The sequence below is a fragment of the Vibrio sp. Vb1166 genome (genome assembly GCF_033338695.1).
Classification (GTDB): Bacteria; Pseudomonadota; Gammaproteobacteria; order Enterobacterales; family Vibrionaceae; genus Vibrio; species Vibrio alginolyticus.
This window is the reverse complement of sequence record NZ_JAWOTE010000023.1, coordinates 1-57,671: the sequence shown is the minus strand read 5'-3', so window position 1 is coordinate 57,671 and position 57,671 is coordinate 1. Positions and strand designations below refer to the sequence as shown.

Here is a 57,671-nt window from a genome sequence, read left to right as displayed (position 1 = left end):
CTACTCTCTAGCAAGTAACAATGAAGAATCTGCCGACGACACTCCGGTTTCCTACACCATCAAGGCGCGTGAGGTCTACAGCGACGTGATGAAGGAAGTGTCCTCTGACAAAGAGTCAATGTATTTAGAACAGCTTGAAGGTGTCGAAAGCAAAGTACTCAAAGAGATTGAGAATTTGATTACTTCCCACCCAGAGCAGGCGGATAACTCGGTTCTGCTGAAAGTTCGTAGCGATATAAAAAGCTGCAAAGAAAAACTCAGCAGCATCAGCCTTATTAGCTAAAACCTGGTGGTCGCCTTTGCAATAAAGCTCGGTATTGAGCAAAGAACAAAGAAATGGCCAACTTGCTTTGGCCATTTCTGACAAGCCCACAGGCGCATTAACATAACCGTCACGAGAAATGTCCCACGACAATAATCACAAATAAAGAGGTCACTATGACATTGGATAACAATCGAGTAAGGGAGCTACTCGTAAAAATGACACACCATCGCCAAACGTGTTTGCCTCTCGTTAACCCGCAATCACATATGACACTCGCAAGAGCGGCATATCGATTCGTGAAAATAGAAAAAGTGATGATCAAAAAGATGGCGAAGCTGTTTTTCGACCAAGATGGTGAACAATTCATTGCAGAAAATGCCACCGAATACGGCGTTGCCGAGCTAGGTAATTACAAAGAAATGCATTTTATGAATAAATTACTGTTAGATGATTTAAAAGCCCTGCTTAGAGCCATTGACGACACCAACTTAACCGCACTTGTTTCTTATTGGTTAGCTGCTTTACAAGTTGAAAACGATGAAATTGAAAAGCACTTACCTCAGGGTGAGTAATTATACTCGCCCTTCTTTCTTCACTTTGTTTAACCCTCATCCCCAATCAACCTAGTAAAAGGTGCAGATAGACAAAAGCCGCTGCATCTACGCAGCGACCTTAATAGCCTTTTTACGACGCACACCAAATCATCAAACAACACAGAAAAAGCGCCATGTAGAATACGAAGCAAATGGCGCGTAATCCGCGGATTATCTGTGTTAAAGCGAAGCTGATTTACGTCTCTGGCTTGGAACAAATACGTTCAATGACTTTGGACGCAGCTTGATTGCCAGTTGCTCATCAGAATACAGTTCACCATCAATCACATACTCAATCGGTTTATTCGCAGAAATAGTGACGCTCTGAGCCGTCGCGTATTGAAAATGTGTCGATTCTTCCTGTGCGCCTACGCTCGTTAATGTCAGATCCGACAATGCGATAAGACGTCCGCCTAAAGACTCGGTGTTATCTAAATATGTGATATGCAGCTTGCCATCATCAGGCTGCGGCGCATCACCACCTTGGGCAAGCAACGTACTAAATGGAGCGATATTCGCAACGACAAAACTATGGACGTCAAGCGTTTGTGTATTCTTGTCGTGGTTTCCATCTTCAGTTGGAGCGTCTAACGATACGGTTAAAGCTTGCGTTTCTTCCGCCACTACAGCATTAAAAAAGCCGGTGAGGTAAGCGAGTTGTCCAAAAACATTTTTCTCTTCTCGCTGAGCGTGCTCGATCATTTTCTGTTCTAGCCCAATGCCTAAGACCAATAAAATAAGCCGCTGATTACATTCCGCAGTATCAATACGTTGGCAGTGTCCGCCAAGCAACGCTTCACACGCTTTTTCGACCGGTGAGAATTTTGCGCCAACGCCATAGAGCACATGACATAACGCATTGGCAGTTCCGAGCGGAACAATACCGAGTTTTAGGTCGGTATCCACCAATTGGCTCGCCACCTCTGTTACTGTGCCATCGCCACCAGCTACGATGATTTGCTTAGCTCCACTTTCTTTTGCCTGTTGTGTTAGCTGCTCGGCGCTGAGGTTTGTGGTGGTTTGATGAATACTCAAGCGATATTTTTTGGTTAGTTCACGAATCAGGTGCTGTTCGTTTTCCTCCCATTTTCCGCCACCTGCAACAGGGTTAACCACCATCCAAGTGGATTGATCCAGCCCCAGTACGCCTTTTTCACTGATCGCTCGTAACGTTCTAATCTGTAATTTATTCAATCTCGCGGTACTGCGTACGTCATTGATTTTTTTCATCACGGATTCAACCGTCAGTGACGGGTCTTTGCTCAGTAAATACGCCGCCACAACAAACACTGAACGACCACGCCCTAACGCACAATGCACAACCACTGCCCGCGAGCACGAGATTTGAGTATCAATCCAGTTAATCGCATGGCGAAGGCGCTCTAGCGTTGGGGCTTTGTGGTCGAGTACCGGAATCGAAAGGTAATGAAACTGCTTGTCGGTCATCGCGCTTTCAAGGCCTGCAAATTCTGCGGTGACATCGACAATACAAGAAATCTCATTGGATTCGAGAAAATCTAAGTCACTCTGAAACAAACGGCGAGATAGGTATAAATTGTCACTGACTTTTTGGATTGGAGGCACTGTATCACGCCGTCTTTCCCAGGCGTTATACGCTCTAGCCCCCAATAGAAATGGGATGAATGCCCAGCGAATCCACCTGACAATCTTGCCATCTTGGTTTTTTCTAAAAATAGAGGGAATGTCGAATACGTAGGCTACGCTGACCAACGCTAAAGAAAGCGATATCCACAAGAACAGCAGACTAACGATAATTTGAGGCGTATAGATAGCGGCCAATAAACTGATCAGAGCGCCAAGAATATAATATTTGATGATAAACATTCGCTCTCCTTGCCTTCAGCGAGTGCACTTTTTAGTGGAAGTTAGAATACGCGGGGGATTGAGCTTGGATACATGAACTTGAGTAAACGCCTTGATTGAGTGCCTTCCCGTGCCGAAATGGCACGAAAAGGTCCAACACTCTACCTAGCTTACCATCTCTTCAACATAACCATCCGCTAGTTTCATTTTCTGCTTATCGGTCATTACCTTACCGGCTAACTGGAAGAAACGCTGCTCTTCTTCCTCAAGATGGTGCAACACTTTGTGACGCAAGGTTTTCATTAGGTTGAGCCACGCTGGCGAGCTCATATCGGTTGCATCAAGCTGTGCAATCACTTTATCAATTTCATGATGCTCTGCGATGCCATGGCGAGTGAGATCAATGGTCTTATCGCTATCTATTAAAGGCGCGTAGAAAAACCGCTCTTCTGCCGCTGCGTGCTGTTCGAGTTCCTCTTTAAGGTTGTGATAAAACTCTTCACGAGCGGGGGAATCTCCAGACGTTTCCATCAGAGCATCGAGTAAAAGGCGTTGCTTTTCATGACTCTCTTTCAGTACATCAAATATGTTTTTCATCTTTGACTCCTTATCTGATTGTAAACAATTGGGACAAAAGGAAGGGCGGTTATTGACCGCCCCTCTCTTACATAGCTATGCGTAAAAAACCTAACCTGATTCGGCTAACAGTCTTGGTCTTCAGCGTTTAGATTTTCTTTAATGTTTTCACATTCATCTTCAATCGCATTTTGGGTTTCTTCGGCGGCTTCATCTATCTTTTTGCCGGCCTGTTCCATTGGCCCTTCTTCACTACAAGCTGCCAACGCAAACACCAAACCGAATACTGCGGCGATACGGTAAACAAATGACGTAAGTCGCATGGAATCTCCTATCTATTTACGTTTTTTCTTCCCAGCAGAACAATCACTATTGATACAATTAATGACAATAGGAATAGGTAAAATATCACTTGCGCGATAGAGGCAGCAGCTCCTGCAATACCGGTAAAGCCTAATAGTGCAGAAATTAGTGCCAGTGCCAGAAAAATAAACATCCAACGAACCATAGTGTTACCTCCTAATAAAAGTGGGTTAAATCACTCAGCTCGCTATTACTGAACCACTTCTAGCTTATCAATCACCTTATTTACGTCATTGGTGTTATTTGCAATTGAAATTGCAAGATCATGCTCCGCATCTGAATTAACTTTACCTGCCAACGTTACCGTTTTGCGTTCTGTCGTTACATCAATATCCGTACCACTCACATTGGTATCCATTAGTAGGCGCGTTTTAACTATAGTCGTGATTTTAGAATCGGTCAGTGTAGCTAAAGCTTCTGAATCAGTTTCTTTCTTGCCTTCATTCACTACTGACAATTCGTTGTTTACTTTTTTCACACCATCAAGACCAGTAACAAGCTCTTCGGCAAGTGATTTTTCAAGATCATTGTTTACCGAACCAGAAAGGGTAACGACCTGATTCTCAACATCGGTATTGATATCAAAAGAGTTGAGATTGCTGTTTAGCAGTAGCGTGGTTTCAGCTTTACCATCTAGCCAAGCGTCCATGGATTCTTTTTGCCATTTATCACTCGCTAAGACTGCTGTAGATGAAGTAGCAAGAACTGACGTAAGTACAATTTTAGCTGCGATGTTATTCATGGTAATTCTCCTTTATTGACGTTGCACTTCCCTAGGAGCAAACCATGTGCCAACTTTATAACTTATTGTTTTTAAGCAACTAATAAGGGAAAGAGGTAAAAATGAGATGAGCAATAAAGTATAAGCATGAATTATTTACACGTAATAAATGTAATTTTTAATCGGTGATAAAGCCTCCGTCACTTGTGCCTAAATAACCTGATAAAACAGAAAGGCTATTTCTCCAGAATCAATTAATAGCAAAATTATTATTTTAAATAAAAAAATCAGAACAAAAGGAAATATCTACTGATGGCTCTCACCGATATATATCAAAAAGGGGCTAACAACATAAAAATATCGAACAAATCCTTAAATCTATGCTGACAATATTTTGTCTTGTGAAGTGAGAATAATCCACGTACATTGTTTCTGTCATAGTAAAGAGGACATTTCTATGTCGATGCCAAGCCTGTTTCTAAGAATACAAGATCCATCACTTAAAAATGCCATCGCTTCTTGCCAGGAACTGAACAAATTTCGTCTGCATGACATCGATGCCGCAGACCAATGGATTGAAGATTTTCTACAACTCAAACCGGAAGTTGCGATTGTTGAAGTCGCCCACTTTACTAGTGCAGATTATCAACGTCTTTCTAATATCGAAGACATCTACGATATGGACTTGATCATCATTAGCTCAGGCGCTCCAAACGAGAACTTGGATAAACTGATGAACTTGGGTGCTATTTTTCACTACAGAAAGCCCGTTGATATTGCCATTCTGACGGACACCCTGAGCGAAGTCAGCCAGTACTATCAACACAAACAAGATCAAGGGCGTAAAGTGTCCACCAGCGATCTTGACCAATTTGGTCTTTTGGTCGGATCTTCCTCTCCGATGCATCAGCTCTATCGTATGATCAGGCGCGTTGCTAAAACAGAAGCCAACGTCCTTATTGTCGGTGAAAGTGGATCAGGCAAAGAACTGGTGGCGCAGACCATCCACTTAGCGAGTGAGCGTAAACAACAGCCCTTTATAGCGATTAACTGTGGTGCCATTAGCCCTGAATTGGTTGATAGTGAACTGTTTGGTCATGAGAAAGGCGCTTTTACCGGAGCAAATAAAACTCACCAAGGTGTATTTAAGCAGGCAGAGGGCGGCACACTATTTTTAGATGAAATCACCGAGATGCCTATCGAGCATCAAGTGAAGCTATTGCGGGTGCTAGAAACCGGAGAGTATCGCCCAGTTGGCAGTAATACAGTTCATATCGCTAATACTCGCATCATTGCTGCTACAAACCGTGATCCTAAAATCGCCATTGAGGAGCAGTTCCTGCGTGAAGATCTGTTTTTCCGGTTATCGCATTTCCCATTAACGATACCGCCACTGCGAGAACGAGGCGGTGATATCGTCGGTCTGGCCAAGCACTTTATCGCGCACCGCAACGCCAATGAGGCAAAAACCAAAACGATTCTTGACTCTGCGATCCAAAAAATCGCTGCACACGACTGGCCAGGTAATGTCCGTGAGCTCAAACACACGATCGAACGTGCATTTATTTTGGCTGATGACACCATCCGAGATGAACACCTTATCTTCGACACACCACCATTGGAAACAGGCACCAGCATCGAAGACCTTGTTCCGGCGGGCGTTTCGTTAGAAGAGCTAGAAAAAGCCGCCATTCTCAATACCCTTGAAGAGAATCAAGGTAATAAAACGGAATCAGCGCAGGAGTTAGGCATTAGCGTGAAAACGCTCTATAACAAACTCGAAAAGTATCAAGACGAGTAACTCGCTATGGGAATACAAAAAAAGCACTGAATAAAACTCAGTGCTCTTTTTGTATCTTATCTTTTATGCAGTTAGGCTGCGTTTGGTGTTTGATTAAACCCACTGCCCCGCAACAAAACCGCTCGACCAGCACCACTGAAAATTGTAGCCCCCTAGCCAACCAGTCACATCCATCACTTCACCAATAAAATAAAGCCCTTTAATGTCTTTGCATTCCATGGTTTTCGAGGATAAGTGATCAGTATCGACACCGCCGAGTGTCACTTCCGCAGTTCGGTAGCCTTCAGTGCCATTCGGGGCGATATCCCAATGCTCTAGACGCTCCACAATCGCCGCAAGCTCCTTTTGATTGAACTGTTTTAGCGGTTTATCGACTAGCTCTTTACGTTCAATTAAGACTTCAACCAGACGCTTAGGCAGCACTTTGGCAAGCGTATTCTTGAGTGACTGATTTGGATGCTTCTCACGACTGCGTTCTAATAACTCAGCAACATCATCGTTTGGCACAAGATTGATCAACACCTTTTGTCCGGCCCGCCAGAATGAAGAAATCTGTAACACTGCTGGACCAGATAACCCACGATGTGTGAACAACAGGGCTTCTTTGAACATGGTGCCATCTTCAGCCGTAATTTCCGCAGGTACCGCGATACCAGATAACTCAGCAAAGTCTTCTTTGTCTTCTTTATGCAGAGTAAATGGTACAAGCCCTGCCGTGGTTGGGATAACTCGAAGACCAAATTGTTCCGCGACTTTATAACCAAATGGTGTCGCTCCCAGTTTTGGCATCGACAAGCCACCTGTTGCGATAACTAAAGACTCACATTCGACAATCTCAGTACCAGCATGCAAACGAAAGCCTTCATCAATTTTTTCAATCGAATGAACATCGCATTGGTAACGCTGCTCGATGTTCGGCATGTCACACTCAGCTAACAACATCTTCACGATATCTTTGGCCGTAAATGCATCGACACAAAACAACTGGCCGTGATCACGCTCTTCGAACTCAATGCCATGTTTACACACCATCGAGATGAAATCCCAGTTAGTGTATTGGGAGAGCGCCGACTTAACAAAGTGCGGGTTTTGACACAAATAGTGATTAGCTGAAACGTCGTAGTTAGTGAAGTTACAACGACCACCGCCCGAGATAAGGATTTTACGTCCTGGCTTTTTAGCATGATCGAGCACCAAAACACGGCGGCCTCGCTTGCCTGCTTCTGCAGCACACATTAAACCTGCTGCGCCTGCGCCAATTACAACAACATCAAATTTCTTACTCATCGGTAGCTCTTAGACTGATTGGTATCGAATCAAAATAAAAAAGGATGTGCACATTGCACATCCTTGCTTTCTAGGCGCGACATTCTACCGACAAATACCGAAAGGGAAAAGCGCTTAAACTCTAAGCGCTCTGTATGTCCGCAAAATCTCAGACAGAACAACTATCTAGATTATTGACTCTTAGAGAATGAAGGCTGCAAGTAGCGTCACGCCGAGCAACGCGGTCGATAGAACAAACAATTCACGCACTCTTTCACACTTACCAGTAAAAATTTCATCGTGGTGATGATGATATTCTTTACTTTTAATGTAGTGATACAACCTCACCTGCTTGGTGACATTTCCATGAGTGGTAAAAAAACCATTACCATCAACTTGCTGATATAACAGCGGATGCGCTTCACGCATGATATAAATTAGAGAACGAAGAGCGGTGAGATACCGGACCATATTAACTCCAGTTACCACCATTAGCGCAAATAAGATTGTGTCTCCACTGATCATCTTTTCCTCCCTACATCTTCAACAATGCTCAAGAGAAAAAGACGATCAACACTTCGTCTTTACCCGCTACTTACAACGTCCCAAAACGCGTTTACGCAGCTGGAGCATCCATGATTGAAGATGAACCTTCTTTCGCCATTTGTGCTAGATCTTTGTCAATGAAGAACAACGCTTTACCGTCTTCACCTACCAGTTCGATCTTATCTAAAATCCCTTTAAACAACTTCTCTTCTTCGTGCTGTTCTGACACGTACCACTGTAGGAAGTTAAACGTTGAGTAGTCTTGGCTAGTAAATGCAACGTGCGCCAGTTTGTTGATTTTTTCCGTGATCATTTGCTCATGTTCAAATGTCTCGCGGAAAACGTCACCTAGGCTCGCAAAGTCATGCTTTGGCGCATCAATAGCGCCTAAGATTGGCATTGAGCCAGTTTCACTCACGTAAGTGAATAGGCGTTGCATGTGCTCCATTTCTTCTACGGCGTGAGCGCGTAAAAATTCAGCCGCACCTTCAAAACCTTTGTCTTCACACCAAGCACTCATTTGTAAGTATAGATTGGATGAGAAAAATTCTAGGTTAATTTGCTCATTCAATTGTTCGACCATAGTTTGAGACAGCATGTTAACTCCTATTATTGTGCATGCAATATACCCAAGTAACCTCGAAATAAATGACGCTGCGAGAATAGCTTGGTCTGGCAGACACGGCGAAGTTTCACTTCAACTCTAGTCAGTAACACTACGCTTATTTCAGCATATCAAAGTCACTTGGGTATAACGCCACTATAACATGATTACTGAGACAAGACTTTGTACCTACGGCACCGATATGAGATCACTTCAGCAAATTTTTTTTGGGGTTGGTGCTAATCTAAAACTATGACCTTACAAGGAGATAGCAATATGAGTTACAAACACATACTTGTGGCAGTCGACCTTTCAGACGACAGTAAAGTGTTGATTAAGAAAGCCGTATCACTGGCTAAACCTCTGGATGCGAAAGTCTCTTTTATTCACATCGACGTGAACTACGCAGAACTCTACACCGGGCTTATCGATATCAATATGGCAGAAGCGCAACATCAAGCAATGGAAGCATCGCGCACACAATTGGCAAACTTCGCAGAATATGCGCAATACCCAATTGCCCATACTTTAGTCGGTAGTGGCGATTTGAGTAATGAGCTGTGCGATACCATTCAAGACTACAGTATCGATTTGGTGGTTTGTGGTCATCACCAAGATTTCTGGAGCAAGATTCTATCTTCGACTCGACAGCTTATTAACTGCTCACCAGTCGATATGCTGGTCGTACCGCTAAAAGACTGATTGGCGCAACGATAAAACTTGGTTAGACTGCGGGCACATTTGTTGTTGATAAAGATTCTCATCCATGGCTTATCTATCCGCAGTTACCCTACTTTGGGCATTCTCATTTAGCCTGATCGGCGTTTACCTCGCCGGTCAGGTTGATTCTTGGTTCTCGGTGTTCATGCGCGTGGCACTGGCGAGCCTGGTTTTCATTCCCTTTTTGAAATTCCGTGGCGTTAGCAAATCCCTGATCGCGAAACTGATGACCGTCGGTGGCTTCCAGCTCGGTTTGATGTATTGCTTCTACTACCAATCTTTTTTGCTCCTTTCCGTGCCAGAAGTATTGCTGTTCACCGTATTCACACCCATTTACGTCACGCTAATCTATGACTTCTTGAAAGGTCGCTTTTCACCTTGGTACTTAGTTACCGCAGCAATAGCCGTATTTGGTGCCGCCTGGATTAAATTTGCAGGCATTAATGAAGATTTCCTACTGGGCTTTTTGGTCGTACAAGGAGCAAACCTCTGCTTTGCCATCGGTCAGGTGGGCTACAAATATATCATGGAGAGTGAGCCCGTCGATTTGCCACAACACACCGTGTTTGGCTACTTCTACTTAGGTGCACTTTGTGTAGCAACCGTGGCTTTCGCGCTCATGGGTAACCTAGACAAACTACCAACCACTGCAACGCAATGGGGTATTCTGACATACCTTGGTTTGATTGCTTCTGGTTTTGGTTACTTTGCTTGGAACAAAGGCGCGACCATGGTGAACGCAGGGGCACTGGCAGTAATGAACAATGCATTGGTTCCGGCGGGCTTGATTGTAAACATTGTGATTTGGAACCGCGATGTTGATGTCATGCGACTCGCCATTGGCGGTGCGATCATCATGCTATCCCTATGGATTAACGAAACCTGGGTGAAAAAGCGCGTCGAAATGAGCTACGCTAAGAAGTAACGCCATCGCTCCCAACACACATACCGACAATAAAAAACGCTCTCCAACTGGAGAGCGTTTTTTATTTGATTAATGCACTTTGGCTTGTGAGATTGCGTTCATCAAAGCATTAGGTGGCGTTGGCAGCAACACTTCTAGTTTGCGCTGACGCTTAAGTAACTTTTGTTGTTTTTTCGCCACTTTTAGCAACTTCTTTTGCTGCTTATAGTGCTTTTTCAGTGCTTTTTTCGCTTTCTTGAGCGATTTTTTATCCGCTAAATCAAACCATACTGGTGCGTCGGCTCTTACTGGCTCCGGAGATTTTTCGGCTTGTTTTTTCTCTTTCACACGCTCAACAACACGCCTCACAATCGCGGCTTTTTCGTCGCTTTGTTTAGTGGTCACTGGAATCGCTTGTGCTGGCAGAGCTTCAACCAATAAGCCACATGCTTGTTGCTCACTCAATGGCTTGTCTTGGCATTTTTGTGGAGGAATTGCGGCTGGCTTACAAAGGGTATCTTTGGCCGATGAAGAGCGTGCGCAAGAACGACAAACGAATTTTGGTGCGACAACTAAACGATGGATATCACCAAGTTCTGCCGCGATCTGTTTGCGACTCATTTTACATAAACGTTTAGCCATTCTACTACTCCAACTTCCCAGTTATCGACCGCATCACAACAAGTGAAATAATAATAATTCTTAGTTAGATATACAGTCAGGGAAGGGTATTAGCAAGAGAAAACTATCAATAGAGACGAGGAAAGAGAGGCTGAGTCACAGCACGACACACCGTACTGTGACAAGAAAAGTTGAGCCGTCAGGAAGTTATGCCATCGATGCTTTAACGTAGACATCGAAGCGATTTTTTTTCGTTTCAATCGCCATGGTCGGTTTTTTCTCGTTCAGCCAGTTAGCATAGTCTGGGCGTTTAACTACTACGCGTTTTGTGGCTAACGCCATGGCAGGATCTAGCAAACCATCGGCGTCCAAATCGGCGCCAACCAACGATTGGAAAACGCGCATCTCTTTTTTTACGAGCGCCGATTTCTTCTTGTTTTCTGGGTGCGGATACATAGGGTCGAGATACACCACATCTGGCTGAACAAAGTCTTTATCTTGCGCCAATTGTTCCAACGCATCATGGCTAGAAGCATGGATTAGCGACATGCGCTCAGATACCCAGGTGCCGATTTCTGGGTCTTGTTTCGCTCGATCCAAGCCATCATCTAACAAAGCCGCTACGACTGGATGACGCTCGACCATCTGCACTTTACAACCTAGCGAGGCGAGCACAAACGCATCACGACCAAGACCTGCCGTGCCGTCTAACACGGTTGGCGTTGCCCCTTTGTTCAACCCCGCAGCTTTCGCAATTGCTTGGCCTTTACCACCACCGAACTTGCGACGATGACCGACCGCACCACCAATCAAATCCACAAAGATTGCACCCAGCTTTGGCTCATCCACTTTACGTAGCTCCAAACGCTCGGTGGTTAGCACCAAAGCAAAATCGCTATCGTCAGTGTGAGAAAGCTGCCAACGCGCAGCGAGTTCATCAAGATGAGATTGTTGAGACGGGTTTTCACAGATCAATTGCAGTTGCAAAAGGAGGCTCCAATAAAAATCGAGGTAACTGGCGCTGAGTGTATACCTAAGTTACCTATTAATGCTAGGTTGAGCTTGCTACGCAGAGGTTATACAGCCGTCAGTTGCTCCACTAGCTCAGAAAGCGGCTTAGGATGGCCAATACCGTAGCCTTGGCCGTAGTCCACACCGAGGTCTATCAAATGCTGCATGACCTGGTCATTTTCGACAAACTCCGCCACCGTCACTTTGCCGAGCTGTTTCGCCAAGTCATTGATTGAACGAACCATCACGCGGTCCATTTCATTTACGTTGATATCTTGCACGAAAAGACCATCAATTTTCACGATATCGACAGGAAGTTTCTTTAAGTAACCAAATGAAGACAATCCAGATCCGAAATCATCCAATGCAATCATGCAACCCAAAGACTTTAGCTTGGTAAACAGCTCAATGGCTTGATCCAGATTGCTCATCGCCGCTGTCTCGGTGATTTCTAAGCAGATTTTTTCACACGGCAGAGTCGAACTTTCCAATCGCTCCAATAAGAAGTCAATAAACTCTTGATTCCCCATAGATTGACCTGAAAGGTTTATCGAACAGCGACCAAGCTGTTCAACCACCTCAGGACGCTGTTCAAACCACTCTAGTGTTTGAGTAATAACCTGCTTATCAATCCAATGGGCAATGTTGTAGCGCTCGGAAGCAGGGATAAACAGCGCAGGAGAAACATAATCACCGTACCCATTGCGAATACGCACCAAAATCTCAAAATACATTTGAGTCTCGTGCTTTTGTAAACTTTTTATCGGTTGAGCAAACAGTTCTAAACGTTGATTCGACAATGCCTCATGCACCAAATTGACGCTCTGCATTTCCATCTGACGACGCTGCAACTCTTCGTTATCTAAGCTGAATAGATTATAGCGGTTACGGCCTTGCTCTTTAGCGGCGTGACAAGCAGAGTCTGCTTGAGCGTGCACCATTTGTGGCGTATCAGCGGTATGATCGATGATACGGATACCAATTGAGCAACTGATGAACAGGCGTGTGTCTTCCCAAATAAAGAGGTGTTCGCTTAGTGTCGAGATGATCAGTTTGGCAATATTGATGGCGCCATATTCGTCACAGTCTTTGAGTAACACCGCAAACTCATCGCCTCCCATTCGAGCCAAGATGGAATTGTACGGCAGAACGCCTTCCAGCATACTGGCGCAGAATTGAATCGCCGCATCACCTGCATCATGCCCAACCGTATCATTGAGGACTTTTAGTTGATCTAAGTCGAGGTACAACATGGCGTGGACTCGACGATGGCTGTCCACTTCGCACAGTGCGGTCTTAAGCTCTAGTTCAAAATGGTTTCTGTTGTAAGTCCCCGTCAGTAAGTCATAGCGAGCTTGGTATTCCAATTTCTCGGAGAGCAGTTTGGTTTCGGTAATATCTTCGCCCACAATCAGCAGTTGCTCAGATTCACTCAGCGGACGAATATTCTCGCGCACCCAAACACGATGACCATTTGCATGACGATACTCGACTTCACGTCGCCAAACACCATGCACTTGCTGGTTGGGTTGCAATAACACTTGGCGAGGGAACAGCACTTTGTCATCAAAATAGAACTCCCTCAGGCGATGTCCGAGCATGTCCATCGGTTTGTAGCCAAGAAGTAGTTGAGCAAATCGATTCACTTCTTGAATTCGGTTATTACTATCAAGCGTCACCATCATCACGGGCTGCTGCTCATAATAGTTGCGTAGGGTTGACTCACGTTGGTAGAGCTTGTCCTCCATCAATTTACGACTGGTAATATCGCGCGCTTCAAACAAGTATTGCTTATGATTCCCTACTTGCTGAGAAAAAGGCTTGAGCGAAACTTCTAATACCAAGGCGCCGTGTTCTTTACTCCAAATTTCAGCTTCAAACGTCGACACTTGATGGTGAGGCGCATGGAAATACTCCTCTAGCAGCGCTTGGGCTTTCTCACTCCAGTTGGGATGAAACCAAAGTGGTCGGTCTAAACGCAGTCCTTGGTGATAAAGTAAGGATTGAAGGTGATCGTTGCCCGATTTAAGCACACCGTTGGCATCCAAAATGCCCATATACTGCATGCTCTGATCGAAAATCGATTCTAGAATAGCCTGGCTTTCTCGCGCAGCGCTCTCACTGCGACGCATCCGCTGTAAATAATAACCCATCAGCAAAATGACCACCGACATCACCACAAACAGACTACCAAACAGGCGAATTTCCTTGGCAAAACGTTCAGAAAGCTTCATTGGCTTATTAAAAAATACCGCAGAAACCTCTTGTTCAGCCCCCAATCCCCAACGCGCTACCGCTTGGTAATCGAGCTTTATTTCAGAATCACTTTTTTTCACCGCAGGCAGAGGCTGATCAGGGTTATCCAAAACGAACTCAAGCATCTCTGCGCTCTCAATACCATGCCGATAACCACTTTGAATAACCCCTCCAACTGCGCCATGACCCAAACCAATGTCATGCACCATAAACAGCGGCGCGTTTGAGACTTTGTTGACACCAACCCAGTCACGCTCGCTGCCAACCATACCTTGTTTATCTCGGTAATAGGTCCAGAACAAGACGACTTTATCGGAACTCAGTTTTGCGACTTGTTGTTTTAGATCGATGATGCTGTCTGGGACAAGTTGTACGATTTTGTCTCGATATTGCGGGAACTTGAGGACAAAATTGTCGATTTGATAACGCAACACCTCACCGGTCACCGAGTGGTCACTGACGATGAGAACTTGTGTGTAGTTCGGATGTAAGCGCTCAATAAGAGCGAGATTCGCTTCCAAATCGACATCTTCCATGACTCCGGTTGCATTCAGAGAACGATGTAAAGAAGGATGGTAGTTATTAATGCCGTTAAATATAACTGGGGTGTCTTTGATGATTGGGGCTAAACGCTGCATGAGTTCAAGTGCATTGTTATCGCTCACTAAAATGGCATCGAATCGCTCTTTGCGTAATTTCGTAAGGTACAAGGATTTTAGTTGTGCAAAAAACTGCTCACTCTGGTTACGTTTCGAGTCTAGATAGAGCACACGCATGTCCAGCGCTCGATCGCCCAGCTGTTGCTCGATGCCTCGCTGTATGGAGTCCGTCCAGAAAAAACCCTGATGATAGGAGTGCACGACCAACACCTTCGGATCTGAGGCCGTAGCAAACGCGCTCCAACATAGCGCGGCAATAACCAGAAAACGCTGCACATTATCTCCATAGCTCGGAGTTAACCCGCAGTTACTCCTGCCAAACCTTGTGAATCCTATCCGCTATGAGTATAAAAGGGAGGTAAAACTCTATCCCTAACGGAAATCATAGTATGAATGCGAGCCTGCCGAAACTCGACGACCTTGACCGCGCAATATTAAAAACACTGATGGCTGACGCCAGAACGCCCTACGCAGAAATGGCAAAGCAGTTCGATGTCAGCCCTGCCACTATCCATGTGCGTATCGAGAAGATGAAGTCGGCTGACATCATCGAAGGAACGGAGGTGATCATCAATACCAAAAAGCTTGGCTACGATGTGTGCTGCTTTATTGGTATTAACCTCAATGCAGCTCGTGATTACCACTCCGCGTTAGAAAAACTCAACGCGCTCGACGAAGTCGTTGAAGCTTACTACACCACGGGCGCGTATAACATATTCGTCAAATTGATGTGCAAATCGATTGAAGAGCTGCAATTTGTACTGATCGACAAGCTGCAAGCCATTGATGAGGTTCAGTCCACGGAGACATTGATATCGTTGCAGAACCCGATCAACCGCAACGTAAATCCGTAAAATTTTTTATAAAAAATGTACAAAAAAGGCCAACCGTTCGGTTGGCCTTGATGTTTTTTGCTCAATTTACGCCGCAATACCCGAATGGCGCAACAGTGCATCGATTTGTGGCTCGCGGCCACGGAAGCGCTTAAACAGCTCCATTGGCTCTTCACTGCCTCCCATTTCTAGGATGTTGTTCAGGAAGCTTAGACCCGTCTCTTTGTTGAAGATGCCTTCTTCTTCAAAGCGAGAATACGCGTCTGACGACAGCACTTCAGCCCACAGGTAGCTGTAGTAACCCGCACTGTAGCCACCAGCAAAAATATGACCAAAGCTGTGTGAGAAACGCGCCCACTCAACCGCAGGAACTACCGCGACTTTCTCTTTCACTTTCGCCAGAGTTTCCAGTACACGCGCACCCACTTCAGGGTCATATTCGGTGTGAAGCGTGAAATCGAACAAGCCGAATTCTAGCTGACGCAAAATACCCATCGCAGATTGGAAGTTTTTCGCTGCGAGCATTTTGTCTAGCATCGCTTTCGGTAGCGGCTCACCTGTCTCATAGTGACCAGAAATGAACGCCAGCGCATCCTCTTCCCAACACCAGTTTTCTAGGAACTGACTTGGTAGCTCAACCGCATCCCAAGGCACGCCATTAATACCTGAAACAGCACCTGTATCAACTTGCGTCAACATGTGGTGGATTCCATGACCAAATTCATGGAATAACGTCACGACTTCATCGTGCGTGAACAGTGCTGGTTTGTCGCCCACTGGACGGTTGAAGTTACACGTTAGATACGCAACCGGCGTTTGCAGCTCGCCAGATAGCGTAACGCGACGACCACGACAATCATCCATCCACGCGCCGCCACGTTTGTGTTCACGAGCGTAGAGATCTAGGTAGAAGCTGCCACGGAGTGTGCCTTCAGCATCAAAGATATCGAAAAAGCGCACGGACTCATGCCAAGTGTCTACGCCTTCGCGCTCAGTAACGGTCATGCCAAACACGCGGTTTAGCACTTCAAACAGACCGCTCACGACTTTTGACTCTGGGAAGTATGGGCGCAGTTCTTCATCCGAAATTTGGAACAGGTGCTGCTTTTGTTTCTCGCTGTAGTAAGCGATATCCCAAACGTTCAGCTCTTCAACACCAAACTCACTTTTCGCAAACTGACGTAACTCTTCGACTTCACGTTCACCTTGCGGTTTCGCTCGTGTCGCTAGGTCATTCAGGAAGCCCAGCACTTGATCCGGCGTTTCAGCCATCTTTGTTGCTAACGACTTTTCACTGTAAGTATTGAAACCTAGCATACGTGAAATTTCATGGCGCAGTTTTAGCTGCTCAGTAATGATTTCTGAGTTATCCCATTTGCCTGCGTTTGGACCTCGATCAGAAGCGCGCGTCACGTACGCTTCGTACACTTCTTTACGCAACTCTTGGTTATCGCAGTACGTCATGACAGGTAGGTAAGATGGGATATCTAGCGTAATGAGGTAACCATCTAACTCTTTTGCTTCTGCGGCAGCTTTCGCTGCTGCCAGCGCCGATTCTGGCATACCTGCTAGGTCTTTCTCGTCTGTGATGTGCTTGGTCCAACCCATGGTGGCATCCAGCACATTGTTAGAGAATTTAGAGCTCAGCTCAGACATACGTTTGCTGATCTCGCCGTAACGGTGCTGCTCATCGGATGGCAAACCAATGCCTGATAACTCGAAATCACGCAGTGCATCAGTGATGGTTTTCTGCTGGGCACGAGTTAACGTTGCAAATTCTTCGCTCGCTTTGATGGTTTTGTACGCTTCGTACAACCCTTTGTGCTGACCAACCCAAGTGCCGTACTCTGACAAAATTGGTAGGCAACTTTCGTAAGCTTCACGTAGCTCTTCGCTGTTCACTACCGAGTTCATGTGACCCACTGGCGACCAGATGCGGCTTAAGCGATCATCCGCTTCTTCAATTGGCGCAATCACACTGTCCCAAGTTGGGTGAGCGTTGTCTTGTAGAACTTCATCGATTTTTGCTCGGCAGTCAGCAATCGCTTGCTCAACGGCAGGCTTGATGTGTTCTGGTTTAATTTGAGAAAACGGAGGTAGGTCCGTAAACGTCAGAAGAGGATTAGACATGAATAATTCCTTTTGTGTTTTGACTCTGTGATTGCCTGTCTATTTTGTGTAGATAGGCCAACTCAATGTACAGACGAGCCAGCAACATGGATTGGGGGAGCTCCGTTCCCTTTCTCTATGCCGCGATGACCATCATATAGTCAACCAGCGCTACTCTGTCCTTGAGTCTTGTTATACCTAAATGAAATTTCACACCCTTTTGAGTGCGAGAAACTCACCTAGTTCAATTCGATTACCAATAGTAAGTGTGGGTGACTTAAAGAAATTTCAATAGCGTCCCCTTATCAGAGGAACAGATTTGATTGGAAGTTCTACATCTTTAAGTTACTTGAGTATAATACCGCCATAGAGTGAAAATCACAGACCACACTCAGCCAAAGAGTGTTTCGAGAGTTTAATTTGTTAAGTTACCGCCACAGCTTCCACGCTGGCAACCATGCCGACGTGGTCAAACACATCGTTCAAAGCCTCATTCTTGATGCGCTGAAACAAAAAGATAAGCCATTCGTTTATCACGATACCCACTCGGGTGTGGGCCGTTACGATCTGACTCACGAATGGTCTGAAAAAACGGGTGAATACAAACAAGGCATCGCACGTATCTGGGATAACCCAAGCATTCCCAAAGACATCAAAAGCTACATCGATGCCATTAAAGTGCTCAACAACGGCGAGAAGCTGCGTTACTACCCAGGCTCACCACGTGTAGCGCGCGCGCAAATCCGCCCACAAGATCGCATGGTGCTGACCGAGTTGCACCCAGCCGATCACCCATTGTTAGAGCAAGAATTCCATCGTGATCGCCAAGTGAGCATCTTCAAAGAGGACGGATTCCAACGCCTCAAAGCAAGCTTACCGCCACAAGAACGTCGTGGTTTGGTGCTGATTGACCCACCATACGAACTCGCGAAAGAGTACCGCGATGTGGTGCGAGCGATTCATCAGAGCCATAAACGTTGGGCCACCGGTATCTACGCGATTTGGTACCCAGTGGTAAACCGTCACGACATCGAAGATATGATCGAAGGTTTGGAAGCACTCGGTATTCGTAAAATTCTGCAAATCGAGTTAGGTGTTGCACCAGATACCAACGAGCGCGGCATGACGGCATCCGGCATGATTGTGATTAACCCGCCATGGAAACTGGAAAGCCAGATGAAAGAGATTCTGCCATTCCTGCAAGACGCGATCGCACCAGCAACTGGCCACTGGAAAGTGGACTGGATTGTGCCAGAGTAAGCACTTCAGTACTGATATCTTCAAGCGCAACGACATTCTCGTTGCGCTTTTTTATGCTCTCACCTTCTTCCTCCAATCGTGCTTATTCTTCTTTTTGTGCCTCTCATCGCTATTTGTCATAAGTATTGTCGCTTTTTCCCATTTAGGAATTAGTCGAATTCGATTTATGATAGTGGGATAACGGTGGCATTGAGTTCGGACAAGGTCATCCCAATCTATCTATGTACCAGATAAAATTTATAAGCTCTTGGAGAAAGTAATGGCGACTCATTTTGACTATATCTGTATCGGTGGCGGCAGTGGCGGCATCGCATCTGCAAACCGTGCGGCGATGTACGGCGCGAAAGTTGCGCTAATCGAAGCTCAAGACCTTGGCGGTACCTGTGTAAACGTAGGTTGTGTACCGAAAAAAGTGATGTGGCACGGCGCACAAATCGCAGAAGCAATGAACCTGTACGCAGAAGATTACGGTTTTGATGTCGACGTGAAAGGTTTCGACTGGAGCAAACTGGTTGAGAGCCGTCAGGCGTACATTGGTCGTATTCACCAATCTTACGATCGCGTTCTTGGCAACAACAAAGTAAACGTGATTAAAGGCTTTGCTAAGTTTGTTGACGAGAAAACCGTAGAAGTAAACGGTGAACATTATACTGCGGATCACATCCTGATCGCGGTTGGTGGTCGTCCTACTATTCCAAACATTCCAGGCGCTGAATACGGCATCGATTCAAACGGCTTCTTCGACCTAGCAGAGCAACCAAAACGCGTTGCGGTTGTGGGTGCTGGCTACATCGCAGTTGAAATTGCTGGCGTACTGCACGCGCTAGGTACAGAAACGCACCTGTTCGTACGTAAAGAGTCACCACTGCGTAGCTTCGATCCAATGATCATCGATACGTTGGTTGAAGTGATGGACGCAGAAGGTCCAAAACTGCACACCCACTCTGTACCAAAAGAAGTGGTAAAAGAAGCCGATGGCAGCCTAACTCTGCACCTAGAAAACGGTGAAAGCCAAAACGTTGACCAACTGATTTGGGCAATCGGTCGTCACCCTGCGACAGACGCAATCAACCTAGCGTCAACCGGCGTGGCAACGAACGAAAAAGGCTACATCAAGGTAGACGAATACCAAGAAACTAACGTGAAAGGCATCTACTGTGTGGGTGACATCATGGAAGGCGGTATCGAACTAACACCAGTAGCAGTGAAAGCGGGTCGTCAACTTTCTGAGCGTCTTTTCAACAACAAACCAAACGCGAAGATGGACTACGATTTGGTACCAACTGTGGTATTTAGCCACCCACCAATCGGCACTATCGGTCTAACAACGCAAGAAGCAGAAGAGAAGTACGGCAAAGACAACATCAAAGTCTACACATCTGGCTTTACTGCGATGTACACCGCTGTTACTAAGCACCGTCAACCATGTAAGATGAAGCTTGTATGTGCGGGCGAAGAAGAAACGGTTGTTGGCCTACACGGCATCGGTTTCACGGTAGATGAAATGATCCAAGGCTTCGGCGTAGCAATGAAGATGGGCGCAACCAAAGCAGACTTCGACTCTGTTGTGGCTATCCACCCAACGGGCTCTGAAGAGTTCGTTACCATGAGGGGTTAGTGTAGGAAAAGCATCTTACACACGTAAATAATTCTGGAAAATAATTAATCACTGTCTATGCTGTATGTATGGACAGTGATACTTTCAGGATGATTTATGACATACCTTGTACACTCCAGCGATGTCTTCAAAGAGACTGAACTACAAAAACTGGATGATGGTACATTCCATTGCCAACCTTCCAATGACAATATCGGTTCGTTACCAACACTCTTTTCGCAAGATGGCATCTTCAATCACGAAGCCAACAGTTACCTGTTTTATCTCAAGGTCGTAAAGAAAGCAGAAAACCTATCTCCCTGCGCACAGGCATTGCGTGCCTACTATCAATTTCTTGAGGACAAGGGGTTGAATTGGGATAAATTCCCACCAGTCAAACGGCTAAAGCCAACTTACCTGTTCCGCTCCTACCTACTCAAGAAAATAAAACAAGGCGAACTTGCACATAGCACAGCCAGTGTTCGTATGAACCAAATCGTCAACTACTATAAATGGTTGATGCATGGTGGTTACTTAAGCGTAAAGAGTGAGAAGGAAGCGCCATTCAAAATGGAGTTCGTCTCAGTTCAGAATCGTGGGATGCTTGCCCACGTATCTCCAACTTTCATTGTTGAGACCAGTGATTTACGCATAAAAGTACCGAGGGATGCCGATAGTAAAAACATCAAGCCACTATCTCCACTAAGCCGTGATGCTCTTGGTATTTTAACGCAGCACCTTCCACAAACGTCTGAAGAGTTGCGCTTACAAGCCTTGCTTGCGATTGATACAGGTATGCGGGTTGAAGAAGTAGCAACCCTAACACTAGATGCGCTAGATACTGCAACTCCACTTGCTGAGAGCCAACATCGCTTTGAAATTCTGTTATGCCCCCGCTCTACAGGCGTACAAACCAAGTTCCTAAAGACTCGGACTGTCGAGATTTCATCGGACTTGTTCCAATCATTGAATGAGTATCGAATTTCAGAACGCCGTCTGAGGCGTGTTACTAGGCTCAACGAGAAAATAGAACAATTAGACAGCGATGCTCCCCCCTTCACCCAGAAGACCATTGAAATACTGGAGCGCTGTGACCGTCATGAACCACTTTTTGTTAGCCAGCAAGGCAACCCTGCTACGGGGAAATCCATTGAAGCTAGGTGGATTGAGTTCAGGACAGAAATAAAACAGGCAGAGCCATCATTTACCCATCGCTTCCATGATTTACGTGCCACCTATGGCACCTATCGCCTCAGTGACTTGCTAGAGGCTGGATTGCCCCTTGTCGACTGTATGGAGCTTCTGATGGACTGGATGGGGCATAAAGATGAAAGTACGACTTGGAAGTATTTACGCTTTCTAAAACGCAAAGAGGCGTTCAAAGTAAAGTTTGGCATTCTCGATTCCATTATGCACGATGTGCTACGAGGTCAGGATGACTGAGCTAACCTATTTATCTGGATGGAGGAGTGACCTCTGTATCAAGCTTGATGTTAGGGACAATCTTTTAGCAGACTTTAACCGCCTTTTATTCAATGAGTTACCATCAAGCAAAGAGTTGCAACAAAGCAACCAATTCAAGTTTGCAGATCGTGAAGCGTTCGTTTTTCAGTTAAAAGACAGTTTTAGTGAAAAAATAGATGAAGGAGTTAGTCACGACTCACTTTATGGCATTTATGTTGAAGCCTCTCAATACCTAAGGTGGTGCGATAAAGAAAGCGAGCCAGCATTTACCCAAAGCTCATTAGAAGGGTATATGGTACACTTGCAAACCAGAGTAATGCTAGGCGAACTCAAAAGTAGCACGTATAAGAATAGACGAGCTAATATGGTCACCCTATTTTCTCGATATCTTGATCTACCACACTATTACTTTAATAACGTGGTTATCATGGATAATAGCGATAGAGAATCTTATGAATCCTACACTCAAAGCGATTTAAAACAACTACTCCCATTTCTAAGACGTCTTTTCAATCAAACATATTCACAGTTTATCAAAAATCCTGAAGCGCATATTCAAGCTCATAAAAGCACGCCTACCATGATCTTTGAATGGCAAGGTAGAGAGTATAAACTTTGCGGTGGCATAACGAAGATGATGTGTGCAGCCACCTACCTACTCGCTTATTACACTTACGCTAACACCACTGATTTATTTAGGTTAAAGCAGCCTAATAACGCATCAATTTCAACAGGGGAAACATGGTATACCATGCCCGCTTTTAAACGTCGTGCATTTAAAACTATTCAAGTTGAGATAGGTGAGCACGAGTTAGAAATACCCAAGTATGCCATGACCTTTTTCGACAAACTACTCAATGCTTCAAGAATAATTAGCACAAATGAAGATGCGACTCTTCTTCAAACCATCGCCTCACGAAAGGTGCAAAAATTACAGACTTCAAGACTTCAGTCTTTTTTGAAAAAGTGGGTAGAAAAACATTTTTCCTTCACAGATCAAATGGGAAGACGCTTACGCCCCAGCATAAGCCGCTTTCGTGAAACAGGCTGTCAACTAACCTCATATCATCAAGGTGAAATGGTTAATAACCTTATGCTTAACAACACGCCCAACACCCGCAAGCGTCACTATAGCGAGGGAAATAAGCTGGCAAATAACGGCATGATGCAAGATACGATGTCAATTCGGGAGGAGCAGGTCAAGAGCAGGGTCAACACCAAGCAGGCTCAGAAAAACCTCAGTATTGAGGTACTGGTTATCGAGGAAGAAAACAAGATTAACCTTCCCAATTTAAGCCGTACTTCTAATGGCGGTAGCTGCGCTGCCCCATTCGGTGAAAAGTCCCAAAAGTACACCAAGAAAGCCCAAACACAGGGACTTGCTAAGGAGGGAGAACGATTAGCCTGTGCAGACCTATTGGGGTGCTTTGGCTGTCCTGACCAAGTGATTGTACAGTCAGTCTCAGATATCTGGTGCCTGCTCTCATTCAAGTCCTGTGTTGAGGAATCACTATTCCTTCATTTGGATGTCAGCCATTACAAACAAAACTTTGAAAACATCATACTGTTTATCAATCAAAAAATACTTCCAAACATAAATAAACAAATATTGAGAAAGGCAGAAACCAAACTCGATGATGATGGCCTGCACCCCGCTTGGGATGACAGCGAGTCAGTTTTAAGCTTAATTCCAAAATCACCAGCCGAGGTAAGATAATGGATACATCTAAACTCTATTTACCTGACTTTCCACAACAGCATAAGGTCAAGGATGTAGATGTGGTTACGCTCTACCATGAGAGAAGATATGAAGAGCTAGATGCCGTCGTCATCTGCAAGGATAAAGACGGAAACGTTACCGCCACCTTTGGACAAAACAATTGGGATTGCTTACCTTTCTCTCGAAAGAAAGATAAGAACAATCTAAATACAGAGGAATTCAAATGTGCTCCTAAGTTACAACGAGAACTTAAGCTTCTGAGTTTTGGTTGGCTATTTAATAAAAGTCCTAAACAGAAAAAATCAGTAAAGTTCTCAAGCGTTCGCACTCGACTAAATAATATAAAGGTAGTTTATAGTTTCTTGATGGAGAGTAACTATAGCTCGTTGAAAGATCTTGGTTCGCCTGTTGTGTGGACTAAGTTTGAACACTTCTTGCAAAATCGTAACTATGCCCAAGGAACCATCGAGTCTACTTTTGTGGCAATAAATACCGCCATAAATGATGAGTCATGGCACAAGCTTGAGCTTGGCCTAAATCCAATAAAATCAAGCACTGAAGCAAGACGGATAAGTTTCAATGAAGCACAACAAACTCTTGTTATACCTGAACGTATATGTGATGCCATTTATGGAAAAGCTATAGAACTGGTCAATGGTGCCCACCCATATAGACAATTAATTTTGAATACAGAGAAGTCTCTACAGCATAACTATGATGAAGGAGTGCGCAATCTTGAAGAAAAAATCAAGCAAGGGAACCGCTACTCATTCATGAATGAGGACGGTAGCATTGACGAGCGAAAATACACTTCCGCAATTCAAGAGTTCCAATCACATAAAGTTAAAGACCTCATCGCTCCATTAGCCGCAAAAGTACCAAGTATTAGACTAAACAATGGAACGGACTTTAAACGCTACTGGGGTCAAATAACTAATGCTTGCTATATCGTTTGTGGAGGTTTTAGCGGTATGCGAGACTCCGAACTCGATAAATTAACGCCTAAAAGTTATTACAAGGATACCTTTGAAGGACGTGATTTCCATATGCTCCAATCTCACACTTTTAAGTTAGGCAATAAGCGAGAAACATGGGTCACAGCTTCATCTTCCAAAACTGCAATAGAGTTAATGACCACATTAACTGAAGAATGGCGCAAAGAAATCACTTACCCGGATAAAAAATACAAAGACTCGATTTGGGTAAATAAATCATACCGCTCCAAGCCCCCCACATTGATTACAGGATGGAATCACCGACTACAACGTTTTTGTAATCAATTCAATTTTATTGTAACTGAAAAGGATTTCGCAGAATGCCTTGAGTCAAACCCTCGCTCATTAAACCGTGTAAAAAAAGACGTAACGGTTGGAAGTCCTTGGCACATGACAACTCATCAGTTTAGGCGCACTTTAGCCTTTTATTGCATTAAGAACCGCCTAGGGACATTAGTAGCGCTCAAACAACAGTTCAAGCACTTATACCTCGCGATGACCGAGTGGTACACCAATGGTGGGAGGCTGGCGAGCCTACGGGATCTGAAAGTTGACGAGCAAGTGCAAAAGACACTCGATGAAATCAATGCAGAAACCACCGCAAATAAAATCTTTAAACAATGGCACTCAGATGAAACGCTATCAGGCACTCATGGCAAAGCGATCATGAAAATGCGAGGAGATGTACCGACTATTTATAGCTCATGGGATGTTATCTACAAAGCCGTAAAGGATGGTAAGTTGACACTACATGGCTCAATGCACAGTTATTGCAAATCTGGTTATGACTGCGATATGGACGGTGTGGTCACTCCTCAGTTCTGTGTTGATTGTGGCTCTGGAAGTAGCATCATTGACGAGCAGCAGGCTAAGTGGTGGCAGAAAAAGCACCGCAGTCTAGTTGCTTACATGGAATCTGGCGAAGAATTTTCGGTAAGTGAACATAGCCACTATGTCACTCAAGTAAGAGCTGCAGAAAAAGTCATGGCTGACTTTGATATGCCCTTTACCCCTTTTGAACCTGACTTAAAGGCGGCCAACTTATGAGTAAGAGCGAAAATACACTACTGAAACTAGAGGCAGCCCTAGAGCGTATTAAACAGGGTAAACCTAAGCGCATTCCTACTCACCGCAAGCTCAGTGTACGGGCTGTCGAGGAAGAGGCAAATTTAGGCAATGGCAGCGGTTACTACTATCCTGATTTCGTGGAAAAAGTTAAACAGACCAAAGGTGAAATTGCGACAGGCAAAGGTGGAATAGTCCAACCAGAGATCCTGACTGTGCGCACCAAGCTCAAAGAGCAAAAGCGCATCAAGGATAACTACAAGGCCAAGTATGAGGCAGAGCGAGAGAAGTTAGCTCTGTTTGCGGCAGCACAGCACCATCTAAACGATAAGCTGGTTCAAGCATTAGCTCGTATAGATGATCTTGAATATGAAAATGCGGAGCTTCGAGAGGAGCTTGCTAAGCTGAAACGAAGTAAAGTAGTACCAATCAAGTAACTTTAACAAATGTAGCCCACCTTCAATGTGTGGGCCACAACCTGCGTGAGAAATGGTTGCACGTGGTGCTTGTATCTAGATTCCGGGGCTTACTTCGGCAGGAAATTCCTCGGTATCGTTCCGATAAGACAAATAGTCCAAATGGAATCTAGTCATCCCCTCCAATGTAGCCATGCTAATCTGTTTTTTTTCTTTAACGAGAGCATGGGTGACATTAATACCTGCCCCTTTAAGGATATCTTTGTAACGCTCTATTCTATCCTGAGCTGTTTTAGCATCACCATCATTAGTCAGTGCACCTAATAATTGTACGTCATAGCGTTCACCTTCTAAAAGCTCACGATTTGGGTTGAGGCGAATGTAAATCCCATACAGGTGATCATTGGACTGCTTCGCAGCTTTCTTTAGCTTGCTCTCAGAACGCTTTAAAAGATCATTAAACGACGTTGGCAACGCGGGCCTATCATAATGTTCTCCCAACCAGTTCCTATAACTTCTCTCTTCTTGAATACCCCAAGAGATACCATCAAGATAGTCAATATCAATCAGGTTTTCTTTTGGAGTAAAGACTTTCTCCAATATGCTAACTCTGAGTGAAAGCTCTTGCAGTCCATCTTCACGAACTTGAGTTACGTGAGTATCAAGAATTCTAGGATGGGCGTTGTAACTTTTTTGAGGGTCTCTAACTTCAATAACCCTCGCAACAAGCAACTGTACCGAAGGAACCTCATCCCTCGCTATATCACAAGACTGAGAGGCAACGACAAGCACAAAGTTATCGTCTACTAGCCCAGCCTTATTGACATCTATGCACGTAGTATTTTCATGTCCCAATAAAACAACAGCTTGCTCCTTTGGAATAATGCAGCCTTGCAACCAACCTTTGGTCTCTAAAGTACTTCCAAAGTTCATATCACCTACCTACGCAAAGGGATCGTCGATCACGTCAAAGTCACTAGTCAACATTAAACCAGAACCGAAGTACAAGACGTCATCAGTATCAACTTCATCTTGTTGCAACTTATGCAAGATTTGGTTCTTTTCTTCAATATCCAATGTGGCGATATCTGGATATCCGTTGCTTAACCACTTGCTCAAAAGATTATGCTGATCCACCAACCGTAACAATTTTGTTTTGTTTGGTTTGGTATTGCCCTGCTGCCAATTATGAAGTGTTTTACGAGTTGTTTTTAATATACTCGCTAATTCTTCATCTGCTAATCCAAGGCTACTTTTTAACTCGTTCAATCGTTTGACTAATAGATTCTGTTGAGGCGACACTGTCAAAACGTCTGTCGTACTAACTTCAACAAGAACGTCGTGGAAATCTGTCTTAGTATGGGTCCAATACTTATGCTGCCCTGAACGATAATTAATAAGATCAAAAATCTCCGTAGCGTTAGGGCTCTGGTACGTACTATGTGCTGCTGATTGAACGGCATGCTGACCAGAAACCGCTAAATTTTTGATTTTACTTACGTCATAATCAGCGTATGCGTGATCTGCTACAACCATATTTCATTCCTTGCGTACGGAGTCGTCGCATTCCAAAATGCTTCTCTCGAAGCCTCATGTAAACCAGACAACGTTTCTAGAATATTATCAACTTCAAAGTCTTTCGGGTTATTTGAATCTTGCCAGAAGTGGTCAAAGTCTAAAAGAAGCCTCAGTTTAGCGGTTTCATCTGCTTTGACTTTTAAGCCTATTGAAACGAGATCTTCAGGCAAGACATTAGGCGTAACTGTCTGAACGGTTCTTATTACAAGATGTGTTGTCCCTGTTGCAATTAAGTATTCTTGACGCTTAAAGCCTTTTTGACCGATATTGCTAAATGTATCATCAAACAACAACTGAGGAACGACTAACTCTGATAATCCAGCATCCCCCCCATCTAACGATGTAATGTTATCGCAATAACGTAGACCCACCCTAGTGTAAATCGACGGGTTAACAATATTTTTCAAGACCTCAACTATCTGCTGAACATCTTCCTGAAACCCATCAAACCGATCGTATTTAGTCGTTGCATAAACGACTCTATTCTGATCAATGTCAACAACTCGTTGACCATCTTTGGATGTAAATAGCCATCTTTCTATGTTTGAAAAATCTACTTGGTCATTATTAAAGTTCACCGCTTTATCAACTACAGTGTTGAAGTTCGGAAAATCTCCACGAAGTTGATCGTGTAGTTCTGGGATGTATTTCTTCACATTTAGAATTGGTGAGTATCTCACCTCTACGAGAACAAGTTCTAACGGGTGATTGTTCAACTTCTTATAATCTGACATGTTGATACGCCTTTCTGGGACTCTTTAAATTAATTATTACACAGTAAATTACACATTGCTCGTATTTTCATCTGACATTAGATTCTGATCATAGTTCCACCAACCTTATAAAAGTACCTATTGAAAACAAAAGGCGGAAAGTAGGACGATTTACTCTGGAATAATGGTAAGGTTGAGTTCGGATTTTTGGAAAAATCGTTCCAATAGCCAATTTTTCTGGAAAAGGCTCAAAAGCCTCTTCCTATGCACCTTTCCAGATTTATTTCAGAAACAACCCGTGTTGGTAGTTTGTAACGATGCGTTAATTACGCTCTAATCGCATTGCTGATTTCAGCGAATCATTTGAAAAGGTCACCTTAGGGTGACCTTTTTTGTTAGCCCATGCTTAACTCGCATTCTCCAATAACGTGCGAATAAACTCGGCTTTGATAGCACTCTCCTGCTTACCATCATGAATCAGACACAAGTCTGCACGCAGTGACTCTTTCAGCTTGATAAAACGAATCCCATGCCAATGATGCTGAGAAAACGTCGACGGCACCAACGTCACGGTATTGCTGTTTGCCACATACGCCATCAAGGTGCTTGGCTCCACCACTTGTTTGCCAATATGGGGTGAAAAGCCTTCTTGCAGACAGGCATTGATGATGAAGTTTGCCGAGGCAGAATTCGCCAAACTCATAAACGCAAACTCACACGTCTTTAAATCTTGGAGCCGCAGCAAAGATTTGCTGGCTAACTCATGTTGCTCCGACACCGCCACCACAAACACATCTTTGCCCAAAGATACCGACTGATACGGATAAATGTTGAGTGCATCAGCAAAACGCACAATGCCCACATCGATTTTCTTCTCGCTCAGATGCTTCTTTTGCGTCTCTGGGTTAAGGTCAAAAATGTCGGCGTGATAAGTGTCATGCTCAGCATGGAAGCGCTGTAACAGACGATCAAATCCGCCCCAAAATGCGCTACTTACCACACCAACTCGCAGGATATTTCTCTGGTTCAACCCCACTTGCTGCACTTGATTGAGCGAGACATCCAAGGTCTGAAAAATCAGTTGGCATTTGGACTCCAACAATCGCCCGGCCTCCGTCAGCATGACATTTCTTGAATCGCGCTCAAACAGTTTGACGTTAAGCACCTCTTCCAACTCTTTGATGCGATTGCTCAACGGCGAATTGGTGATATTGAGGTTCTCGGCCGCCTTAGTGAAATGCTTGGTTTGTGCGACCTCGTAAAAGTAACGCAGCATCTTCAGCGTCACGCGCTCAAATGGTTCTGACTTCATGCATTGAGTCCTAGCGAATTTCATCATCCTCTTTTTAAGGATGATAGTAGCGAATAAAGCAAAGATAACCAGCGCAGAAAGTCACACAATGGAATCAACACACAACCAGAAGGTGACTAACATGAATCACGATCCAGTAATCGGCGCACTACAAACCATTCGCGAACGCAAACCAAACTTCCAACCTAAAGCGGCGTTTATTTTAGGCTCTGGCTTAGGCGTATTGGCAGACGAACTACAAGACAAAGTGGTCATTCCATACGAAGAGCTCGAAGGCTTTCCGGTTAGCACCGTGCAAGGCCACTCTGGTGAGTTGGTACTTGGCACCATGGGCGGCGTAGACGTAGTGTGCATGAAAGGTCGCGGTCACTACTACGAACACGGCTCAATGAAGGTCATGACCACGCCCGTGCGCACCTTTAAAAAGCTGGGCTGTGAGTTTCTGCTCGTCACCAACGCGGCAGGCTCCCTTCGCCCTGAGCGTATTGATGTCGGTTCTCTGGTGGTATTTCATGACCACATCAACACCATGCCTGAATCGCCAATGATCGGTCCGAATGATGAAGAGTACGGCCCGAGATTCTTCAGCCTCGCCAATGTTTACGACAAAGACCTGCGCGCAGAAGCGTTTGAAGTCGGCAAAGCCAATGGCATTCACCTCAATGAAGGCGTGTTTGTCTCTTACACAGGCCCCAACTTTGAGACCGCAGCCGAAATCCGCATGATGCAAATCATCGGTGGTGATGTCGTGGGCATGTCGGTCGTGCCAGAAGTGATTTCTGCGGCGCATTGCGGCTTACCCGTATTGGCAGTGTGTGCGATCACCAACATGGCAGAAGGCTTGGGAGATGTAGAATTGTCTCACGCTCAAACATTGAAGTGCGCGAAGCTAGCCGAAGCAGATTTCATTCGCTTTATTAAGCGCTTTATGAAGCATCACTTCTAAAGCTGCTTCATTCCAAAAAGAAAAAGGGTCATCAAGTAACTTGATGACCCTTTTTCGTATCACGTTTTCTAACGTTCGGGGGTATTTCGGAGCCGTTTGTGCGTTTTACTTAACTGCGCGAACCAATTCAGCAATGCCTTCCCAATCGCCGTTGTCCATCATTGCGGTTGGCACCATCCACGTACCGCCACAAGCTACAACCGATTTCAGCGCTAGGTAATCTTCCACGTTGGATGGGCTTACGCCACCTGTTGGCATGAATTCCACTGGGTAAACCGCCGTGAGTGCTTTCAGCATGTTTACGCCGCCTGATGGCTCAGCAGGGAAGAACTTCAACGTACGCAGACCCATTTCCATCGCTTGCTCAACCAAGCTTGGGTTGTTTACACCCGGTACGATAGTCACGCCACGTTGCTGACAGTATTTCACTGTGGTTGGGTTGAAGCCTGGGCTAACGATAAAGTCCACGCCAGCTTCGATTGCGATGTCGACTTGTTCTGTGGTCAGAACGGTGCCCGCGCCAATCAACAGTTCTGGGTACGCTTCACGCATGATGCGAATCGACTCCGCCGCCGCTTCGGTGCGGAATGTCACTTCCGCACATGGTAAACCGTTTTCTACCAACACTTTTGCCAGTGGCAGAGCGTGTGCTACGTCGTTGATTGCGATAACTGGGACGATTTTGATTTCTCTTAATCGTTGTTCAAGTGTTGTCATGGGGAACCTCTAAAGAATAAAGCTTAATGTTGCGACGATAATAAACGCGATACCGCCAAGTAACGTTTCCATTACCGTCCAAGTTTTTAATGTGGTTTTCTCATCCATCTCAAGCAGACGAGATACCAACCAGAAACCAGAGTCATTGAAGTGAGACAGTACCGTTGCACCACCCGCAATCGCGATTACGATAAAGCAAAGGTCGAGTTCACTCAAACCTGTTGATGCTGCCACTACTGGCGCGATAAGAGCCGCCGTAGTGGTTAGCGCTACGGTTGCCGAGCCTTGAGCAACACGCAGACAAGTTGAAATCACAAACGCCGCCACAATCACAGGCATACCTGTGTCTGTAAGAACGTCAGCCAGTGCATCACCAATACCGCTTGAGCGCAGTACGCCGCCAAACATGCCACCTGCACCCGTTACTAGGATAACACCACAGATAGGAGCCAATGACTCACCACATAATTTTTCTAGTTTTGCCATGCCGTAGTCTTTGGCAAACACAGCCAGACAGACAATCAAAGTGATCAGCAACGCAACTGGGGTTTTACCTAGCATACGTAGGAACTCAACCAGTGCCGTTTTACCATCAATCACACCCGCAACCGCCAGTGTGTTCAATACCGTATCCAAACAGATTAGCAGGACTGGCAGCACAAGGATGGTCATAACCGTGCCAAATTTTGGTGCGTTGCGCTCATCCACCATCGCTTCGCCATTAAAGAAGGCTTTAGATAGTGGGATATCGAATTTTTTGCCCGCGTACAAACCAAATAGGTAAGCGCCAAGGTACCAAGTTGGAATAGCTACCAGAATACCCACCACCAATAATAGACCGATGTTTGCGCCAAGGAATTCGGCCGCTGCAACCGGACCTGGATGTGGTGGAACAAACGCGTGCATAACCGCAAAAGCACCAGCTGCAGGCAACGCGTATTTAATTGGTGAGCCACCAAAACGAGCCGCCACACTGAGGATGATTGGCATCATCACTACAAGGCCAGCATCGAAGAAGATTGGGAAGCCAAACAGTAATGAAGCGACGCCCAAAGCAAATGGTGCGCGCTCTTTACCAAAGCGACCAATCAAAGTGTCTGCCAGCACTTTCGCACCGCCAGTCACTTCAAGAATTTTACCGATCATCGCACCAAGACCAACCAGCAATGCTACGGAAGCCAGTGTGCCGCCGAAGCCGCCCATCATGGTCGATACGACTTTCTCAGAAGGAACGCCAGTGGCGATTGCTGTGCCTAAACTCACCATAGTAAGGGAAGCAAAAGCATGGACTTTCAGTTTAATGATCAGAACGAGTAACGCTGCAATGGCAAGGCCTGCAATCGTCAGTAGGAACGTAGGATCTGGGGCTTGGGTTAATTGCTCCATAGGTTCACCTTTAAGAATTATTGTTTGTGTTATGGTTCACATTTATCTCAGTTACCGGTAACATGTTACCGATAACATTAATAAGATAAACCCATATTTTAAAGTGAATTCAAAAATTGAGATCACGCGCAAATTTGGTTATGAGGATAAGTTATGGCTGGTAGTAGTGTCATCGTTATGGGCGTTTGTGCTAGTGGTAAAAGCACAATTGGTGAGCATCTAGCGAAAAAGCTAGGGCGTAAATTCATTGATGGTGATGATCTTCATCCACGAGCGAACATTCAGAAAATGGCATCGGGCCAGCCTCTGAACGATGATGATCGCAAGCCATGGCTAGAACGCATTCGTGATGCGGCGTACAGCCTAGAAAGCAAAAACGAACACGGCATTATTGTCTGTTCAGCACTGAAAAAGATTTACCGCGATCAGATCCGCGAAGGCAACGACAACGTGACCTTCCTGTTCCTTGATGGCGATAGGGAGTTGATCCTTAATCGCATGCGTATGCGCAAAGGCCACTTCATGAAAGAAAACATGGTGAAGAGCCAATTCGAGACACTAGAGCGCCCAGACAACGAGCCTCAAACTCTGATCGTCAGTATCGACGGAGACATCAGCGACGTGGTGGAACGCTCTGCTACTGAGCTAATCAAAATGCAAGCGATCGAGGTGGCGTAATGACTCACTCTGTTGTTATTGAGGTCACACAACGCTTGACCGAGCGCAGCCGCGAAGCGCGCGCTGCCTTTCTTGCTCGCACCGAAGTGCAAGCCGAAGCTGGCAAAGGCCGTGTTGGTTTATCTTGTGGTAACTTAGCCCATGCAGTCGCCGCTTCTTGCTCTTCTGAAAAGAAAAATATTCTCGATTTTACTCATGCCAATCTCGCGCTGATCAGCGCCTACAACGACATGTTGAGCGCCCACCAGCCGTACCAAGACTATCCAGCGCAAATCAAACAAGTACTGGCGGACTACGGCCATACAGCGCAAGTCGCAGGTTGTGTGCCAGCGATGTGCGATGGGGTGACTCAAGGTCAAGCAGGCATGGATATGTCGCTGTTTTCGCGTGACTTAATTGCGCAATCAACGGCGTTGTCTTTGAGCCACAATGTCTTTGATGCCACATTACTGCTTGGCATCTGTGACAAAATCGCCCCGGGGCAACTGATGGGCGCGCTGTCTTACGCGCACCTACCGACTGCGTTTGTACCAGCGGGTCTGATGGCAACAGGCATCAGCAACGAAGAGAAAGTCGACGTGCGCCAAAAATACGCAGCGGGTGAAGTCGGCAAAGACGCTCTGCTGGATATGGAGTGTCGCGCTTACCACTCTGCGGGGACGTGTACGTTTTACGGCACAGCCAACACCAACCAGTTGGTGTTCGAAGCCATGGGCTTGATGCTGCCAGGTTCGGCATTCATCCATCCCCATACCCAACTGCGTAAAGCGTTAACCGATCACGCGGCTCTGAAAATCGCCTCAATGACGGCGGGTTCTGCACACTTCCGTCCGTTGGCAGAAGTGGTCACAGAAAAGAGCTTGGTCAACGGCATCATCGCTCTACTCGCATCTGGCGGCAGTACCAATCACACCATTCATATGATCGCCGTGGCGCGTGCTGCTGGCATCTTGCTCACGTGGCAAGACATCAGCGATCTGTCGGATGTGGTTCCTTTGTTAGCTCGCGTTTACCCGAACGGCCCAGCCGATATGAACGCGTTCCAAGACGCGGGGGGCGTGCCCGCGTTATTGCACCGCTTGAACCAATCCGAGCTTTTGCATCGCGATGTGAAACCCGTGTTTGGTGAATTTGAAGACCAAATGACGCTGCCGAGCCTTGTCGATGGCCAACTGACTTGGACACCGTGCCAAGGCAGCCAAGACGGTGACGTGATCGCCAAACCAGACGCCACTTTCCAAAACACCGGCGGCACTCGCGTACTTCACGGTAACTTGGGCAAAGCCGTGGTGAAAGTGTCTGCGGTGAAAGAAGAGCAACGCGTGATTGTGGCACCTGCGATCGTATTCCAATGCCAACACGAAGTGGAGGCCGCGTACAAACGTGGCGAGCTGAACAAAGACTGCATCGTTGTGGTCACACACAACGGCCCAGCGGCAAATGGCATGCCTGAACTGCACAAGCTGATGCCAATTTTAGGGAACGTGCAAAAAGCGGGCTTTAAAGTCGCGCTAGTGACGGACGGTCGTTTATCTGGTGCATCCGGTAAAATTCCGTCTGCGATTCACGTTTCTCCAGAAGCCATTCGTGGTGGCGCGATTGGTTTGGTGCGCAACGGTGATTTGATTCGCCTTGATTGCCAAACGGGCGAACTGAACAACTTAAGCGACACCACTGGTCGCGAGTTGATTCATTTCGATACCGAATCGACCCAACAAACTTGGGGACGAGGCTTGTTTAGCGTGATCCGCCAAAACGTATCGAGTGCAGAAGAAGGCGCAAGCTTTATTGTTTAAGGCGAGAAGAAAGACCTCGTCATTCCGACGAGCCTAGGCGAGATCAGGAATCTACTATCAACGTGTTGTGAAGCTAGAGAAAACTCCTCTGCCACTGCACTTTTTGTTGGTAGATTCTGAATCACGCTCGTCCCTCGCTGTTCAGAATGACGAGCTTTGGGATTAGCCTCAGTTCTTTCTAAAAAACGAATGAATCCGTCATTCCGACGAGCCTAAGCGAGATCAGGAATCTAATAGCAAAATGCGTGAAGCCAGAGAAAACTCCTCTGCCACAGCACTTTTTGTTGGTAGATTCTGAATCACACTCGTCCCTCGCTGTTCAGAATGACGAGTTTTTGAGATTGGCCACCGCTCTTTCTAAAAACGAATGAATCCGTAATTCCGACGAGTCTAAGCGAGATCAGGAATCTAATATCAATGAGCTGTGAAGCCAGAGAAAATCCCCTCTGCAACTGCACTTTTTGTTGGTAGATTCTGAATCACACTCGTTCCTCGCTATTCAGAATGGCAAGCTTTGGAGTTGGCCTCGGTTCTTTCTAGAAACGAATGAATCCGTCATTCCGACGAGCCTAAGCAAAATCAGGAATTTAATATCAGCGTGCAGTGAAGTCAGAGAAAACTCCTCTGCCACTGCACTTTTTGTTGGTAGATTCTGAATCACACTCGTTCCTCGCTATTCAGAATGGCAAGCTTTAGGATTGGTCACTGCTCTTTCTAAAAAAATGAATCCGTCATTCCGACGAGCCTAGGCGAGATCAGGAATCTACTATCAACGTGTTGTGAAGCTAGAGAAAACTCCTCTGCCACTGCACTTTTTGTTGGTAGATTCTGAATCACGCTCGTCCCTCGCTGTTCAGAATGACGAGCTTTGGGATTAGCCTCAGTTCTTTCTAAAAAACGAATGAATCCGTCATTCCGACGAGCCTAGGCGAGATCAGGAATCCACTATCAACGTGCTGTGAAGCCAGAAAAAACACTTCTGCCACAGCACTGTTTGTTGGTAGATTCTGAATCACGCTCATCCCTCGCTTTTCAAAATGGCAAGCTTTGGGATTGGCCTCAGTTCTTTCTAAAAAACGAATGAATCCGTCATTCCGACGAGCCTCAGCAGGATCAGGAATCTAATATCGACATGCTATGAAGTCAGAGAAAACACCTCTGCCACAGCACTTTTTGTTGGTAGATTCTGAATCACACTCGTCCCTCGCTGTTCAGAATGACGAGCTTTGAGATTGGCCACCGCTCTTTCTAAAAACGAATGAATCCGTCATTCCGACGAGCCTAGGCGAGATCAGGAATCTAATATCAACGTGCTGTGAAGCCAGAGAAAATCCCCTCTGCTACAGCACTTTTTGTTGGTAGATTCTGAATCTTGCTCGTCCTTCGCTGTTCAGAATGACAAGCTTTAGGATTGGTCACTGCTCTTTCTAAAAAAATGAATCCGTCATTCCGACGAGCCTAGGCGAGATCAGGAATCTACTATCAACGTGTTGTGAAGCTAGAGAAAACTCCTCTGCCACAGCACTTTTTGTTGGTAGATTCTGAATCACACTCGTCCCTCGCTATTCAGAATGACGAGCTTTGAGATTGGCCACCGCTCTTTCTAAAAACGAATGAATCCGTCATTCCGACGAGCCTAGGCGAGATCAGGAATCTAATATCAACGTGCTGTGAAGCCAGAGAAAATCCCCTCTGCTACAGCACTTTTTGTTGGTAGATTCTGAATCACGCTCGTCTCTTGCTGTTCAAAATGACGAACTTTAGGATTGGCCTCTGTTCTTTTTAAAAATGAATGAGTCCGTCATTCCGACGAGCCTAGGCGAGATCAGGAATCTAATATCAAGGTGCTGTGAAGCCAGAGAAAACCCCTCTTCCACAGCACTTTTTGTTGGTAGATTCTGAATCACGCTCGTCTCTTGCTGCTCAGAATGACGATATCTAGCATTCAGTAAATTACATCAAGCGGTCTTCATCACTACGACGGCAGCAATCACCACAAAGATACCAAACCAGCCGATTGGTTTGAGTTTCTGCTTAAACAGCAAGGCTCCACCCACTGCGGTACCCAAGATACCGATCGCACCCCAAGAGGCATAAGCAATGGCTAAGTCGATCTCTTTCACCGCTTGTGCCAACAGCGTGAATGCTGTCAGTACCAACACAATCGCCGCAATGCCCCAGCTTTTATATTTAAAGCCTTTTGAGCGTGTCAGCGCCATATTGGCCATGATATCGACCAAGGCAGCCATCACGACAAATCCAAATGACATCGTAAAAAATTGACTCATGATTCGCACCTTGTACTAGTAGAAAATGAACGTTCTTTTGCCGGTTTATCGGCATTTTTCTTGGCGTTAGGTTGACCATGTGATTCCCCTAAGGTCACACACACAATGCCAACAACGGCTAACATCAAACCAAACAATTCTTGATGGTTTAAGTTGGCATCAAAGGCGATGATCGACACCACGGTGATCAACGAGATACCTAACCCTTCCCAAACAGCGTATGCCACACCTATCGATATTTTCTTCGCGGCAAACGCGAGAAAGTAGTAAGAGATTGCGATCAGCACATACATTACGATGTAGCCCCACCACCCGTGCCCTTGTCCGATAAGAGACATAGTGCTGGTGCCAGCCACTTCGGCAACGATGGCGAGCAATAAAAATAGACGTGCAACTAGCATGATTAATCCTCCATCAGAAATTAAAAAAATGCATAACGGAGAATGGTGAATGCCGCGTACCTGTATCGACATTCAAAAAGTTAAAAAGATAAAAATGAGCCACTTCTCCTGACTATTTGAGATAAGGTTAGCGCTGGGTAGGAAAAAGAGACAGGTAATTGAGATATTCATTTTTGAATATCTTAAGAAGTAAGTTGTCTATGTAATCACACAATATTGATAAGGTTAAAGCATCTACTCTCATTCAGCCGATGCCATAAAGTGACATCACTGCGTAAAAATCAGAGGCGTGTTGAGGGTTTGTCGCACCACTTTATGTAGGTGTCTGTGCAAAGGATGGTTGCGGTTGGTTTGAAGGAAACCGCCAGAGACAACAAACTGGCTAAACTCACGATTAACGGGTGGCATTGCGTAAGAGGCGAGTTCTGGCATCAACAATGCCGAGCTTTGACTGGCATACATAATCGCGTCGGTTTCTTGCAACATTTGGCAAGCCAAACGCAAATTATAGGACTTCAGTAACACTACTGGCTCATAACCCATGCGTCGATACTCGGACTCCACGGTACAAAGCGGTTTATATGACGCTGGCGCAGGCAAAGAGACGAGTGGTAGTTTGGACACCGTGTCCCAATCATTGCTGACTTTCGACAACGTTGGGTGGTTTTTGCGCGCCAAAATCACTCGTTTTTCAACGAATAACGGGCGCATGTAAATGTCTTTCGACAGCTCGGTCTCTTGGTCAAGAATGCAGTAATCGTGCTCGCCTTCTAACATTTCATCGTGCGAGTAAGTATTCCAGCTGGAAAAGGCAAAGTGCGCTTTGGGAAAGGCTCGATGACAGCCAGTGAGCAGTCGCTGCCCTTGTTCATCCATCAAATAAGGATCAGTTACAATCGCAATCTGCCCTTGGTATTGCAGTGGGTCGAACACTTCAAATTCTTGCACCACTTTTTCCAGTGGCGCAACCATATTGTCGAACTCGGCGGCGAGACGAATCGCCATGGGTGATGGCTCTACCCCATGTGCTTTACGCACAAAAAGCGGGTCATCAAACACTTGCTTCAACTTCATCACGCCGCGGCTGGCGCTCGGTTGAGAAATGCCAAGCTGCATTGCGGCCAGCTTGATGCTGCGGTTTTCCACCACGGCTTTTAATAAACGCATTAAGTTGAGATCCAATGCATCCAGCTGATGTGCCATACCCTAACCTACCAATACCATTGATGAGCGAATACAAAGAGCAGTTAACAATTAGTTAAACACTCTCTCCCGACGTGATCTGATACCCCATATCGAAGACTTTTTCTTCTTGCGTTTCGCCTTTCAGGCGTGCAATTAATAGCTCTGCGCTCTTTACACCAATTTGGAAACGCGGCGTATCAACGCTGGTCAGTTTCGGGCTGATGGTTTGACCGATATCCAGCGCGTTATAGCCCGCCACTGCCAATTGCTGTGGAACTTGAATGCCACGTTGCTGCGCACTCAGCATGGTGCCAATTGCGATGTCATCGTTGGTACAGAACACCCCATCGAGCGTTGGGTGCGTTTCCAGTGCACGTTCGAGCAAATCATGCGCTAAAGAAAAACTAGAATGATCACCAGTTAATACATGTTTGGGTTCTAGCCCTGCTTCTGTCATCGCGCGATCGTAACCTTGCATCCGCAATTTGGTTCGCGTATCCAGACGCGCGCCAAAATAGACGATTGTACGCTTCCCCGTATCTAGCATCTGCTTAACCACGGTGTACGACGCATCTTCATGATCGAGTCCAACCGCCATATCAATCGGCTCCGATGGCAGTTCCATGGTTTCGACCACCGGAATGCCCGCATTTTTGATCATCTGTAATGTACGCGGCGTGTGATGGCTTTCAGTTAGAATAAGCCCATCGACTTGATAAGAGAGTAATGACGCGATCTTGCGCTCTTCTTCAAGCTCATCGTAGCTAAAATGCGCTAAAAGCGTCTCATAGCCATTGGCTTTGGTCACCATCTCTATGCCCTGAACAAAGGAAGCAAAAATTTGGTTGGACAAAGACGGCAGTAAAATACCAATGGCTTTACTGGAGGACTTTGACAACATCGCCGGTGCACGGTTTTCGATGTAACCCATCTCTTCAATCGCAGTCGCAATCTTGGCCCGAGTCTTTTCTGCCACCGATTCAGGGTTACGCATATAGCGTGAAACGGTCATCTTCGTGACGCCAACCTGGTCTGCGACATCCTGCAATGTCGTACGAGTTTTCTTATTCTGTTGAGCCATAAATATGTGATTTATCAGTAATGTTACAAGTAACATTATGACGAATAGACTCTCTGCCGACAAGCTCAGTGAAAATAATTCGCAAAATCATGACGTTATTACTCCACTAGCCATCAAATTGCGTTTCATGGATTGTGAATCAAAACCGAATAAATAAATGACATTTATATCAAAGTTCTTATAAAATGCCGTACCTAAAAGAATAAGACATTAGTCACAGTGCAGTTAGGCTCTAGCGAAACCCAGATTTACTACCACCTGCTTGATCTGGACGACTCCCAAAAGCAGCAATACCTCCAAGCATTGCAACGAAGTCAACCTGAGCTGTATCGACAACTCGTTCCTCTTTTAGCCAACGAGACACCGGAAGAACAACTAACGCAGTTACTTTATTTTGGTGCTCATCAGGCTACGAACCAAGACGTCGATCTAAGCGGAGAAATCATCAGTAAGTACCGCCTAACTCATGAGTTGGGGCGTGGTGGCATGGGTGTCGTATACGCCGCTCTACGTGCAGATGAAACGTTCGAGCAAGATCTGGCTATCAAGTTTATTCAAAGCAATTTGAGCAATGTGTTAGGGCAACGCGCACTCTTCGATGAAGCTCAACTTCTCGCGCGTCTAAACCATCCTTACATCGCGAAAGTGTTTGACGGCGGTCTCCATCAAGATTCGGTTTACATCGTGATGGAGCGGGTGTTTGGTCAAACTTTGGATGAGTATCTATCTGAAAATAAGCTAGAAAAAACGGAGAAGCTGCTGTTGTTTAAGCAGATCTGCCAGGCGATGGAGCACGCCCACCAGCACCAGGTTTTGCATGCCGATCTAAAACCAGAAAATATACTGATTGATCGTAGCAAGCGTCCCAAGCTGCTTGACTTCAACTTGACTCAAAAAGCGCACTCCAACCGAGAAGATTCACCCTCAGCGCTGATTGCGTTTAGCCAAAATTTTGCCAGCCCAGAGCAGCAAGCAGGACAGGTTCTAACAGAGCAAAGCGACGTGTACTCCTTAGGCAAAATTCTCGCTTTGATGTTTCCATCACCAACAATTTGGTCTGATGTTTACTGGGTGATAAGACGCGCAACGCGTCCTGCCACTCAAATGCGATATATCAATGTTCGAGCATTGCGCATTGATATCGAACGAATTATCGAACGCCGTCCAATCGAGCAGAAAAAAAACTGGCCATTGTATAGCGCCTTTCGCTTGGTACAACGACGTCCCCTTGCTTCGGTATTGTCAGGCATCATTGTGCTCTCTGGTGTGTTATTTGGCAGCGCCATGATGCAAAAGAATATCCAGCTGCAACAAGAGAAGAAGATTGCAGAAGATATGATGTACGAAATGACTCGCCTCATCTTCCACGCGAAGGGGCAAAATGTCGAACATCTCTCAGTGAACTCCATGATGGAGTTAACACGAAGGCGGATACTCTCTAACCCAGATATCCCCAAACATATAAAACAAAAAATGTTGTTGGCGATGATGACACCGGTGCCAGAGAAGCACCTAACTACACCAATGAGTTGTCAGCCAAATTGTGCGTCTAAGGACAGCACCAACCAATAAGGCTTAAAACAAGATGTATACACATTCAGTGGTATTTTGGCTGTCTGCATTGACGGCTACGTCCACGTTGGCAGCAGACGTTTCAGCTGCCACTTCACACCCACCAGCTTCAACCTTGAAGCAAGGCTACTTTATCGACGCCCCAGTGACTGGCCTGTATTACAAAACCAGTTCCAATATCACTGGCGTCACTCAGCAAGGAGCATTTCATTACCAACCCGGTGATGTAATTAGCTTCTTCCTTGGTAACGATGATAAAGGTTATCTGCTGACGACCTTATCAAGCCAAGAAGTGCTGACGCCGACGATGGCGACAACCAAACCTAGCCGCAGCATCAATATGACGCGTCTGCTGCTTTCTCTCGACAGCACGCCTGAGAATCGTGAGGAAATTGTCCTAGCAAACCGTGTGCTGTCTGATCCTCACTTTCAAAGCCAGCTCAAAGGCCTTGATCTCAATTACCTAGATGACGCTAAACGCTACCTCAATCTCGATTGGGTATCTGTCAATGAGGCGATTGAGCACCTAAACGAAAGCCAGCAGTACATTGAAAAAAATTTTTCCTCTGATGAGATCATTTTTGAACCTCGCGACATGACGTTCAAAAACATCGTCATCAAAAAGAAGGATTGGCAAGGCCGCGCTTGTTCTTACGATCTACGCTATCAGCATCACCCCAAATATCGTCCTCCTATTGGTGAAACTCGATTCACCATCACCAAAGACTCATTGATTGAACACCCAAGCATTGGCGATCATTTTCAAGGCTGCTTCCTCTCGATGAAACGCCCTATCACGGAAGATGTCGTCGAACCGATAAGCAAGTTTGCGGATTGGTTTAATATCGTTGGTTGTTCAATCACAGGGTGCACCCGCAACGACTTGAATGGCTTCTCTCTCGAAGACTTCGATGATGAAGGCGACTGGAAGTACCGCTCCGTTGCCCTCAATTTTGATCCGAGCACCGAGTTATTGATGGAAAAAGTACAAGGTCTCGGGCGTAAAAAAAACATCCAACACAATAACCGTACAGAAATGCTCTGGTTTACGTATCCCAATACTAGCGAACACGATATTGACTACCTCGGCGTGTGGCAGCAAACCGAATACCACCAACAGTCCATGACACAATCGTGCCTATTGATGCGCCATCAACAAGTCATGCGACTGCCGCAAAATACGGACACCTGCCCAACCGATACAAGCCTGTACACCCAAGATGTTACCCGCGAATTTGCCGACATGTGGTGGGTCAACAATAGCGCCCCCAAAGCCGAACTCGCGCAAATGAACGTCATGGTACGTTGGTCAACAACCCCATCCGAAATCAATTACACCACCTGGGAATACTTGCCAGCTGGTGCAACTTGGGAGCAAGGCATTTTATATCGCTATCAACAAAATGTTCTGCGCAACCAAGACGGTTCCGATCGCATTGAAACCCACACCATTTCTGAATTTGTCAAAGTGAGCGAGGATGTATAACCATGGCAACAGCAGTAGCACTGACACAAATCATTCAACAATGGCAATCTGGTGATAAACGAGCTGAGAGCGAGCTCTATCAGTTTGCTTATTTACAGTTGCGTAAGATCGCCCAACACGAGCGTGAACGAAATGCAGAAAAGTACGGCACCGACAACAAAGTACTGGCAGACAGCGTCAACAGCACCACGGCATTAATTCATGATGCTTACCTGAAAATGTCCAACTGCGACATGAGTGAAATTGAAACAAAGCGCGATTTCTTTTTGATGGCCGCCAAAGTGATGCGTCAAATCTTGATCGACAACGCACGCTCGCACCAAGCACAAAAGCGTCAACACATTACATTGATGAGAGATGAAGAAGATCGTTTCGAGCAATTGATTATCATGGATAAAGCTCTGGATAGTTTCAGTAGCCGCTATCCACGCCAATCGAGCGCACTCAAACTCAAGTATTTAATGGGCATGAAAAACCAAGAAATCAGTGAGCTACTCGAATGCAGCGCAAGCCTGATAGAGAAAGACCTCAAATTCTCTCGCAGTTGGCTACAATCACGAATGGCGCACACGTAATCATGAACAAAAAGCGTTGGATAATCGGCGCAGTATGCGTCGGTTTGTTCGGTATTTACTTCATTTCAAACAAACACAATTTGGCATCTGTGGAAGACTCGTCAGACAACGCCGACAAGTCAACCCAGCAAGCACATCGTCAATATGAGCGCACATCTTTAGTTGAAGTAAAGCAAGCGTTGACAGGTTCTGCGTTGGATCGCACTCATAAAAAAGCGGGAGATGACGCATTTAACTCCGCCCTTTTAGGACAACCAGGCCCTGTTACGAATCCATTTCATACCACAGAAGACAACACGTTTTACGAGTCAGCATTGGGTGATAAGAACAGCCGACCACAAGAGGACCCATCAGAGAATAATAAACCCATCATCAACCTCACTGTGGAACAGCAGCTACAAACCATTATTTATGCTTGGGAGCTGAAACAAAACTCTCCGGTGAGTTATTCGCTCAACCTTAACCAGCTTTTTGAAGACCCAGATGGCGATCTCCTCACCACTCAGATTTGGCTTGAAAACGCCAATGGGTTAAGAGTCCTCAACCAAGGACAAATGATGGTGCAAGGAGCGCCTGAGGAAATAAAAACCACCACATATTTGGCGGTAGCAGCGCGCGATGATTATCACGGTAATAGCGATCATGCATGGGTCACAACGCGCTTTGAGTTACCCGTTATCACACCCGATCAAAATGACACAGAACACTCGTTAGTTGGCGATGTAGTTTATCGCCTAGAGACGACACAAAATCTTGCAGGTATCGCGTACGCGTATGAAGTGGTGTATTGCGAGGCCTTTCAGTTTGAGGGGGGCGAAGTAAGTTATGCCGCCTCACACAACAAACGCCAGTGTCCTGAAAAGGGAGACTTGAAAAAAGTGGGCAAGTACAAAATCAGTGATGACTCGTTGATCGTTTATGTCCAAGGTGTACGCCAAATTTGGACCATCAAAAAAGAATACCCATCTCAGGTTCATGAAGATACTCGGAACTACTTCACCACCGTGTTTGATGGTAAACAATTCGAAAGCTATACCATGCAAAAGAACAAGCAGTCCATGGAAAAGCGCATCAATGTCCACACTGGCGAGTACGAATATCAAGGAACGTCGTTTGACTACCTCTTTCCAATTTCAGGAGGAGGTTACATAAACGGGACTGCTAGCAACTACATATTTGATAGAAGTGTTCAGGGTAACGAACCAGTGCACAAGCTGGACTCTGATCTCAATATGAAATCAAATCAACATGACCTATTTTGTCATGATTATTTATTTTACTGGTACAGCTCTATCGTAGCGGGGCGAGGAGAGTTTGCCGATATTATCTCTAGCTCAATGGATTTTGACGGCATAAATCCAATACATTGTGCTGAATGGTCAGATAATTACTGGCAACGAACATTTATGTTTTACAACCTTGAATACACAGATTACGACATATTCATTCCAGGCGAAGTCTACAGTTATGTGCTTAAACCTCACCCTCAATTTGCTGATCGCGTTGAGGAATTTAAGATCAACATGATTTATCACGCCCCTGTCCTTAGCGACACCCAATAAACCTTTTTTACCGATGGTTATATTAACAAAACAATCATTCCCAAAATAAAACTGGAACCGTGATCAAATTATAAATTTTCCATCATAGACAAAAAATAGAAATAAATTTTACGGGTTTTGTGCGGATTTTCGTGTCTTGAACCTAAGCTCAATAGTCATTAAAAAGACACCACTCTCTTATATCTCACTAGTGAGATATAAAGAAAAAAATAATAAAAAAAGCGACTTTCTCATTCGGAAACGAAACAAGGACAAATAAATAATGAATAAGGTGAGTTTACTAGCAGCGTCAGTGGCTATCGCTCTTACAGGCTGTGGCGGTTCAGATGGTGGTTCAAACAGTGCTAACGACGGCGTTGTGATCACAGGTTTTGACGGCTACTTCAAGCATGCCGTTGTTTTTGAAGATACGAACAACAACGGCCAATGGGACACTCAAGAAACATTCCTTGGTCTGACCGATGAGAAAGGTCAACTGAAATTGGATGCAACACCAGAAAGCACTCTAGCGCTACAGACCATCACACCAAACGGTTCAAAGCAGAAACAGCTCATCGCCTTGGATGCGAAAGAGTACGCTGGCAAATACACGGTTGATATGGATCATCCAGGCCAAGCTATGGCGCACGAAATCGTATTCCGTGCACCAACATCGTCAAACGTGATTTCACCTATCACGGATCTTGTGGCGATTGAAATGGCAAAAGATCCAGCCATTAGTGAAGAAGATGCGAAAGCGAAAGTAAACCAAGCGCTAGGAGGCTCAGAAGAAGCACCAATTGATCTGTACAGTGATTTTGTTGAAGGTGCGACAAAAAACGCCGAACTACATAAAACCGCTCAGATTCTGACCGACTCGAAAGCACAAAACCCAACGAACTACGAGAAAAAAGCCACGGAGTTTGCTCAAGCGGCAAACCAAGAAGTGGAACGTCTTGTTGCATCTGGCGAAAACATCAATGACCCAAATCTACGTCCAATCATCACTGACGCGACCCCAGACAGCGACACCTTAGCACCTGAAACGGCAGTTAATAACAAGCTAACCGTAAACAAAATCGTCGAAAAGGCAGCTAAAGATAAGCTAGAAAAACTACCAAAAATCGTACAAGGCGTGGATTTTGATGGCTTAGAGCTAGACATTGAAGGTCTATTTGCAGACAAAGACCAAAACCTTGTGACAACCAAACTGACGCACAACTTTGCAGGCACAGGCATTGAAGTTGTGCAAACTGGCAACCTGATTGTTCTACATCCAACTGCAATCGTAGAGAAAGCTGGTGATTTTGAGATTGTTCTAACGGCGCAAGACATTGATTCGTCAGGTAAGGTTTTGGGTACGGTAAGCACCGTATTTCAGTTCGAAATCGAATCGGCAAACTTACCACCAATGGTTGTAGAAACAGAACAAGCGCGTCTGCAGTCCATCGTTGATGGTTGGTACCTACAACAAGGTGAAGTGTTTGAACAAACACTCGATATTTCTGGTTTGTTCCAAGATAAAGACGGTCAAATTACCGACTACTCAGCGGACTATGTAGACATTGAAGGTCTAACAGTATCTGAGGATGGTAATGCAATTATCACCATTAAAGGCACACCAACAAAAGCAGGTGAAGCTGGAGCAGTACTTGCGATTAGCGCAACAGATGGCCATACCGCGGTACAAATTGCACTCAGCATGCCAACGGTTATCGAAGGCGTCACGCCACCACCAGTAGTACCGACTTTGGGCTTCACTCACGAGCACTTCAACGGTCAAGAATGGAAAATGGGTAGCTTTGCACAGAAAGATGGTGAAATTGGCTACGCCATGTTGATGCAAGATTCTGAAGGCCTACTATTCTGCTGGGGTTCAAACCACGATGAGATGAATCAAGAGTACAAAGCGAACATCAGTGACTTCCTAAAAGACACATGGGAACACGATGCTTACGCCATTCTTGCCGATCTGGACCAACAAACTGGTTACACGGAATACAACAATAAAGACTGTAACGACGTTGAGCTGAAAGACGGTAAGCTATACAACAGCTACGGCGACGAGTATGAAATGTTGTACCAGCACAAAACCGAGCATAACGGTACTCAAATGATCGTTAAAATATCAGATGATGAGCTGTTCTGGATGGACTCAAGCAATACCCCATTTGCAGAATCACTTTCGGTTGCAGAACACATCAAACAAGGCACGGTAGAGCATGACTTGATGGTAGAAAGTAATGGCACAGGCGACGACACAGTCCTGAAATACTCGTCAGGTACGTACGAATACGACACTGATACTTACAACTACACTTCGTTCATGCCAACAGGATTCCAAACTCCAGGTAATTGGGAAGTCCAGAATGATGAAGACCGCGAACTGCTGATTCTAGAAGAAACAGGCTCAGAGTCAGATTACAAAACTCGTCATCGTTACATCAACCGCGATTTTGGTGACTTTTATATTGGTATTCGTTGGAGTAAAGAACAAAACGGTCATGAATCCGCACCGGAATATGGTCTGTACTCTAACAGCAAAGAAGCCATGACAAGCATCGCGAGTTCACTACCGATTTTGGAGCCTGGTGATGATGACTAAAGCAACCATCGTTAACCCTTGCTGTGATAGCGTACATTTGCGTAGAAGACGCAGAACACTTTGGGAACGATTGGTCGGCATCAAAGAAGTGTATATCTGCTCTAACTGTCACAAAGAAACGCCACTCAAATAGCGATAATATTTGAGACCGCAAAAAAGCCCCGAACTCGGGGCTTTCTTCTATATTTTGACCACAATATCTGAGTCGTTATTTCACGCACACCACGTTCAATAATGAGGTCCCGGTGAGCTGATTGGGCTCACGATCGGCGAACAAACCTTTCTTATCTTTGCCCCAATACGGCAGTTGCAGTGGCCATTGATTTTTTTCCATCACCCCAGAAGCCCTCAGCGCTTTAAACTCTGCAGGGTTAGCTAAGCTCATACCCAGTTGCTGACATACTTTGTGCGAGTTTTCGTAGTTGAGGCGGTTCCACGGCTTACCATGTTCCATGTAAAACTGATTATGGTGATCGAGTAAATATGGGACCACGTACGTTTTGCCCTGTACTGAAGTTCTCAACCGAACTTCAATGTCATCATTTCCAGTGACAATTGGCTTCGCTTTGGTCTTAGCAACAGGCGTAGACGAAGAGCTATCACGTGAACTTTTTGCCTTGGTATCTGGCTTCTCTGCCCGCGCTTTAAAGGCGTCGGTATCAGCTCGCACAGCAGGAACTGGCGCGGGTTTCGGGGTCACCATCGGTGTTGGCTTAACCGAAGATGAGGCTGATTTCGACGATACAGTAGATTTAGGTGTAGGTGGTGTTACTGGTTGTTTCGTCCCTTTCCCAACCACTCGGATGAACGCCTCTTTGTAATTCGACAAGGTTTTGACTCCTCGTAAGTCATCCCTCGCATCAGACAATGCCTTGTAAGGTCCAATCAAACAGCGATAGCCTTTGGATTCAGGCTTCATCCATACGTCAGTCGTGATTTTACTATAGAGAGGCTTAGCTTTCGCGAGAGACATAGGCTTGGGTAGCAATCCGCATTGAATCCAGTAAAGGTAGTTGCCCCCCTGCGGCACTTTCTTTCCCCATACTCCGTTACCAATTGGGCACGTTTTCTCAAGCATCGGTAATTCTTTCTCGCTGGCTTGAGTGGCTTGGCAAAGGAACTCCTCCGCCGATACTGGGCTAGAAAACTGGGCGCATACCAGCAACAAGCCGAAAGCTAGGCTTGCTTGGAAGATACGAGATGGGTGTTGTGCCTTCTTCATTTCCATACACTTCACTCTAAATTAGTGGGTAAGGTCATTATGGCGGCAAAGCGCCAAAAAAATGTGAACAAAGAATAACTAGCAAAAAAAGAGCCGGAATTTGCATCCGGCTCTCAGTTTAGGAAGGAATTAAGCGAATTTACAACGCTTGGTGGGAAAATTCTTATCCTTTGTACAGTTTCGGGTTGAATACATCACGTAGCCAGTCGCCCAACAGGTTGATAACCAAAACCAATGTTACGAGCACGATGCCTGGGAAGGCAGTAATCCACCACGCACCTGAGAAGATGTAGTTAAAGCCGATGCTGATCAGCGCACCTAGTGACGGCTGATCAACAGGAAGACCCAAACCTAGGAATGACAGTGCCGCTTCCGACATGATCGCGTTCGCTACCTGTACCGTCGAGATAACCAAGATTGGCGATAGACAGTTTGGCAGAATGTGACGGAACATGATTCGCGGAGCTTTAAAGCCCATCACACGCGCCGCTTCGACGTATTCTTTCTTCTTCTCTGCCAATACCGAGGCACGAATTGTCCGTGCGTATTGCGGCCATTCAGCCACACCGATGATCACCACCAGCATCACCACTGCGTATTGGCTGTAAAAATCGCTGCCAAAGCTGGCTTTGAAAATGGCCGATACGATGATCGCCACCATCATGGTTGAGAACGATAGTTGAACATCGGCAAAGCGCATCAAGAAGCTATCGATACGACCACCGAAGTAACCCGCCGACAAACCAATGATGATACCCAGAATCAACTGAAGACCGACGGCTAAAAAGCCGATCGTCAAAGACAAACGAGAACCGTAAAGAATGGTCGATAAAATATCACGGCCTTGCTCATCAGTACCAAGAACAAAACGCTCATCGCCATCTTCCATCCACGAAGGTGGCAACTCAGAATCCATGATGTCGATAGACGTCAGATCGTACGGATCTGTTGGCGCAAGAATCGGTGCAGCCAATGCCAATACTAAGAACATCATAAAGACGGTAAAACTCGCCATCGCCACTTTGTCGCGTTTGAAGTAATACAGAAAATCTGACTCTTTGAAACGCTGCCACGCTGATGGAGCAGGAGCTGGTGTTAAATTTGATTGGCTCATGATTAAGCTCCTTTTCCAGTTAGGTTCACAGTTGGGTTGATGATGCCGTACAGCAAGTCAACGATGGTATTGGTTACCACGAAGATCAGACCAACAAAGATAACGTAGGCAGTGATCAGCGGTGTATCTACACGGTTGATTGCCTCTAGGAAAAGGAAGCCAGTGCCCGGCCATTGGAACACGGTTTCAGTAAGAATGGTGTAGGCCACCATGGTACCAATCTGCACACCACCTACTGTCAATACTGGCAGCATGGTGTTCTTAAGTGCATGTTGGTAATAAATCTTTTGTAAGTTCAAACCTTTTGCTTTGGCGAACTTAATGTATTCCGAACTCAGAACTTCCAGCATTTCTGAACGCACCAAGCGGATGAACAACGGCAACATGATAGACGCTAGCGCAATACAAGGTAGGATGAGGTGCTTGATACCATCAATGGTAAAGAAGCCAGATTCCCAACCGAGCACATTAGCGGTCTCGCCCCGCCCGTAGGAAGGCAGCCAACCGAGTTCTATAGAGAAGACATACATCAGCATGATTGCGGTTAAGAACACCGGAATCGAGATACCGACACTGCTCATCGCCATGACAAATTTGGTAAAAACACTCTTAGGATGAATCGCAGAGTACACCCCAAGCGGAATAGAGAAAACAATGATGATAAGCGTCGCGCCAAACACGAGCTCTAATGTAGCTACCAGCTTGTCGAGAATCACCTCAACCGCAGGTCGCTTGAAAAAATATGAGGTACCCAAATCACCTTGCAATGCATTACCCACAAAGCGCGTGTACTTTGTGATAAAGGGATCGTTCAGGCCCAAGTCGTCGCGTAGCGCTTGACGCTCCGATTCCGAAACCGACTGACCTACAAGCTCACGCAGCGGATCACCCAGGTTGTCCTGAATGGCAAACGCCACCAAACTGATCACAAACATCACTATCAGTGCCTGAAACAGGCGCTTGACCAGAAACGAAAACATTCCTTGCCCCTTAACTATCCATAGATCTCTAAATTAGAGAGAAAATTCAGTCTAAATAACCAACTCAATCCGACTGAAACAAAACTGAGTCGAGTGCTTTAAGTTGAGGAGGGAAATCCATCCCTCCTCAAAGTCGACTAACCGTGATTATTCAACCACTAGGTCACCGAAGTAAGGCATTACCATTGGGTTAACGATATCTGCCGCTTTCACGTTAGACTTCGCGCCCCATGCTTCACTTTGCCAGTGTAGCGGTACGAATGCTGCGTCGTTGTATAGTGTCGCTTCTACGCCCTTCAGCATTTCTGCACGTTTCGCAGGATCCGTCTCTACGTTCGCAGCTTCAACCACTTTGTCCATTTCTGGGTTTGAGTAGTAACCACAGTTGTACTGACCACGACCGGTTTCTTCGTTACGAGTCATAGTTAGGAACTCGTTGAAGTTCGCTGAGTCTTCTGTATCTGAGTGCCAACCGATCATCAGCATGTCTGCCGCACACTTGTCGAACTCAGGCCAGTACTGCGCTTTTGGCATGGTCTTCAGATCAACCTTGATACCGATCTTAGACAACATTGCCGCCGCCGCTTGTGCTACTTTCGCATCGTTCACGTAACGGTTGTTTGGTGCGATCATCGTTAGCGTCAGGCCGTTTTCGTAACCCGCTTCTTTCATCAGTTCTTTCGCTTTCTTCAAATCGTAGCGAGGAACCAGTTTGTCATCGTGACCCACGTAACCTGCCGGGCTTTGCTGACCAGCAGCCGTTGCGAAGCCTTTCATGATTTTCTTCACGATACCTTCGTTATTGATTGCGTGAACAATCGCTTGGCGAACGCGAACGTCTTTCAATGCTTCGTTGCTGTTTTGGTTTAGTTGGAACGTGATGATACGAGTACCAGGTAGCGTAACTAGGTCGATGCCATCAGCATCTTCAACGCGTTTGTGGTCGTTTGGCGCTACAGGGTGAATCATGTCAACACCGCCAGAAAGCAGCGCTGCTACACGAGTTGCGTCTTCTTTAATTGGCACAAGCGTTAGCTTATCAACGTTACCTTTCGACTCTTTGTCCCAGTAATCTTTAAAGCGTTCAAATTCCACTTTTACGCCCTGTTCACGTGAAGTCACAATGAATGGACCCGTGCCAGATACGTTAGTCGATGCAAATGAGTTACCGTGCTTCACTAGCTCAGACTTGTCTTTGCCGTCCGCAGTTTTGCCCGTGTAGAACTTGCTGTCCATTGGGAAAATGTACGTTGCGGTTTGCAGCACTAGTGGGTAAGGACCTTTAGTTACAAGATCGAATGTGTTGTCGTCCACTTTGACGATTTTCTCGTACGGGTCGAAGATGTTTTTAAAGTCAGGAGAGCTTTGTAAACGCTGGAACGTCCACACGACGTCGTCAGCCGTTAGAGTATTGCCAGAATGGAATTTCACACCTTCACGCAGTTTGAAACGAACAGTCGTATCGTTAATACGTTCCCAGCTTTCTGCTAGGCGAGGCTCGAAATCCATTTTTTGAGTAAAGCGAACCAACGGATCAAATACCATGTGTGACATTTGCAGTGTGCCACCTGATAGCTGCTCATGTGGGTCAAGCGATACTGGGTCAGCTGCATAGCCAACTTTGATATCTGCTGTCATTGCGTTAAAGCTTAGGCCCGCAGCCATTAGCGCCACTGCTAATTTGCTTTTCATGGTTTTCATTTGCATAACTCCTTCATGCGGGGATACGGATCCCTTGTTGTTGTGTTTGCGTCTTTGTTATGACTAAAGGTTAGCCAAGCGAATTGCTTGGTTTATGCCGTTTCGATCTCTTCTCGCAAGCCAGTAAACTCCGGCATCAGAGAAATCAATTTTTTGCTGTATTCGTGTTGAGGTGCCGTGAATAACTGTTCTGTTGGTGCCACTTCTAAAAGTGTACCCATTTGCATCACACCTACTCGGTCACACATCTGACGAATAACAGGTAAATCGTGGCTGATAAACAACATAGTCAAGTTCAGCTCACTTTGCAGATCTTTCAGCAAGTTTAGAATTTGTGCCTGTACCGATACGTCCAGTGCTGAGGTCGGTTCATCACAAATCAAAAGTCGAGGACGAGTCGCCAACGCACGCGCAATAGAAATACGCTGACGCTGACCACCGGAGAATTCATGAGGATACTTAAGCCCAGCCATTCGACCCAAACCAACATGATCCAATAGGTCATTCACGATTTGGCGAGTTTCCGACTCGTTTTTCGTCAATTTATGAAAACGGATTGGCTCAGCAATAATATCGAATACCTTCATACGAGGGTTCATTGAAGTATATGGGTTTTGGAACACCATCTGCATTTGACGACGCATCGGGCGGCGCTCTTTCTCAGAGGTTAAAGCGGTCAGGTCAATGCCCTCGAATTTCACCTGACCAGAGTTAGGTTGGTATAAACCAGCAATCACACGTGCAATGGTCGATTTACCTGAACCAGACTCGCCCACCAAACCAAAGGTTTCGCCTTCGTGCACTTCAAAGCTCACATTATTAGATGCTTGCACGTATTCTCGGCGGCTTTCGAACAAAGAGTCTTTGGTCACAAAGCGAAGATTGACGTTCTTCACGTCCAAAAGCGGGCCAGTGTACTCACGCTCATCTTGGCTTTGTCCTAACCAGTGGTTCTTGATATCGAGTGGCTCCATTTCCGCCGCTTCTTCGATATAGCTTACTAACGGGAAACGATCTAGCTTTCTGTCTGAACGTGGTACCGCTGAAATTAGACTGCGAGTATAAGAGTGATCAGGATCGCCCAATACTTTGGCTGTTGGTCCAAACTCCACCAAGTCACCACGATACATTACCGCCACGCGATCGGTGACGTTGGAGACGACACCCATATCGTGAGTAACCAACATACAGCCGACATTGTTCTTGATACACAGCTCGCGGATCAAGTTGAGGATTTGGTCTTGGATAGAAACGTCTAACGCCGTAGTTGGTTCGTCCGCGATGATGAGATCAGGCTCACCAGCCAAAGCAATAGCAATGACAACACGCTGACGCATACCACCAGAGAATTGGTGCGGGTACTGTTTTAAGCGGTTTTCTGGTTGCGGAATACCAACCTGCTGCATAAGAGAAAGCGCGCGCTGATACGCCTCTTCATCAGAGACCTTCATGTTAGCGTGGATCGTCTCTTTCAGCTGTTGCTCAACAGTAAAAAGTGGATTGAGCGAGGTCATCGGATCTTGGAAAATAAAACCTATTTTCGAGCCGCGAACCTTACGCATCGCTTCTGGTGATAGGCCAGAAATTTTTTCTCCATCCAAGAATACATCACCGCTAGCAACGCGACCTGGGGGACTAAGCAAATCGATAACAGCGTTACCAACGGTGGATTTACCCGCACCTGATTCGCCAACAACACCCACGATTTCACCACGTTCAATATGAAAAGAAAGTGACTTCACGGCAGCGTGAACGCCGTGTCGGGATGGGTATTCAATACGAAGGTTTTTCACTTCTAATAGTGACATTTCAGACCTCTACTGCCTTGTCTGTGGTATCGAATCATGCCAAAGGCACCATTCATCACCTGAATGAATCCGTTCAAATTCAGAATAATACTCTGAAATCTTAATGCGGAAATAATTTGGCAAAAATCACACAAAAAAGCAACAATTAAAGTATATTCCGCCGAAAAAACATTAAATAAACGCACAATTAGCGAATAAAAATTCATTAACAAGTATTTAACCATTTTCATATCACACTATTTTTGTGCGTCATGCACCAATAAAACTAGAAAAATGCTCTAAAAGTAAACATGAGCTAAACAAGATCATTAACCATATTATTCATGTGTATTTATTAACATTTAACAAACAATATCATATGCAAAAAGTGTTTTTTCAACATAAAAAACTATTAATAAAATAGTCGGCAAATACAAAAAGCCAAACTTAGGAAGAGAAAGGATAGGTCAAAACGTGAACAAAACAGCAAAACCACACAAATCCTGCTCCAACGCAGATTATGCGCCAGTTAAGCGGTTTATTGACTAAGCAAAGGAAAGTACCGCTATCCTCATTCGTACGTCATAAGAAAACTCGCCGATTTTAACCCTTTACGACACAATTGAGAGTGGGATAATAGATGAACAGTGTCAAAGCCAAGCCGTAAATAAAAGGAGCCCCTGTGCTTAAAGCGATTTTTTTTGATATGGACGAGACTTTATGTGCAACGTCACAAGCCGATAAAGTTGCAGGACAAGCGTTTACAACTTGGATTCATAAGACCTACCCACAAGTTACCGAACCAAAAGCGTTTTTGCAGCGCTACTTGCAGGGTGTATACAAAAAGCTGAATGCTGAGTTCCCTCACCTTGTGGCTCTGCTACCCGATGAAAATGCCTTCCGTTGTGGCCTGATCCAAAACATCTTGGCGGAGCAAGGCGTCAGCATCACTGCAAAAGAGGCTCAACAAGCTCAAGACTACTTTGACTCTGCACGTATGGGCGCGTTCACCTTCTTCCCTGGTGTAAAAGAAATGCTCAGCGACCTTCGTCAACATTACAAACTCGTCGTGATCACTAACGGTCCGATTTTTTCTCAACACCCTAAATTAAACGCGACACAAATGAGCAACTGGGTGGACCATATTATTGTGGGAGGAGAAGAGCCAGAAGAGAAACCTGCTACAAGTATTTTCCAAAAAGCGCTCGACTTGGTCGAAGTAAAACCAGAAGAGGCTCTACACGTGGGCGACTCTTTACCTGCTGACATTGCTGGCGCTAACAATATGGGCATTTTGAGTGTGTGGGTGAATGCGACAGGCGCAAGCAACTCAACGGATATAACGCCAAGTTTTGAAATCCAAGAAACGGTAGAACTGAAAGAAATCCTTAAAACACTCGCCCAATAAAAGCAGCGGATTAGAAAACTACAAAACCCCAGACACTGCTCTGGGGTTTATTTTGTCAGCTCGAAAAGCATTTGGATCATAGGTGGTCAAAAGCCCCTAGAGCTGTACACTTTTGGGAAAAATTGAAATGGAATGCCGATTCTTTTCAGGAGAGATGCAAAAAAGCCCCAGTCTTTCGACTGAGGCTCTAAATAGCGGTCGGTGAAGAGCCGAATTCTAACTTCAGGCGAACCCCACTTGGGTTCAAATCCATTGATACATTACCGACTAATACAGTCCAAGCGAGATCATAAACTCTAAAACGACGAAAGCCTGCTAAAAAGCAGGCTTTCTAATAGTGGTCGGTGAAGAGGGATTCGAACCCCCGACCCTCTGGTCCCAAACCAGATGCGCTACCAAGCTGCGCTATTCACCGAACTGTATTTGCTGATTTTCTCAAATCAGACAGGACACTTCAACTAAGAAGTCACCTTAATTAATGGGGTGGCTAACGAGATTCGAACTCGCGACCACCGGAATCACAATCCAGGGCTCTACCAACTGAGCTATAGCCACCATCAATTTTTGCTGTTTACCGCTCTATTAGAGCCATAAACTAAATAGTGGTCGGTGAAGAGGGATTCGAACCCCCGACCCTCTGGTCCCAAACCAGATGCGCTACCAAGCTGCGCTATTCACCGACGATGTTTTATCTTGATTGAATCAAGATTGGGAGCAATGCTACCGCATTCAATCTAAAAAAGAAAGAATGGGGTGGCTAACGAGACTTGAACTCGCGACAACCGGAATCACAATCCGGGGCTCTACCAACTGAGCTATAGCCACCACTGATTTTTACCGATGTATCCTCCGAGGCAATGGTACGCCCGAAAGGATTCGAACCTTCGACCTTTGGCTCCGGAGGCCAACGCTCTATCCAACTGAGCTACGGGCGCATGCCCTATCGGCGGAGTGGAATAATACGGATATCACACTATGCCGTCTAGTACTTTTTTTACTTTTTTTATCGTTTGGTCTCTTTTTCGACAGTTATCTTCCGTTAAAGTGGATTTTTGATGTGATTCACGCCCTGTCATGGATAACTTGTTGTTTATTGCAACAAGTTATCGGGATATAATCACCCATTATTTACATTGATTTAACAGCTGCAACCAAGTTGTCTAATCATTCTATGCCATTCAGTGGAATTTAATGATTTCTCTGCTCGGCATTAATACTCTAACTATATAAATAGGTAAGTCACTTACCTCGGGAATGTGAAGTGGGTTTAATGGATATGTCTCGACAAATGATTAGCGTTTTGTTCGCTGCCTTAACGTTTTCTACGGCAGCTTTAGCTTCTGACATCAGCCAAACTGAATACGATGCGATCGCAGAACGCATCCAACCTGTCGGTGATGTTTATCTAGC

At 45.6% G+C, this 57,671-nt stretch carries 49 protein-coding genes, 5 tRNA genes and 1 pseudogene (1 of these 55 running past the window's edge); 23 read left to right on the top strand and 32 right to left on the bottom strand.

The window, feature by feature from the left end:
- Positions 1–283, top strand: the 3' portion of a protein-coding gene (locus R7E51_RS19090; protein WP_005379194.1) for a DUF2383 domain-containing protein. 155 nt of this gene lie to the left of the window's left edge; the window shows 283 of its 438 coding nt (coding positions 156–438); its start codon lies off the left edge, out of view; the stop codon is at positions 281–283.
- Between the two features lie 155 nt (positions 284–438).
- Positions 439–837 carry a hypothetical protein gene (locus tag R7E51_RS19085; protein WP_005379193.1) on the top strand — a complete coding sequence of 133 codons (399 nt, stop codon included), beginning with the start codon at positions 439–441 and terminating at the stop codon, positions 835–837.
- Between the two features lie 201 nt (positions 838–1,038).
- Here R7E51_RS19085 and R7E51_RS19080 read toward each other — a convergent pair whose 3' ends face one another.
- The 5 genes from R7E51_RS19080 to R7E51_RS19060 form a co-directional block, all read right to left on the bottom strand.
- Positions 1,039–2,703, bottom strand: coding sequence for a diacylglycerol kinase family protein (locus R7E51_RS19080; RefSeq protein WP_053307270.1), 1,665 nt, complete (start codon positions 2,701–2,703; stop codon positions 1,039–1,041).
- 144 nt (positions 2,704–2,847) lie between these two features.
- Complete coding sequence (locus R7E51_RS19075; protein WP_017821107.1) at positions 2,848–3,279, bottom strand: hemerythrin domain-containing protein; 432 nt, start codon at positions 3,277–3,279, stop codon at positions 2,848–2,850.
- 104 nt (positions 3,280–3,383) lie between these two features.
- The gene (locus tag R7E51_RS19070) at positions 3,384–3,581 is read right to left on the bottom strand and encodes a hypothetical protein (RefSeq protein ID WP_017821108.1); all 198 of its coding nucleotides are present in this window, start codon (positions 3,579–3,581) and stop codon (positions 3,384–3,386) included.
- A gap of 8 nt (positions 3,582–3,589) precedes the next feature.
- Positions 3,590–3,766, bottom strand: a complete 177-nt coding sequence (locus R7E51_RS19065; protein ID WP_005379177.1) for a DUF1328 family protein — start codon at positions 3,764–3,766, stop codon at positions 3,590–3,592.
- 45 nt (positions 3,767–3,811) lie between these two features.
- Positions 3,812–4,363 (bottom strand): BON domain-containing protein, encoded by a 552-nt coding sequence (locus R7E51_RS19060; protein WP_017821109.1) that lies wholly within the window; start codon positions 4,361–4,363, stop codon positions 3,812–3,814.
- 436 nt (positions 4,364–4,799) lie between these two features.
- On the opposite strand from R7E51_RS19060, the gene R7E51_RS19055 reads away from it, so the two are divergent.
- Entirely contained in the window at positions 4,800–6,143 is a 1,344-nt protein-coding gene (locus R7E51_RS19055; RefSeq protein WP_005382945.1) for a sigma-54 interaction domain-containing protein, read from the top strand.
- Positions 6,144–6,236: 93 nt separating this feature from the next.
- Here R7E51_RS19055 and R7E51_RS19050 read toward each other — a convergent pair whose 3' ends face one another.
- From R7E51_RS19050 to ftnA, 3 genes are all read right to left on the bottom strand, one after another.
- On the bottom strand, positions 6,237–7,430 hold the full coding sequence (locus R7E51_RS19050; RefSeq protein ID WP_005382944.1) for an NAD(P)/FAD-dependent oxidoreductase: 1,194 nt from the start codon (positions 7,428–7,430) through the stop codon (positions 6,237–6,239).
- A 180-nt stretch (positions 7,431–7,610) separates the two neighbouring features.
- Positions 7,611–7,934, bottom strand: a complete 324-nt coding sequence (gene uspB / locus R7E51_RS19045) for a universal stress protein UspB (protein ID WP_005379169.1) — start codon at positions 7,932–7,934, stop codon at positions 7,611–7,613.
- Between the two features lie 91 nt (positions 7,935–8,025).
- Positions 8,026–8,553 carry a non-heme ferritin gene (gene ftnA, locus R7E51_RS19040; protein ID WP_005379167.1) on the bottom strand — a complete coding sequence of 176 codons (528 nt, stop codon included), beginning with the start codon at positions 8,551–8,553 and terminating at the stop codon, positions 8,026–8,028.
- Positions 8,554–8,835: 282 nt separating this feature from the next.
- On the opposite strand from ftnA, the gene uspA reads away from it, so the two are divergent.
- A complete protein-coding gene (gene uspA / locus R7E51_RS19035; protein WP_005379165.1) occupies positions 8,836–9,261 on the top strand; it encodes a universal stress protein UspA in 426 nt (141 codons plus the stop codon).
- 64 nt (positions 9,262–9,325) lie between these two features.
- A complete protein-coding gene (locus R7E51_RS19030; protein WP_006741764.1) occupies positions 9,326–10,204 on the top strand; it encodes a carboxylate/amino acid/amine transporter in 879 nt (292 codons plus the stop codon).
- A 69-nt stretch (positions 10,205–10,273) separates the two neighbouring features.
- Here R7E51_RS19030 and R7E51_RS19025 read toward each other — a convergent pair whose 3' ends face one another.
- The 3 genes from R7E51_RS19025 to R7E51_RS19015 form a co-directional block, all read right to left on the bottom strand.
- Positions 10,274–10,825 carry a hypothetical protein gene (locus R7E51_RS19025; protein ID WP_206957972.1) on the bottom strand — a complete coding sequence of 184 codons (552 nt, stop codon included), beginning with the start codon at positions 10,823–10,825 and terminating at the stop codon, positions 10,274–10,276.
- Between the two features lie 186 nt (positions 10,826–11,011).
- Positions 11,012–11,791 (bottom strand): class I SAM-dependent methyltransferase, encoded by a 780-nt coding sequence (locus R7E51_RS19020; RefSeq protein WP_170893616.1) that lies wholly within the window; start codon positions 11,789–11,791, stop codon positions 11,012–11,014.
- An 89-nt stretch (positions 11,792–11,880) separates the two neighbouring features.
- Positions 11,881–15,006 carry an EAL domain-containing protein gene (locus tag R7E51_RS19015; RefSeq protein ID WP_053307269.1) on the bottom strand — a complete coding sequence of 1,042 codons (3,126 nt, stop codon included), beginning with the start codon at positions 15,004–15,006 and terminating at the stop codon, positions 11,881–11,883.
- A gap of 113 nt (positions 15,007–15,119) precedes the next feature.
- On the opposite strand from R7E51_RS19015, the gene asnC reads away from it, so the two are divergent.
- Positions 15,120–15,584 carry a transcriptional regulator AsnC gene (gene asnC / locus R7E51_RS19010; RefSeq protein WP_005389595.1) on the top strand — a complete coding sequence of 155 codons (465 nt, stop codon included), beginning with the start codon at positions 15,120–15,122 and terminating at the stop codon, positions 15,582–15,584.
- A 66-nt stretch (positions 15,585–15,650) separates the two neighbouring features.
- Here the strand turns inward: asnC and prlC are convergent, their stop codons facing one another.
- Complete coding sequence (prlC, locus tag R7E51_RS19005) at positions 15,651–17,693, bottom strand: oligopeptidase A (RefSeq protein WP_017635033.1); 2,043 nt, start codon at positions 17,691–17,693, stop codon at positions 15,651–15,653.
- 399 nt (positions 17,694–18,092) lie between these two features.
- On the opposite strand from prlC, the gene R7E51_RS19000 reads away from it, so the two are divergent.
- The 6 genes from R7E51_RS19000 to R7E51_RS18975 all read left to right on the top strand — a co-directional run bounded on the left by R7E51_RS19000 (position 18,093) and on the right by R7E51_RS18975 (position 26,210).
- Entirely contained in the window at positions 18,093–18,932 is an 840-nt protein-coding gene (locus tag R7E51_RS19000) for a 23S rRNA (adenine(2030)-N(6))-methyltransferase RlmJ (protein WP_047103871.1), read from the top strand.
- A gap of 259 nt (positions 18,933–19,191) precedes the next feature.
- The gene (gene gorA, locus R7E51_RS18995; RefSeq protein ID WP_042522575.1) at positions 19,192–20,550 is read left to right on the top strand and encodes a glutathione-disulfide reductase; all 1,359 of its coding nucleotides are present in this window, start codon (positions 19,192–19,194) and stop codon (positions 20,548–20,550) included.
- A 96-nt stretch (positions 20,551–20,646) separates the two neighbouring features.
- Positions 20,647–21,972: a tyrosine-type recombinase/integrase gene (locus R7E51_RS18990; RefSeq protein ID WP_206957974.1), complete on the top strand. Its 1,326-nt coding sequence runs from the start codon at positions 20,647–20,649 to the stop codon at positions 21,970–21,972.
- Positions 21,965–23,710 (top strand): hypothetical protein, encoded by a 1,746-nt coding sequence (locus tag R7E51_RS18985; protein WP_017821119.1) that lies wholly within the window; start codon positions 21,965–21,967, stop codon positions 23,708–23,710. The genes R7E51_RS18990 and R7E51_RS18985 overlap by 8 nt, the downstream gene beginning before the upstream one ends.
- A complete protein-coding gene (locus R7E51_RS18980) occupies positions 23,710–25,755 on the top strand; it encodes a hypothetical protein (protein ID WP_017821120.1) in 2,046 nt (681 codons plus the stop codon). The genes R7E51_RS18985 and R7E51_RS18980 overlap by 1 nt, the downstream gene beginning before the upstream one ends.
- Positions 25,752–26,210 (top strand): hypothetical protein, encoded by a 459-nt coding sequence (locus R7E51_RS18975; RefSeq protein WP_017821121.1) that lies wholly within the window; start codon positions 25,752–25,754, stop codon positions 26,208–26,210. The genes R7E51_RS18980 and R7E51_RS18975 overlap by 4 nt, the downstream gene beginning before the upstream one ends.
- A 75-nt stretch (positions 26,211–26,285) precedes the next feature.
- On the opposite strand, the gene R7E51_RS18970 is transcribed toward R7E51_RS18975, so the two are convergent.
- The 4 genes from R7E51_RS18970 to R7E51_RS18955 all read right to left on the bottom strand — a co-directional run bounded on the left by R7E51_RS18970 (position 26,286) and on the right by R7E51_RS18955 (position 29,792).
- Entirely contained in the window at positions 26,286–27,122 is an 837-nt protein-coding gene (locus R7E51_RS18970) for a hypothetical protein (RefSeq protein WP_017821122.1), read from the bottom strand.
- 9 nt (positions 27,123–27,131) lie between these two features.
- Positions 27,132–27,725 (bottom strand): helix-turn-helix domain-containing protein, encoded by a 594-nt coding sequence (locus R7E51_RS18965; RefSeq protein WP_017821123.1) that lies wholly within the window; start codon positions 27,723–27,725, stop codon positions 27,132–27,134.
- Positions 27,716–28,501 (bottom strand): TIGR04255 family protein, encoded by a 786-nt coding sequence (locus R7E51_RS18960; RefSeq protein WP_017821124.1) that lies wholly within the window; start codon positions 28,499–28,501, stop codon positions 27,716–27,718. Before R7E51_RS18960 ends, R7E51_RS18965 begins: the two co-directional genes overlap by 10 nt.
- 385 nt (positions 28,502–28,886) lie before the next feature.
- Entirely contained in the window at positions 28,887–29,792 is a 906-nt protein-coding gene (locus tag R7E51_RS18955; RefSeq protein ID WP_005379156.1) for a LysR family transcriptional regulator, read from the bottom strand.
- Positions 29,793–29,913: 121 nt separating this feature from the next.
- On the opposite strand from R7E51_RS18955, the gene xapA reads away from it, so the two are divergent.
- Positions 29,914–30,738, top strand: a complete 825-nt coding sequence (gene xapA, locus R7E51_RS18950; protein ID WP_017821125.1) for a xanthosine phosphorylase — start codon at positions 29,914–29,916, stop codon at positions 30,736–30,738.
- A 105-nt stretch (positions 30,739–30,843) separates the two neighbouring features.
- Here the strand turns inward: xapA and R7E51_RS18945 are convergent, their stop codons facing one another.
- Complete coding sequence (locus R7E51_RS18945) at positions 30,844–31,455, bottom strand: bifunctional 4-hydroxy-2-oxoglutarate aldolase/2-dehydro-3-deoxy-phosphogluconate aldolase (protein WP_005394384.1); 612 nt, start codon at positions 31,453–31,455, stop codon at positions 30,844–30,846.
- A 9-nt stretch (positions 31,456–31,464) separates the two neighbouring features.
- The gene (locus R7E51_RS18940) at positions 31,465–32,841 is read right to left on the bottom strand and encodes a GntP family permease (protein ID WP_012841240.1); all 1,377 of its coding nucleotides are present in this window, start codon (positions 32,839–32,841) and stop codon (positions 31,465–31,467) included.
- Between the two features lie 153 nt (positions 32,842–32,994).
- Here R7E51_RS18940 and R7E51_RS18935 point away from each other — a divergent pair, with 153 nt between their 5' ends.
- Together R7E51_RS18935 and edd are read left to right on the top strand one after the other, a co-directional pair.
- Positions 32,995–33,519, top strand: coding sequence for a gluconokinase (locus R7E51_RS18935; protein WP_033905875.1), 525 nt, complete (start codon positions 32,995–32,997; stop codon positions 33,517–33,519).
- The gene (gene edd, locus R7E51_RS18930; RefSeq protein WP_033905870.1) at positions 33,519–35,315 is read left to right on the top strand and encodes a phosphogluconate dehydratase; all 1,797 of its coding nucleotides are present in this window, start codon (positions 33,519–33,521) and stop codon (positions 35,313–35,315) included. The genes R7E51_RS18935 and edd overlap by 1 nt, the downstream gene beginning before the upstream one ends.
- A 1,958-nt stretch (positions 35,316–37,273) precedes the next feature.
- Here the strand turns inward: edd and R7E51_RS18925 are convergent.
- The 4 genes from R7E51_RS18925 to R7E51_RS18910 all read right to left on the bottom strand — a co-directional run bounded on the left by R7E51_RS18925 (position 37,274) and on the right by R7E51_RS18910 (position 40,270).
- Positions 37,274–37,603, bottom strand: coding sequence for an SMR family transporter (locus R7E51_RS18925; RefSeq protein WP_085570076.1), 330 nt, complete (start codon positions 37,601–37,603; stop codon positions 37,274–37,276).
- A complete protein-coding gene (locus R7E51_RS18920) occupies positions 37,600–38,004 on the bottom strand; it encodes an SMR family transporter (RefSeq protein ID WP_005379135.1) in 405 nt (134 codons plus the stop codon). The genes R7E51_RS18925 and R7E51_RS18920 overlap by 4 nt, the downstream gene beginning before the upstream one ends.
- 267 nt (positions 38,005–38,271) lie before the next feature.
- On the bottom strand, positions 38,272–39,207 hold the full coding sequence (locus R7E51_RS18915; protein WP_005379132.1) for a LysR family transcriptional regulator: 936 nt from the start codon (positions 39,205–39,207) through the stop codon (positions 38,272–38,274).
- A gap of 55 nt (positions 39,208–39,262) precedes the next feature.
- The gene (locus R7E51_RS18910) at positions 39,263–40,270 is read right to left on the bottom strand and encodes a substrate-binding domain-containing protein (RefSeq protein WP_017636149.1); all 1,008 of its coding nucleotides are present in this window, start codon (positions 40,268–40,270) and stop codon (positions 39,263–39,265) included.
- Positions 40,271–40,489: 219 nt separating this feature from the next.
- Between R7E51_RS18910 and R7E51_RS18905 the strand changes: the two genes are divergently transcribed.
- The 6 genes from R7E51_RS18905 to R7E51_RS18880 all read left to right on the top strand — a co-directional run bounded on the left by R7E51_RS18905 (position 40,490) and on the right by R7E51_RS18880 (position 48,182).
- Positions 40,490–41,842 (top strand): serine/threonine-protein kinase, encoded by a 1,353-nt coding sequence (locus tag R7E51_RS18905; RefSeq protein WP_053349772.1) that lies wholly within the window; start codon positions 40,490–40,492, stop codon positions 41,840–41,842.
- Between the two features lie 13 nt (positions 41,843–41,855).
- Positions 41,856–43,328: a chromosome partitioning protein ParA gene (locus R7E51_RS18900; protein ID WP_170890707.1), complete on the top strand. Its 1,473-nt coding sequence runs from the start codon at positions 41,856–41,858 to the stop codon at positions 43,326–43,328.
- A gap of 2 nt (positions 43,329–43,330) precedes the next feature.
- A complete protein-coding gene (locus R7E51_RS18895; protein WP_005379118.1) occupies positions 43,331–43,903 on the top strand; it encodes a sigma-70 family RNA polymerase sigma factor in 573 nt (190 codons plus the stop codon).
- Between the two features lie 2 nt (positions 43,904–43,905).
- Complete coding sequence (locus R7E51_RS18890; RefSeq protein WP_206957976.1) at positions 43,906–45,465, top strand: hypothetical protein; 1,560 nt, start codon at positions 43,906–43,908, stop codon at positions 45,463–45,465.
- A 262-nt stretch (positions 45,466–45,727) separates the two neighbouring features.
- Positions 45,728–48,049, top strand: a complete 2,322-nt coding sequence (locus R7E51_RS18885; protein WP_017821132.1) for a hypothetical protein — start codon at positions 45,728–45,730, stop codon at positions 48,047–48,049.
- Positions 48,039–48,182, top strand: a complete 144-nt coding sequence (locus tag R7E51_RS18880; RefSeq protein ID WP_012841245.1) for a hypothetical protein — start codon at positions 48,039–48,041, stop codon at positions 48,180–48,182. Before R7E51_RS18885 ends, R7E51_RS18880 begins: the two co-directional genes overlap by 11 nt.
- A gap of 75 nt (positions 48,183–48,257) precedes the next feature.
- Here R7E51_RS18880 and R7E51_RS18875 read toward each other — a convergent pair whose 3' ends face one another.
- From R7E51_RS18875 to R7E51_RS18855, 5 genes are all read right to left on the bottom strand, one after another.
- Positions 48,258–49,277: an SPOR domain-containing protein gene (locus R7E51_RS18875; protein WP_206957977.1), complete on the bottom strand. Its 1,020-nt coding sequence runs from the start codon at positions 49,275–49,277 to the stop codon at positions 48,258–48,260.
- 157 nt (positions 49,278–49,434) lie between these two features.
- The gene (locus R7E51_RS18870) at positions 49,435–50,385 is read right to left on the bottom strand and encodes an ABC transporter permease (RefSeq protein ID WP_005384239.1); all 951 of its coding nucleotides are present in this window, start codon (positions 50,383–50,385) and stop codon (positions 49,435–49,437) included.
- A gap of 2 nt (positions 50,386–50,387) precedes the next feature.
- Entirely contained in the window at positions 50,388–51,365 is a 978-nt protein-coding gene (locus R7E51_RS18865) for an ABC transporter permease (protein ID WP_005379110.1), read from the bottom strand.
- A 147-nt stretch (positions 51,366–51,512) separates the two neighbouring features.
- Positions 51,513–53,066: an ABC transporter substrate-binding protein gene (locus R7E51_RS18860; RefSeq protein WP_017821134.1), complete on the bottom strand. Its 1,554-nt coding sequence runs from the start codon at positions 53,064–53,066 to the stop codon at positions 51,513–51,515.
- 92 nt (positions 53,067–53,158) lie between these two features.
- Positions 53,159–54,874: a dipeptide ABC transporter ATP-binding protein gene (locus tag R7E51_RS18855; RefSeq protein ID WP_005379108.1), complete on the bottom strand. Its 1,716-nt coding sequence runs from the start codon at positions 54,872–54,874 to the stop codon at positions 53,159–53,161.
- Between the two features lie 661 nt (positions 54,875–55,535).
- Here R7E51_RS18855 and R7E51_RS18850 point away from each other — a divergent pair.
- Positions 55,536–56,261: an HAD family hydrolase gene (locus tag R7E51_RS18850; protein ID WP_005379107.1), complete on the top strand. Its 726-nt coding sequence runs from the start codon at positions 55,536–55,538 to the stop codon at positions 56,259–56,261.
- 338 nt (positions 56,262–56,599) lie between these two features.
- On the opposite strand, the gene R7E51_RS18845 is transcribed toward R7E51_RS18850, so the two are convergent.
- The 5 genes from R7E51_RS18845 to R7E51_RS18825 form a co-directional block, all read right to left on the bottom strand.
- Positions 56,600–56,676, bottom strand: a tRNA-Pro gene (locus tag R7E51_RS18845).
- A gap of 64 nt (positions 56,677–56,740) precedes the next feature.
- A tRNA-His gene (locus R7E51_RS18840) sits at positions 56,741–56,816 on the bottom strand.
- Positions 56,817–56,864: 48 nt separating this feature from the next.
- A tRNA-Pro gene (locus R7E51_RS18835) sits at positions 56,865–56,941 on the bottom strand.
- A gap of 69 nt (positions 56,942–57,010) precedes the next feature.
- Positions 57,011–57,086 (bottom strand) — tRNA-His (locus R7E51_RS18830).
- 33 nt (positions 57,087–57,119) lie between these two features.
- Positions 57,120–57,196: transfer RNA gene (locus R7E51_RS18825), tRNA-Arg, on the bottom strand.
- A gap of 335 nt (positions 57,197–57,531) precedes the next feature.
- Between R7E51_RS18825 and R7E51_RS18820 the strand changes: the two are divergent.
- Positions 57,532–57,671, top strand: a pseudogene (locus R7E51_RS18820) (c-type cytochrome); the annotation flags it as partial.

Coding starts and splice junctions, on each gene's coding strand:
- R7E51_RS19085 (WP_005379193.1), top strand. CDS start 439: ATGACATTGGATAACAATCGAGTAAGGGAGCTACTCGTAAAAATGACA.
- R7E51_RS19080 (WP_053307270.1), bottom strand. CDS start 2,703: ATGTTTATCATCAAATATTATATTCTTGGCGCTCTGATCAGTTTATTG.
- R7E51_RS19075 (WP_017821107.1), bottom strand. CDS start 3,279: ATGAAAAACATATTTGATGTACTGAAAGAGAGTCATGAAAAGCAACGC.
- R7E51_RS19070 (WP_017821108.1), bottom strand. CDS start 3,581: ATGCGACTTACGTCATTTGTTTACCGTATCGCCGCAGTATTCGGTTTG.
- R7E51_RS19065 (WP_005379177.1), bottom strand. CDS start 3,766: ATGGTTCGTTGGATGTTTATTTTTCTGGCACTGGCACTAATTTCTGCA.
- R7E51_RS19060 (WP_017821109.1), bottom strand. CDS start 4,363: ATGAATAACATCGCAGCTAAAATTGTACTTACGTCAGTTCTTGCTACT.
- R7E51_RS19055 (WP_005382945.1), top strand. CDS start 4,800: ATGTCGATGCCAAGCCTGTTTCTAAGAATACAAGATCCATCACTTAAA.
- R7E51_RS19050 (WP_005382944.1), bottom strand. CDS start 7,430: ATGAGTAAGAAATTTGATGTTGTTGTAATTGGCGCAGGCGCAGCAGGT.
- uspB (WP_005379169.1), bottom strand. CDS start 7,934: ATGATCAGTGGAGACACAATCTTATTTGCGCTAATGGTGGTAACTGGA.
- ftnA (WP_005379167.1), bottom strand. CDS start 8,553: ATGCTGTCTCAAACTATGGTCGAACAATTGAATGAGCAAATTAACCTA.
- uspA (WP_005379165.1), top strand. CDS start 8,836: ATGAGTTACAAACACATACTTGTGGCAGTCGACCTTTCAGACGACAGT.
- R7E51_RS19030 (WP_006741764.1), top strand. CDS start 9,326: ATGGCTTATCTATCCGCAGTTACCCTACTTTGGGCATTCTCATTTAGC.
- R7E51_RS19025 (WP_206957972.1), bottom strand. CDS start 10,825: ATGGCTAAACGTTTATGTAAAATGAGTCGCAAACAGATCGCGGCAGAA.
- asnC (WP_005389595.1), top strand. CDS start 15,120: ATGAATGCGAGCCTGCCGAAACTCGACGACCTTGACCGCGCAATATTA.
- prlC (WP_017635033.1), bottom strand. CDS start 17,693: ATGTCTAATCCTCTTCTGACGTTTACGGACCTACCTCCGTTTTCTCAA.
- gorA (WP_042522575.1), top strand. CDS start 19,192: ATGGCGACTCATTTTGACTATATCTGTATCGGTGGCGGCAGTGGCGGC.
- R7E51_RS18990 (WP_206957974.1), top strand. CDS start 20,647: ATGACATACCTTGTACACTCCAGCGATGTCTTCAAAGAGACTGAACTA.
- R7E51_RS18985 (WP_017821119.1), top strand. CDS start 21,965: ATGACTGAGCTAACCTATTTATCTGGATGGAGGAGTGACCTCTGTATC.
- R7E51_RS18980 (WP_017821120.1), top strand. CDS start 23,710: ATGGATACATCTAAACTCTATTTACCTGACTTTCCACAACAGCATAAG.
- R7E51_RS18975 (WP_017821121.1), top strand. CDS start 25,752: ATGAGTAAGAGCGAAAATACACTACTGAAACTAGAGGCAGCCCTAGAG.
- R7E51_RS18970 (WP_017821122.1), bottom strand. CDS start 27,122: ATGAACTTTGGAAGTACTTTAGAGACCAAAGGTTGGTTGCAAGGCTGC.
- R7E51_RS18965 (WP_017821123.1), bottom strand. CDS start 27,725: ATGGTTGTAGCAGATCACGCATACGCTGATTATGACGTAAGTAAAATC.
- R7E51_RS18960 (WP_017821124.1), bottom strand. CDS start 28,501: ATGTCAGATTATAAGAAGTTGAACAATCACCCGTTAGAACTTGTTCTC.
- R7E51_RS18955 (WP_005379156.1), bottom strand. CDS start 29,792: ATGAAGTCAGAACCATTTGAGCGCGTGACGCTGAAGATGCTGCGTTAC.
- xapA (WP_017821125.1), top strand. CDS start 29,914: ATGAATCACGATCCAGTAATCGGCGCACTACAAACCATTCGCGAACGC.
- R7E51_RS18945 (WP_005394384.1), bottom strand. CDS start 31,455: ATGACAACACTTGAACAACGATTAAGAGAAATCAAAATCGTCCCAGTT.
- R7E51_RS18940 (WP_012841240.1), bottom strand. CDS start 32,841: ATGGAGCAATTAACCCAAGCCCCAGATCCTACGTTCCTACTGACGATT.
- R7E51_RS18935 (WP_033905875.1), top strand. CDS start 32,995: ATGGCTGGTAGTAGTGTCATCGTTATGGGCGTTTGTGCTAGTGGTAAA.
- edd (WP_033905870.1), top strand. CDS start 33,519: ATGACTCACTCTGTTGTTATTGAGGTCACACAACGCTTGACCGAGCGC.
- R7E51_RS18925 (WP_085570076.1), bottom strand. CDS start 37,603: ATGAGTCAATTTTTTACGATGTCATTTGGATTTGTCGTGATGGCTGCC.
- R7E51_RS18920 (WP_005379135.1), bottom strand. CDS start 38,004: ATGCTAGTTGCACGTCTATTTTTATTGCTCGCCATCGTTGCCGAAGTG.
- R7E51_RS18915 (WP_005379132.1), bottom strand. CDS start 39,207: ATGGCACATCAGCTGGATGCATTGGATCTCAACTTAATGCGTTTATTA.
- R7E51_RS18910 (WP_017636149.1), bottom strand. CDS start 40,270: ATGGCTCAACAGAATAAGAAAACTCGTACGACATTGCAGGATGTCGCA.
- R7E51_RS18900 (WP_170890707.1), top strand. CDS start 41,856: ATGTATACACATTCAGTGGTATTTTGGCTGTCTGCATTGACGGCTACG.
- R7E51_RS18895 (WP_005379118.1), top strand. CDS start 43,331: ATGGCAACAGCAGTAGCACTGACACAAATCATTCAACAATGGCAATCT.
- R7E51_RS18890 (WP_206957976.1), top strand. CDS start 43,906: ATGAACAAAAAGCGTTGGATAATCGGCGCAGTATGCGTCGGTTTGTTC.
- R7E51_RS18885 (WP_017821132.1), top strand. CDS start 45,728: ATGAATAAGGTGAGTTTACTAGCAGCGTCAGTGGCTATCGCTCTTACA.
- R7E51_RS18880 (WP_012841245.1), top strand. CDS start 48,039: ATGATGACTAAAGCAACCATCGTTAACCCTTGCTGTGATAGCGTACAT.
- R7E51_RS18875 (WP_206957977.1), bottom strand. CDS start 49,277: ATGGAAATGAAGAAGGCACAACACCCATCTCGTATCTTCCAAGCAAGC.
- R7E51_RS18870 (WP_005384239.1), bottom strand. CDS start 50,385: ATGAGCCAATCAAATTTAACACCAGCTCCTGCTCCATCAGCGTGGCAG.
- R7E51_RS18865 (WP_005379110.1), bottom strand. CDS start 51,365: ATGTTTTCGTTTCTGGTCAAGCGCCTGTTTCAGGCACTGATAGTGATG.
- R7E51_RS18860 (WP_017821134.1), bottom strand. CDS start 53,066: ATGAAAACCATGAAAAGCAAATTAGCAGTGGCGCTAATGGCTGCGGGC.
- R7E51_RS18855 (WP_005379108.1), bottom strand. CDS start 54,874: ATGTCACTATTAGAAGTGAAAAACCTTCGTATTGAATACCCATCCCGA.